The organism is Rhodoblastus sphagnicola (assembly GCF_002937075.1).
GTDB lineage: Bacteria > Pseudomonadota > Alphaproteobacteria > Rhizobiales > Beijerinckiaceae > Rhodoblastus > Rhodoblastus sphagnicola.
Genome location: NZ_NHSJ01000069.1, coordinates 1 through 56,237 on the forward strand (window position 1 = coordinate 1; position 56,237 = coordinate 56,237).

53 protein-coding genes, 2 tRNA genes and 1 pseudogene are annotated in these 56,237 nt (G+C 62.9%); 21 read left to right on the forward strand and 35 right to left on the reverse strand.

Annotated features, from left to right (window positions below):
• Positions 1–185, forward strand: a 185-nt coding sequence (locus CCR94_RS10675; RefSeq protein ID WP_146089956.1) for an aminotransferase class V-fold PLP-dependent enzyme, incomplete at its 5' end; no start/stop codon positions are given.
• A 312-nt stretch (positions 186–497) separates the two neighbouring features.
• On the opposite strand, the gene CCR94_RS10680 is transcribed toward CCR94_RS10675, so the two are convergent.
• Positions 498–980 carry an Lrp/AsnC family transcriptional regulator gene (locus CCR94_RS10680; protein WP_206605819.1) on the reverse strand — a complete coding sequence of 161 codons (483 nt, stop codon included), beginning with the start codon at positions 978–980 and terminating at the stop codon, positions 498–500.
• 148 nt (positions 981–1,128) lie between these two features.
• On the opposite strand from CCR94_RS10680, the gene CCR94_RS10685 reads away from it, so the two are divergent.
• Positions 1,129–2,499, forward strand: coding sequence for a pyridoxal-phosphate dependent enzyme (locus tag CCR94_RS10685; protein WP_104507884.1), 1,371 nt, complete (start codon positions 1,129–1,131; stop codon positions 2,497–2,499).
• A gap of 2 nt (positions 2,500–2,501) precedes the next feature.
• Entirely contained in the window at positions 2,502–3,680 is a 1,179-nt protein-coding gene (locus CCR94_RS10690; RefSeq protein ID WP_104507837.1) for a cystathionine gamma-synthase, read from the forward strand.
• A 94-nt stretch (positions 3,681–3,774) separates the two neighbouring features.
• Here the strand turns inward: CCR94_RS10690 and CCR94_RS10695 are convergent, their stop codons facing one another.
• Positions 3,775–5,109, reverse strand: a complete 1,335-nt coding sequence (locus CCR94_RS10695; protein ID WP_104507838.1) for an OmpP1/FadL family transporter — start codon at positions 5,107–5,109, stop codon at positions 3,775–3,777.
• Positions 5,110–5,357: 248 nt separating this feature from the next.
• Here CCR94_RS10695 and CCR94_RS10700 point away from each other — a divergent pair, with 248 nt between their 5' ends.
• Positions 5,358–5,789, forward strand: coding sequence for a hypothetical protein (locus CCR94_RS10700; protein WP_104507839.1), 432 nt, complete (start codon positions 5,358–5,360; stop codon positions 5,787–5,789).
• Positions 5,790–6,151: 362 nt separating this feature from the next.
• Positions 6,152–7,459 carry an O-acetylhomoserine aminocarboxypropyltransferase/cysteine synthase family protein gene (locus tag CCR94_RS10705; protein WP_104507885.1) on the forward strand — a complete coding sequence of 436 codons (1,308 nt, stop codon included), beginning with the start codon at positions 6,152–6,154 and terminating at the stop codon, positions 7,457–7,459.
• A 166-nt stretch (positions 7,460–7,625) separates the two neighbouring features.
• Here CCR94_RS10705 and CCR94_RS10710 read toward each other — a convergent pair whose 3' ends face one another.
• Together CCR94_RS10710 and msrA are read right to left on the reverse strand one after the other, a co-directional pair.
• Positions 7,626–8,180 (reverse strand): TIGR00645 family protein, encoded by a 555-nt coding sequence (locus CCR94_RS10710; RefSeq protein ID WP_104507840.1) that lies wholly within the window; start codon positions 8,178–8,180, stop codon positions 7,626–7,628.
• Positions 8,181–8,269: 89 nt separating this feature from the next.
• A complete protein-coding gene (gene msrA, locus CCR94_RS10715; protein WP_104507841.1) occupies positions 8,270–8,917 on the reverse strand; it encodes a peptide-methionine (S)-S-oxide reductase MsrA in 648 nt (215 codons plus the stop codon).
• 66 nt (positions 8,918–8,983) lie between these two features.
• Between msrA and CCR94_RS10720 the strand changes: the two genes are divergently transcribed.
• The 3 genes from CCR94_RS10720 (at position 8,984) to CCR94_RS10730 (ending at position 10,800) form a co-directional block, all read left to right on the forward strand.
• Positions 8,984–9,898 (forward strand): LysR family transcriptional regulator, encoded by a 915-nt coding sequence (locus CCR94_RS10720; protein ID WP_244594029.1) that lies wholly within the window; start codon positions 8,984–8,986, stop codon positions 9,896–9,898.
• Positions 9,899–9,901: 3 nt separating this feature from the next.
• Positions 9,902–10,528 (forward strand): Crp/Fnr family transcriptional regulator, encoded by a 627-nt coding sequence (locus tag CCR94_RS10725; RefSeq protein ID WP_104507843.1) that lies wholly within the window; start codon positions 9,902–9,904, stop codon positions 10,526–10,528.
• 83 nt (positions 10,529–10,611) lie between these two features.
• Positions 10,612–10,800 carry a YgaP family membrane protein gene (locus CCR94_RS10730; protein ID WP_104507844.1) on the forward strand — a complete coding sequence of 63 codons (189 nt, stop codon included), beginning with the start codon at positions 10,612–10,614 and terminating at the stop codon, positions 10,798–10,800.
• A 20-nt stretch (positions 10,801–10,820) separates the two neighbouring features.
• On the opposite strand, the gene CCR94_RS10735 is transcribed toward CCR94_RS10730, so the two are convergent.
• The 8 genes from CCR94_RS10735 to rplU form a co-directional block, all read right to left on the reverse strand.
• Positions 10,821–11,432, reverse strand: coding sequence for a nicotinate-nucleotide adenylyltransferase (locus tag CCR94_RS10735; RefSeq protein WP_104507845.1), 612 nt, complete (start codon positions 11,430–11,432; stop codon positions 10,821–10,823).
• Positions 11,433–12,725, reverse strand: a complete 1,293-nt coding sequence (locus CCR94_RS10740) for a glutamate-5-semialdehyde dehydrogenase (protein ID WP_104507846.1) — start codon at positions 12,723–12,725, stop codon at positions 11,433–11,435.
• Between the two features lie 69 nt (positions 12,726–12,794).
• Complete coding sequence (locus tag CCR94_RS10745; RefSeq protein ID WP_104507847.1) at positions 12,795–14,237, reverse strand: TadE/TadG family type IV pilus assembly protein; 1,443 nt, start codon at positions 14,235–14,237, stop codon at positions 12,795–12,797.
• Between the two features lie 286 nt (positions 14,238–14,523).
• The gene (proB, locus tag CCR94_RS10750; RefSeq protein WP_104507848.1) at positions 14,524–15,669 is read right to left on the reverse strand and encodes a glutamate 5-kinase; all 1,146 of its coding nucleotides are present in this window, start codon (positions 15,667–15,669) and stop codon (positions 14,524–14,526) included.
• 93 nt (positions 15,670–15,762) lie between these two features.
• Positions 15,763–16,833 carry a GTPase ObgE gene (gene obgE, locus CCR94_RS10755; protein ID WP_104507849.1) on the reverse strand — a complete coding sequence of 357 codons (1,071 nt, stop codon included), beginning with the start codon at positions 16,831–16,833 and terminating at the stop codon, positions 15,763–15,765.
• 168 nt (positions 16,834–17,001) lie between these two features.
• Positions 17,002–17,559 carry a GNAT family N-acetyltransferase gene (locus CCR94_RS10760; protein WP_158254710.1) on the reverse strand — a complete coding sequence of 186 codons (558 nt, stop codon included), beginning with the start codon at positions 17,557–17,559 and terminating at the stop codon, positions 17,002–17,004.
• A 161-nt stretch (positions 17,560–17,720) separates the two neighbouring features.
• Positions 17,721–18,002 carry a 50S ribosomal protein L27 gene (gene rpmA / locus CCR94_RS10765; protein ID WP_104507851.1) on the reverse strand — a complete coding sequence of 94 codons (282 nt, stop codon included), beginning with the start codon at positions 18,000–18,002 and terminating at the stop codon, positions 17,721–17,723.
• 68 nt (positions 18,003–18,070) lie between these two features.
• Complete coding sequence (gene rplU / locus CCR94_RS10770; RefSeq protein ID WP_104507852.1) at positions 18,071–18,385, reverse strand: 50S ribosomal protein L21; 315 nt, start codon at positions 18,383–18,385, stop codon at positions 18,071–18,073.
• Positions 18,386–18,962: 577 nt separating this feature from the next.
• Between rplU and CCR94_RS10775 the strand changes: the two genes are divergently transcribed.
• Together CCR94_RS10775 and CCR94_RS10780 are read left to right on the forward strand one after the other, a co-directional pair.
• Positions 18,963–19,052: transfer RNA gene (locus CCR94_RS10775), tRNA-Ser, on the forward strand.
• Between the two features lie 263 nt (positions 19,053–19,315).
• Positions 19,316–21,025, forward strand: coding sequence for a site-specific integrase (locus CCR94_RS10780; RefSeq protein WP_104507853.1), 1,710 nt, complete (start codon positions 19,316–19,318; stop codon positions 21,023–21,025).
• 77 nt (positions 21,026–21,102) lie between these two features.
• Here the strand turns inward: CCR94_RS10780 and CCR94_RS24550 are convergent, their stop codons facing one another.
• The 5 genes from CCR94_RS24550 to CCR94_RS10795 all read right to left on the reverse strand — a co-directional run bounded on the left by CCR94_RS24550 (position 21,103) and on the right by CCR94_RS10795 (position 24,783).
• Positions 21,103–21,723, reverse strand: coding sequence for a hypothetical protein (locus CCR94_RS24550; RefSeq protein WP_146089957.1), 621 nt, complete (start codon positions 21,721–21,723; stop codon positions 21,103–21,105).
• Positions 21,716–21,928, reverse strand: a complete 213-nt coding sequence (locus CCR94_RS24555) for a hypothetical protein (RefSeq protein WP_146089958.1) — start codon at positions 21,926–21,928, stop codon at positions 21,716–21,718. Before CCR94_RS24555 ends, CCR94_RS24550 begins: the two co-directional genes overlap by 8 nt.
• Positions 21,915–22,673, reverse strand: a complete 759-nt coding sequence (locus tag CCR94_RS10785) for a TIGR04255 family protein (RefSeq protein WP_104507854.1) — start codon at positions 22,671–22,673, stop codon at positions 21,915–21,917. Before CCR94_RS10785 ends, CCR94_RS24555 begins: the two co-directional genes overlap by 14 nt.
• A 200-nt stretch (positions 22,674–22,873) precedes the next feature.
• Positions 22,874–23,494, reverse strand: a complete 621-nt coding sequence (locus CCR94_RS10790) for a recombinase family protein (RefSeq protein WP_338052983.1) — start codon at positions 23,492–23,494, stop codon at positions 22,874–22,876.
• A 416-nt stretch (positions 23,495–23,910) separates the two neighbouring features.
• Positions 23,911–24,783, reverse strand: a complete 873-nt coding sequence (locus tag CCR94_RS10795) for an ArdC family protein (RefSeq protein WP_104507856.1) — start codon at positions 24,781–24,783, stop codon at positions 23,911–23,913.
• A gap of 350 nt (positions 24,784–25,133) precedes the next feature.
• Here CCR94_RS10795 and hsdR point away from each other — a divergent pair, with 350 nt between their 5' ends.
• Genes hsdR through CCR94_RS10830 form a run of 6 tightly spaced genes read left to right on the forward strand, consistent with a single transcriptional unit; the run spans position 25,134 to position 33,529 of the window.
• Positions 25,134–28,547: a type I restriction-modification system endonuclease gene (hsdR, locus tag CCR94_RS10805; protein WP_104507858.1), complete on the forward strand. Its 3,414-nt coding sequence runs from the start codon at positions 25,134–25,136 to the stop codon at positions 28,545–28,547.
• A gap of 22 nt (positions 28,548–28,569) precedes the next feature.
• Entirely contained in the window at positions 28,570–30,015 is a 1,446-nt protein-coding gene (locus CCR94_RS10810; protein ID WP_104507859.1) for a class I SAM-dependent DNA methyltransferase, read from the forward strand.
• Positions 30,012–30,581 carry an ATPase gene (locus CCR94_RS10815; protein ID WP_104507860.1) on the forward strand — a complete coding sequence of 190 codons (570 nt, stop codon included), beginning with the start codon at positions 30,012–30,014 and terminating at the stop codon, positions 30,579–30,581. Before CCR94_RS10810 ends, CCR94_RS10815 begins: the two co-directional genes overlap by 4 nt.
• Positions 30,578–30,772, forward strand: coding sequence for a hypothetical protein (locus CCR94_RS10820; protein WP_104507861.1), 195 nt, complete (start codon positions 30,578–30,580; stop codon positions 30,770–30,772). The genes CCR94_RS10815 and CCR94_RS10820 overlap by 4 nt, the downstream gene beginning before the upstream one ends.
• A 42-nt stretch (positions 30,773–30,814) precedes the next feature.
• On the forward strand, positions 30,815–32,122 hold the full coding sequence (locus tag CCR94_RS10825) for a restriction endonuclease subunit S (protein ID WP_104507862.1): 1,308 nt from the start codon (positions 30,815–30,817) through the stop codon (positions 32,120–32,122).
• Positions 32,123–32,134: 12 nt separating this feature from the next.
• Positions 32,135–33,529, forward strand: a complete 1,395-nt coding sequence (locus tag CCR94_RS10830; RefSeq protein ID WP_104507863.1) for a DUF6880 family protein — start codon at positions 32,135–32,137, stop codon at positions 33,527–33,529.
• Between the two features lie 58 nt (positions 33,530–33,587).
• Here the strand turns inward: CCR94_RS10830 and CCR94_RS10835 are convergent, their stop codons facing one another.
• The 4 genes and pseudogenes from CCR94_RS10835 to CCR94_RS26645 all read right to left on the reverse strand — a co-directional run bounded on the left by CCR94_RS10835 (position 33,588) and on the right by CCR94_RS26645 (position 36,235).
• A complete protein-coding gene (locus CCR94_RS10835) occupies positions 33,588–34,598 on the reverse strand; it encodes an LPD7 domain-containing protein (protein ID WP_104507864.1) in 1,011 nt (336 codons plus the stop codon).
• An 11-nt stretch (positions 34,599–34,609) separates the two neighbouring features.
• Complete coding sequence (locus CCR94_RS10840; protein WP_104507865.1) at positions 34,610–34,837, reverse strand: hypothetical protein; 228 nt, start codon at positions 34,835–34,837, stop codon at positions 34,610–34,612.
• A 430-nt stretch (positions 34,838–35,267) separates the two neighbouring features.
• Positions 35,268–35,705 (reverse strand): annotated as a pseudogene (locus CCR94_RS26640) (relaxase/mobilization nuclease domain-containing protein); the annotation flags it as partial.
• A complete protein-coding gene (locus CCR94_RS26645; RefSeq protein WP_104507866.1) occupies positions 35,702–36,235 on the reverse strand; it encodes a plasmid mobilization protein in 534 nt (177 codons plus the stop codon). The pseudogene CCR94_RS26640 and the gene CCR94_RS26645, both read right to left, overlap by 4 nt.
• A gap of 167 nt (positions 36,236–36,402) precedes the next feature.
• Between CCR94_RS26645 and CCR94_RS10850 the strand changes: the two genes are divergently transcribed.
• Positions 36,403–36,717: a hypothetical protein gene (locus CCR94_RS10850; protein ID WP_146089960.1), complete on the forward strand. Its 315-nt coding sequence runs from the start codon at positions 36,403–36,405 to the stop codon at positions 36,715–36,717.
• Positions 36,718–36,938: 221 nt separating this feature from the next.
• Here CCR94_RS10850 and CCR94_RS24565 read toward each other — a convergent pair whose 3' ends face one another.
• The 4 genes from CCR94_RS24565 to CCR94_RS10870 form a co-directional block, all read right to left on the reverse strand.
• Positions 36,939–37,580, reverse strand: a complete 642-nt coding sequence (locus CCR94_RS24565) for a YlcI/YnfO family protein (protein ID WP_146089961.1) — start codon at positions 37,578–37,580, stop codon at positions 36,939–36,941.
• Positions 37,581–37,639: 59 nt separating this feature from the next.
• On the reverse strand, positions 37,640–39,079 hold the full coding sequence (locus tag CCR94_RS10860; RefSeq protein ID WP_104507869.1) for a hypothetical protein: 1,440 nt from the start codon (positions 39,077–39,079) through the stop codon (positions 37,640–37,642).
• Positions 39,080–39,828: 749 nt separating this feature from the next.
• On the reverse strand, positions 39,829–40,218 hold the full coding sequence (locus CCR94_RS10865; RefSeq protein WP_104507870.1) for a PIN domain-containing protein: 390 nt from the start codon (positions 40,216–40,218) through the stop codon (positions 39,829–39,831).
• 155 nt (positions 40,219–40,373) lie between these two features.
• The gene (locus CCR94_RS10870) at positions 40,374–40,820 is read right to left on the reverse strand and encodes a hypothetical protein (protein WP_104507871.1); all 447 of its coding nucleotides are present in this window, start codon (positions 40,818–40,820) and stop codon (positions 40,374–40,376) included.
• Positions 40,821–41,100: 280 nt separating this feature from the next.
• Between CCR94_RS10870 and CCR94_RS10875 the strand changes: the two genes are divergently transcribed.
• A complete protein-coding gene (locus tag CCR94_RS10875) occupies positions 41,101–43,029 on the forward strand; it encodes an alpha amylase C-terminal domain-containing protein (RefSeq protein ID WP_244594030.1) in 1,929 nt (642 codons plus the stop codon).
• Between the two features lie 127 nt (positions 43,030–43,156).
• On the opposite strand, the gene CCR94_RS10880 is transcribed toward CCR94_RS10875, so the two are convergent.
• The 8 genes from CCR94_RS10880 to CCR94_RS10915 form a co-directional block, all read right to left on the reverse strand.
• A complete protein-coding gene (locus tag CCR94_RS10880) occupies positions 43,157–44,701 on the reverse strand; it encodes an ammonium transporter (RefSeq protein WP_104507873.1) in 1,545 nt (514 codons plus the stop codon).
• A 68-nt stretch (positions 44,702–44,769) separates the two neighbouring features.
• Positions 44,770–45,108: a P-II family nitrogen regulator gene (locus tag CCR94_RS10885; protein ID WP_104507874.1), complete on the reverse strand. Its 339-nt coding sequence runs from the start codon at positions 45,106–45,108 to the stop codon at positions 44,770–44,772.
• Between the two features lie 236 nt (positions 45,109–45,344).
• Complete coding sequence (gene tesB, locus CCR94_RS10890) at positions 45,345–46,232, reverse strand: acyl-CoA thioesterase II (RefSeq protein WP_104507886.1); 888 nt, start codon at positions 46,230–46,232, stop codon at positions 45,345–45,347.
• 78 nt (positions 46,233–46,310) lie between these two features.
• On the reverse strand, positions 46,311–47,621 hold the full coding sequence (locus tag CCR94_RS10895; protein WP_104507875.1) for an ammonium transporter: 1,311 nt from the start codon (positions 47,619–47,621) through the stop codon (positions 46,311–46,313).
• Between the two features lie 20 nt (positions 47,622–47,641).
• Positions 47,642–47,980 (reverse strand): P-II family nitrogen regulator, encoded by a 339-nt coding sequence (locus tag CCR94_RS10900; protein WP_104507876.1) that lies wholly within the window; start codon positions 47,978–47,980, stop codon positions 47,642–47,644.
• A gap of 141 nt (positions 47,981–48,121) precedes the next feature.
• Entirely contained in the window at positions 48,122–48,355 is a 234-nt protein-coding gene (locus tag CCR94_RS10905; RefSeq protein WP_104507877.1) for a Trm112 family protein, read from the reverse strand.
• Between the two features lie 9 nt (positions 48,356–48,364).
• Positions 48,365–49,036 carry an LON peptidase substrate-binding domain-containing protein gene (locus CCR94_RS10910; RefSeq protein ID WP_104507878.1) on the reverse strand — a complete coding sequence of 224 codons (672 nt, stop codon included), beginning with the start codon at positions 49,034–49,036 and terminating at the stop codon, positions 48,365–48,367.
• A gap of 10 nt (positions 49,037–49,046) precedes the next feature.
• Positions 49,047–49,952 carry a thioredoxin family protein gene (locus CCR94_RS10915; protein WP_104507879.1) on the reverse strand — a complete coding sequence of 302 codons (906 nt, stop codon included), beginning with the start codon at positions 49,950–49,952 and terminating at the stop codon, positions 49,047–49,049.
• Between the two features lie 213 nt (positions 49,953–50,165).
• On the opposite strand from CCR94_RS10915, the gene CCR94_RS10920 reads away from it, so the two are divergent.
• A tRNA-Gly gene (locus CCR94_RS10920) sits at positions 50,166–50,240 on the forward strand.
• 187 nt (positions 50,241–50,427) lie between these two features.
• Here CCR94_RS10920 and cysQ read toward each other — a convergent pair.
• Complete coding sequence (gene cysQ / locus CCR94_RS10925) at positions 50,428–51,240, reverse strand: 3'(2'),5'-bisphosphate nucleotidase CysQ (RefSeq protein WP_104507880.1); 813 nt, start codon at positions 51,238–51,240, stop codon at positions 50,428–50,430.
• Positions 51,241–51,433: 193 nt separating this feature from the next.
• Between cysQ and cysD the strand changes: the two genes are divergently transcribed.
• Both cysD and cysN read left to right on the forward strand, forming a co-directional pair.
• Positions 51,434–52,336: a sulfate adenylyltransferase subunit CysD gene (cysD, locus tag CCR94_RS10930; RefSeq protein WP_104507887.1), complete on the forward strand. Its 903-nt coding sequence runs from the start codon at positions 51,434–51,436 to the stop codon at positions 52,334–52,336.
• Positions 52,336–54,186, forward strand: a complete 1,851-nt coding sequence (cysN, locus tag CCR94_RS10935) for a sulfate adenylyltransferase subunit CysN (RefSeq protein ID WP_104507881.1) — start codon at positions 52,336–52,338, stop codon at positions 54,184–54,186. The genes cysD and cysN overlap by 1 nt, the downstream gene beginning before the upstream one ends.
• A 9-nt stretch (positions 54,187–54,195) precedes the next feature.
• Here cysN and lepA read toward each other — a convergent pair whose 3' ends face one another.
• A complete protein-coding gene (lepA, locus tag CCR94_RS10940) occupies positions 54,196–55,998 on the reverse strand; it encodes a translation elongation factor 4 (protein WP_104507882.1) in 1,803 nt (600 codons plus the stop codon).
• Positions 55,999–56,237 lie beyond the last annotated feature (239 nt).

The window sequence follows — 56,237 nt, forward strand, 5'->3', positions numbered from 1 at the left end:
CGGTGGAAGTCGGCAAGGCGCTCGACGCCGAGGGGATCGCGGTGCGCTCGGGCCACCATTGCGCCCAGCCCATCCTGCGCCGCTTCGGCCTGGAGGCCACAGTGCGGCCCTCGCTCGCCTTCTACAACACCTGCGAGGATGTCGATCTGATGGTCGATGTGCTGCACGGGTTGCGGCGGAAATAAGACAAAGGCCGTTTGTTTCCGATTGATCGGAAGCAAACGGTCTTTCCTGTGAGCAAGGGCCGACTATGCGGCCTGTCGCAAGGCGACGGACCCGGTGGCTCGCCGGCTGAATGCTTCGGAGGCCGTGGCGGAAACAGAGAAAACCCTGAACAAGATCGCCGCCGCAATTGCCGGCAGTCCGAGCAGGTCAAATCGTCGATCCTGGTCACCGTGCGTTCGTGTCTATTATGATGGTAATTTGACCCACCAAATAGGCTTAAATCACCATTGGTGAGTTGCGCCTCGATCGTTCGCCTGCGTCGCCGCGCGCCTTCACGTGGTCAAATGGTCGAGCGTCAGCGGCGACGAATGTTTGACCGCGCGGAGAACGAAGCTGCTGCGCACATCCTTGATTTCGTCGAACTTCAGAAGTTTGCCAACCAGGAAGCGCTCGTAGGCCTGCAAATCCTCCACCACCACCTCCAGCAGATAATCGGTCTCGCCGGAGACGAGACAGCAGGAGACGACCTCCGGCAAAGCCTTGAATGCCTGCTGAATCGCCGTGGTCTGCTCCTCGCGATGCACCGCGATGGAGACGCCGACCATGACCTTGAGACCCAGCCCGATCTTCATCGGATCCAGATCGGCGCGATAGCCGCGGATCACGCCCTGCTTTTCCAACGCCTTCACCCGTCGCAGACAGGGCGTTGGCGACAACCCGATGCGGTCGGCGAGTTCGGCGTTGGTGAGACGGCCGTCGCCTTGCAGTTCGGCGAGGATGTGGCGGTCGAATTCGTCCAATCGGATTTTTGGCACGATATGCTCGAATGTGTTTGTCTATAGGGTTTATCTACTAATACCATGGCTCAAGCGCGCCCAATTCGCAAGGACATGCTGCGCCGGATCGTGCCAAATTCCGCGCGTAACGGGCGCGACGCCGCTCGTCCTCTGAGTAGGAATGATCATGAGCAACACTTCCCGTCCGGCCGTGCTTGGGCTGATCGGCAACACGCCGCTGATTGAAGCCACCCGCCTCGATACAGGGCCGTGCCAACTCTTCCTGAAACTCGAATCTCAAAATCCCGCCGGCTCGATCAAGGATCGCGTCGGATTGTGGATGATCGAGGCGGCCGAGCGCGACGGTCGGTTGACGCCGGGCGCGACCATCGTGGAGGCGACGGCGGGCAATACCGGACTGGGCCTCGCCCTGATCGCGCGCGCCAAGGGCTATCGCATCATCCTGGTCGTCCCCGACAAGATGGCGGCCGAAAAAGTCCTGCAACTGAAGGCGCTGGGCGCGGTCGTGCATGTCGTCCGCTCGGATGTCGGCAAGGGCCATCCCGACTATTACCAGGATTTCGCCGCGCGGATCGCCTCGGAAACCGGCGCCTATTTCGTCAACCAGTTCAACAATCCGGCCAATCCCGCCGCGCATGAGGAATCCACCGGCCCGGAGATCTGGGGCCAGATGAATCACGACGTGGACGCCATCGTGTGCGGCGTCGGCTCCGGCGGCACCCTGACCGGCCTGACCCGCTTCTTCCGCCGCGCCAGTCCGGCGACGCAATTCGTGCTGGCCGATCCCCAGGGCTCGATTCTCGCCGAATATGTCCGAACCGGCAAAATCGGAACCGCCGGCTCCTGGATGGTGGAGGGGATCGGCGAGGATTTCATTCCGCCCATCGCCGATCTCAGCGGCGTCACGACAGCCTATGAAATCCCCGACGCCGAAAGTTTCAACGCCGCGCGCGACCTGCTGCGCGTCGAGGGCGTCCACGGCGGCTCGTCCACCGGCACATTGCTCGCCGCCGCGCTGCGCTACTGCCGGGAGCAGACGACGCCGAAACGCGTGGTCACGCTCGTGTGCGACACCGGCACCCGTTATCTTTCAAAAGTCTATAACGACAACTGGATGGTCGACCAGGGGCTGTTGCCGCGCCACTTTTTCGGCGATCTGCGCGATCTGATCGCCCGGCGCTTCGACGAAGGCGGCATCATCAGCGTCGCGCCTTCCGATCCGCTGCAAACCGCCTTCGTGCGCATGCGCTACGCCGAAGTGTCGCAACTGCCGGTGATCGACGGCGGCCGCATCGTCGGCCTGCTCGACGAATCCGACATTTTGGCGCGGGTGCGCGCCAATCCTTCGAATTTTTCCACGCCGTCGTCCGACGCCATGTCGACGCATCTGGAAATCCTGTCGCCCCATGCCGATATCGGCGCCTTGCAGGACGTGCTCGACCGCGGCCTTGTCGCCATCATCGCCGAGGGCGATGCATTCTTCGGGCTGATTACACGCTTCGATCTGCTCAACCATCTGCGCAAGAAGGTCGCCTGATCATGAATATTTCTTCAAAGATCCAGCAGGGATTCGGCACGCGGGTCATTCACGCCGGCCAGGCGCCCGATCCCTCCACCGGCGCGATCATGCCGCCGATCTACGCCAATTCCACCTTTGCGCAGGAAAGCCCCGGCGTCCACAAGGGGCTGGATTACGGCCGGTCGCACAATCCAACCCGCTGGGCGCTGGAGCGCTGCCTCGCCGATCTGGAGGGCGCCTCCAAGGGGTTCGCCTTCGCCTCGGGACTGGCTGCGATCGCCGCCGTGCTCGAACTGTTGCAACCGGGCGATCATCTGATCGCCGGCGACGATCTCTACGGTGGGACCTATCGCCTGCTGGAGCGGGTGCGCGTCCGCAGCGCGGGCCTGAATGTCAGCTATGTCGATCTGACCTCGCCTGACGCCCTGCGCGCCGCCCTGCGCCCGAACACGCGCATGGTGATGGCGGAAACGCCGACCAATCCGCTGCTGCGGCTGGTCGATCTGGCGGCCGTGGCGCAGATTTGCGCTGACGCCGGCGTCATCGCCGTCGCCGACAATACGTTCGCCACGCCCTGGGCGCAGCGGCCGCTGGAGCTTGGCTTCGACATTGTCGTGCATTCCACCACCAAATATCTCAATGGCCATTCCGACGTCATCGGCGGCGCGGTCCTTGTCGGCGACCCCGAACTCGCGGAAAAGGTCGGGTTCCTGCAAAACGCTGTCGGCGCCATCGCCGGCCCGTTCGACGCCTTTCTCACCCTTCGCGGCGTGAAGACACTGGACGTGCGCATGCGCCGGCACTGCGACAATGCGCTCGCTCTGGCGTCCTGGCTGGAAACCCACCCAAAAGTCCGGCGCGTGATCTATCCGGGCCTGCCGTCGCATCCGCAGCATGAACTGGCCAAGCGGCAGATGCGGGCAGGCGGCGGCATGATTTCGGTCGATCTCGCCACCGATCTCGCCGGCGCCCGGCTCTTTCTCGAATCGTGCCGTATTTTCACTTTGGCCGAGAGCCTCGGCGGCGTCGAGAGCCTGATCGAGCATCCCGCGCTCATGACCCACGCCACCATCCCACCGGAGCGGCGCGCCGAGGCCGGAATCACCGACTCGTTGGTGCGGCTTTCGGTCGGCATTGAAGACCCGCAGGACTTGATCGCCGATCTCGCCGCCGCGCTCGCGCGGATCGATCAGGTCTGACGCGGGCGTTCGGTGCGGGCGTTGGTCGCGCGTCGATCGGGGAGGGGGCGCTGATCCGGCCGCCCCCGCCTTGCCGCTCCTTGAGACCGCCGCGTCAATATTTGGCGATGACCGTGGATTGCGTCGGCTCGAAGCGATAGGTGTAGCCGAGCGTCACCTGCAATTGCGACATGGAAATATTGACGTTCGAGGCGGGATTGTAGACCCCGCCGAATGGCGGCGGCAGGTATTCCTGGCCGCTGACGCCGGCGTGCGGCGCATAGACCAAAGCGAAATCGACCGAGGAGGCCGGCGTGACGCGGTAGCTGAAGCCGCCGGAGACATGATCGGTGATGACCGCGGGCGCGAGGATGTTGAACATCACATTGGCCGAGGTGATCGGCTGCGTGTTGTGCGCGTAGCCGGCGCGCAGGGTCAGCTTGTTGCTGGGGCGCCACTCCACGCCCAGAGCGACGACATCGATGTCGCGCCAGCCGAAACCGGAACCGCCGGAGGTTCCGAGCAAGCCGATCCCGATCGGCGCCATGGCGTTGCCGACAGAGTTCACCGAGGAATAGAAGATATGCTTGTAATCGACCAGCACGGCGAGGGTCGGTAGAATTTTATACGCGAGTCCGGCGCCGACCACGGCGGGAACGTCGAAATTGCCGCCATCGGCGAACAGGCCGGTGTAGCCGGACAAGGACGTGGTCCAGATCGGCGTGGCGCCGGTCACGGCGATGTTGAACTGTTCATTGACCTTGTAGAGCGCGCCGACGCGCAGGCCCGCGCCGACCGACCAGGACGGGCCGCGATCGGTCAGGGCCGCGCCATTGGACGAATAGGGCGTGAAAGCGGAAAGCCCATAGGCCGAGAACGCCTGCACGGCGACCACAGGCGCGACGCCCAGCGAGAGATTGCCGAAACGCTGGGCGTAGCCGAGCGAAATCAGGCCCTGGTTGAGATCGACGCCGGCGCGGCCGCCGCAGAACACGCCCTGGCGAGCGCTGCCGAGCAGCGCGCAGGCGGCATGGGCGATGTTGCCGGAATAACTGGTGTCCATGCCGCCATTGGCGACCACCGAAACGCCGATCGCCCGGTCGGCGTCGAGCGGACGCGAATAGCCGAAGGAGGGAATGGCGAAAATATCGCGCGAACTGCTGTAAGACCCCGGGGCGACCAGGACCGTCCCGCTGGCGTTGACCCGCCGGTTGGGATTGAACAGCGAGACGCCGCCGGTCAGCTGGTGGCCGACATCGACGAGGCCCGCCGGATTGTTGGCGTTGGTGAGCGCATCGTCCGGCAGGGCCGAGCCGGCGCCGCCGAGCGCCTGTTCGCGCGCCGACACGCCCTGGACGAAATAGCCCTCGGTCGCCCGCGCGTCTCCGACCGCCAACAGCGCGAAAATGGCGCTTCCCGCGAGAAGCGTCGAACGAAACTTGTACGTCATGCTGGCCCCCCGGCGACGAATTCGTGACGAATTCGCCATTGATAGGCTACTTATTATATAAACTAAATGAATTTTAGGCGCTCGCGCCGCCTTACGTTGCGACTGTGACGCATTTCCCACAGCGCGGCCGCCGCCGACCCTGAGCGCAATTCGGTTGAAAGGCGCGGTGGCGATCATGGCGCAATTCAACAGTTGATGTTATTCTTGTTGTTCGATAGATTATATATTCTATGTGGATGGAAACGACGATGCGTCTGAATTCCTTCATTAAAATGAGTTGTCTCGGCCCGGCCGTTCATGCGCTTCCCGTGGAGGCCGCTCCAAGCGTCTTCCCCGTCGGCTTGACCATTTCCGATCTCACCGAAGCGTCTAACGCCCCTATTGTCCTTGGCGCTTTCGATGGCGAAAGCCATCTGGCCGAGATCGGCGGTCGCGTCTTTTTGTTCACGTCCAAGGGCGAGATCGTCCGGGAATATCTAAACCCCTGTTTCGGCGACACGGAATTTCGCAATGGCAAGCGCGCCCGAGGCAATTGGGTTTCTCGCGCGCAGCCTGTTCCCGCCGACCGGCTGCCCGTGAGGGGGCCGCCGGCGCCAAAATCCGTCCCCGAGAAATCCGTACCCGAGAAATCCGTACCCAAGACCGATCTGAGCCAATTTCGTACGCCGGAGGCAAACTGATGAATGACGCAGGCAGGTTCTCGAGACCCGCTTCGACCACTGCATGGGCAAGGTTCTTGGCCCATCTCAAGGGTATTTTCGGGGCAGAGGAAACCCCGCCTGCGGTCGCGGAAGCGGTCCCGGTCCCGGCCAGCGCGGAGACGCCTCCGCGCGCGGCGGTCGCGGAAGCGGCCCCGCCTCTGGCCAGCGTGGAGACGCCTCCGCTCGCAGCGGTCGTGGAAGCGGCTCCGCCCCCGGCCAGCGCGAAGGCGCCCCACCTCGCGGCGGTCGCCGAAACGCCGCCGCCCACGCCGATCCTGCCCGAACGCGATCCAAATGATGAATCCGCGACCAATGACAATCACCAGGAAAAGGAAGACACTGTGGCCCTGAAACCCGAAACCCTCGCCCTGCACGCCGGCTGGCGCGCCGATCCCACCACCGGCTCGGTGGCGGTGCCGATCCATCAGACGACGTCCTACCAGTTCAACAATACCGAACACGCCGCCAATCTGTTCGCCCTGCGCGAACTCGGGAACATCTACACAAGGATCAACAATCCGACGAACGACGTGCTGGAGAAGCGCGTCGCGGCGCTCGAAGGCGGCGTGGCGGCGCTCGCCGTCGCCTCGGGACAGGCGGCTTCCGCCTATTCTCTCCAAAATCTCGCCCGCGCCGGCGACAATGTGGTGTCCTCCACCGATCTCTATGGCGGCACCTGGAACCTGTTCGCCAACACGCTGAAGGATCAGGGCATCGAGGTGCGCTTCGTCGATCCGTCCGACCCGGAAAATTTCCGCCGCGCCACCGATGACCGCACCCGCGCCTATTATGCCGAAACCCTGCCGAACCCGAAGCTGATCGCGTTTCCGATCGCCGAGGTCGCCGCGATCGGCCGCGAATTCGGCATACCGCTGATCATCGACAACACCGCCGCGCCGCTGCTGGCGCGCCCATTCGATCATGGCGCGGCCATCGTGGTCTATTCCGCCACCAAATATCTCGGGGGGCATGGCACCTCGATCGGCGGCCTGATCATCGACGGCGGCAATTTCGACTGGGAGAAACATGCGGCGCGCCAGCCGGCGCTGAACACGCCCGACCCGTCCTATCATGGCGCGGTCTGGACGCAGGCGGTCAAGCCGATCGGCCCGGTCGCCTATATCATCAAGGCGCGCACGACGCTGTTGCGCGATATTGGCGCGGCGCTGTCGCCGTTCAACGCCTTCCTGCTGATCCAGGGGCTGGAAACCCTTCCGCTGCGCATCGAGCGCCATGTGCGCAACGCGCAGGCCGTGGCCGATTATCTCGCCACGCGCAAGGAGGTGACGAAAGTCATCCATCCGTCGCAACAGAAGGGCGAGGCGCGGGCGCGAGCGGAAAAATACCTGACCGGCGGCTTTGGCGGCCTGGTCGGGTTCGAACTGGCTGGCGGCCACGACGCCGGACGGCGCTTCATCGACGGGCTGGAACTGCTCTATCACGTCGCCAATATCGGCGACGCCCGCAGCCTCGCCATCCATCCGGCCTCGACCACCCATTCGCAATTGTCGACGGAAGATCAGCTCGCGACGGGCGTGTCGGATGGCTATGTCCGGCTCTCGGTCGGGCTCGAACATATCGACGACATTCTCGAGGATCTCGACCGTGGTTTCGCCGCGGCGGCCCAACTTCGCGCCGCCGCCGAGTAACGCTTGCGGCTTCCTGCATCCGCGCGGAATTCCAAGGAATTCCGCGCGGGTTTCGCGCCTTGTGAAGGAGCTGTGCGCGACGGCACGACCGCGCCCGTTCTGTCCGAGGGCAAGACCGACACCGGGCGATGTTGGATCTCAAGCCTCCGGCTCTGTCGGGAGAGAGTTAATGCTTGTCTTCGTGGCTGGAAATCCGGTCCATCAGCGCCAGCAGAACCGCCGAGACCACGAAGGACAAATGGATGCCCACGTTCCAGGCGATTTCCTGATTGCTGCGATTCTGCATGTCGAGCATCACACGCAGGGTCTGGATCGCGGAAATGGCCACGATGGATGACATCAGCTTCAACTTGAGCCCGTTGAAATCGATGCTGCGCATCCATTCCGGCCAGGAGGCCTGGGCGGCGACGGCATGGGCGGCGGCTTCGTCCGATTCCCCGGCCCGGTCGATGCGCGAGACGAAATTCTCGTAGCCCGAGAAGATCACCAGCACCACCAGGGCGCCGCAGAAACTCAGGTCGATCAGGCTGAGCGAATCCAGCACGACCGAGGTTTCCGAGGCGACCAACACCGTCCCCATGAGATGGAGCACATGCTGGCACGCCTTGATCAGCAGCGCCACCAGACAAAGGATCAGCGCGAGAAAAAACGGCGCCAACAGCCAGCGGCTGGCGAACAACACGCCTTCCAGCGCGCCTTCGACCTTCTTGCCAAAACTCATGTCGCGGCTCCAGAAAATTCAAGAAAGATGCGTGGCGCCCACGCGCCGCGCGGAATTCGCGCGGCGGGCTGATTTGATCGGATTCGGACTCAGGTCTCAAGCCCAATCGGGCAGGAAACGCCGCTGCCGCCCAGTCCGCAATAGCCGCCGGGATTCTTGGCGAGATATTGCTGATGGTGGTTTTCGGCGAAATAGAACGGTCCCGCCAGGGCGATTTCGGTGGTGATCGGTCCATGGCCGTGGGCCGACAGCGCCGCCTGATAGGCGGTTTTCGAGGCCTCCGCCGCGCCGCGCCGCGCCGCGTTCATGGTGTAGATCGCCGAGCGATATTGCGTGCCGATGTCATTGCCTTGCCGCATGCCTTGGGTTGGATCGTGCGATTCCCAAAAAATCCGCAGCAGTTTTTCCAGCGAAACCCTGGCGGGATCGTAAACGACCAGGACAACCTCCGCATGGCCGGTCAGGCCGGAGCAGACTTCCTCATAGGTCGGATTGGCCGTGACGCCGCCGGCATAGCCGACCGCCGTAACGTAAACCCCGTCGGTCTGCCAGAATTTTCGCTCCGCACCCCAAAAACAGCCCATGCCGAACTGAATGGTCTCGAAACCATCGGGATAGGGCGGCGCCAGAGCGACGCCCGTGACGAAATGAACCTTGCCGGGGTCGATCTCATGGCGCCGTCCAGGCAAGGCCTCGGTGGGGCTCGGTAATCTCAGCTTTTTTCCAAAGCCAAACATGGACGCACTCCTCCTTCTAGCGTAAACGGGACTGCATGGAACGCATGACTCCCATGCCAATGATACATGGCGACGGATTCATGGCGGGACGAGGACCCGATGGACTGGGACAAGCTACGCATTTTTCACGCCGCAGCCTCGGCCGGTTCTTTCACCCACGCCGGCGAAGCGCTGCACCTGAGCCAGTCCGCCGTCAGTCGGCAGGTCAGCGCTCTCGAATACGAGCTCAGGACCACATTGTTTCACCGCCACGCGCGCGGGCTTCTGCTTACCGAGCAGGGCGAGTTGCTGTTTCGCACTGTACAGGAAGTGCTCGCCAAGCTGGAAGGCGTGCGCGTCAGACTTTCGGACGCGCGCGAAAAACCGCGCGGCGAATTGCGCGTCACCGCCAATACCGGTTTTGGCGCCTCCTGGCTGGCCCCGCGCCTCGCCGAATTCCGTGAGCTTTATCCCGACATCACCGTCACCGTGATTCTCACCGACGATGAACTCGATCTCACCATGCGCGAGGCCGATGTCGCCCTGCGCCTGCGCGAACCGACCCAGAGCGAGCTGATCCGCCGCAAACTTTTCTCGCTGACCTATTCGGCCTATGCGTCGCGGGCCTATATTCAACGCCATGGTCCGCCGCGCAGCGCGGCGGACCTCGACGCTCACCGCATTCTCGCCTTCGGCGTGTCCGGCGCGCCCTATCTCAACAATCTCAATCTGCTGCTTTATGCCGGACGCGACGCGAAAAATCCGCGCGAGCCGGCGATCTCCATCAACAACCTGTTCGCGGTGCGCCAGGCGGTGGAGCGCGGCGCGGGAATCGCCGTGTTGCCCGACTATGTCATCGATTCCACCTCCCCGCTGACCCGGCTCGACCTGCATCTGGACATGCCGGTGTTCGACTGCTGGCTGGCCTATCCCGCCGAAATGAAGAATGTCGCGCGCATCCAGGCGTTTCGCGATTTTCTCGTCGCCAACGCCGCCGTCTGAGCCATGGAAGGCCTGCTCGATCCCGTTGCGCGTGAAAATCTGTCACGCCTGCCCGAGCTGAAGATTCCCCGGGGCAAGACCCTGTTTTCGGCGGGATCGCCATGCCAGGGTTTTGTGCTGCTGCGCGAAGGGTCCGTTCGGGTGAGCGTGACCGGAGAGAACGGCCGGCGCCTCGTGCTCTACCGCGTCGCGCCCGGCGAGACCTGCGTTCAAACCACGCTGTGCCTGATGGGCGGCCTCGATTATTCCGCCGAGGGCGTCGCCGAAACCGACCTGCGACTGGTGATCGTTCCGCCGGCCCTGTTCAAGCGATTGCTCCGCGAATCCGGCGATTTCGCCCAATTCGTGTTCGAGCGTTTCGGCGCGCGGCTCGCGGAAATGACACGTCTGGTCGAGAGCATCGCCTTCTTGCGGGTGGATGCGCGACTGGCTTCGGCGGTGCTGGCGCGGGCGGGCGCGCTTTCCTGTTTCGAGGCGACCCACCAGGATCTCGCGGAGGACATCGGCGCCGTGCGCGAAGTGGTCAGCCGGCAACTGGCCCTGTTCCAGCGCGCCGGGTTGGTGCGGCTGGCGCGCGGCCATATCGAGATCGGCGACCGCGCCGGCCTGGAAGATTTGGCCAATGCGTGACTGAAGTCACCGACCCGCCGCCGCCAACGGGCTAATCCGACTCCTGGCCAACCGGACTGTTGGCCACAAACAGGAGACGCGCCATGACCAAGAATATCGGCGGCATCGACCGCATTTTGCGCATCGTCATCGGCCTCGCGCTGATTTCGCTGGTTTTCATCGGACCGCACACGGCCTGGGGCTGGGTCGGCCTCGCGCCGCTGCTGACCGGCCTGATCCGCTTGTGTCCGCTCTATACCCTGCTCGGCGTCAACACCTGCAAGAAGGCGTGAACGGACGCCCTTCGTTCCGATCAAGATGCGTGATCGGCAGAGCGATCCCGCCGCCGCAATTGCGTGGACGACAGCGGCGAGCGCGGTCCATGCAGCAGCACCAGGGCGGGCGGGCGGCGGTTGCACAGCGTCGCCGCGCGCGCCTCCGGCAGGCGCGCGCGAGAAAACCAGCCGGCCACGCCGCCAAACGCGGCGCCATGGGTCGAACCCGGCCGGTCCACCACCAGAATGGGCAGGGCCTTGGCGATATCGCGCCAGCGTCGCCAGCGGTGAAAGCCGGCGAGATTGTCGGCGCCCATCACCCACACGAATTTTACGCCGGGAGCGCGGCGCAGCAGAAATTCGACGGTCTGCCAGGAATAGCGGACGCGAAGAGGGGTCTCGAAATCGGTCACTCTTATGCGCGGGTGACGGAAGAACGTCTTCGCCCTGGCGAAACGCTCCGCAGAGGACGGCAATTGCGCCGGGTCTTTCAGCGGATTTCCCGGCGTCACCATCACCCACAGCGCATCCAGGCCGGCGCGGCGCAGCGCCGTCAGGGCGACGAGACGGTGGCCCTCGTGCGGCGGATTGAACGAGCCTCCGAACAGGCCGATCCTCATGCCCGGCGCGTACGGCGGCAGGCGGATCATCTAGGCTCTCGTCTGGCCGTCGCCATGCACGACATATTTGAACGAGGTGAGTTGCGCCACGCCCACCGGGCCGCGGGCGTGCATCCGGCCCGTCGCAATCCCGATCTCCGCGCCAAAGCCGAATTCGCCGCCATCGGCGAACTGGGTCGAGGCGTTGTGGATGACGATGGCCGAATCGACCTCGCGCTGGAATTTGTCGGCCGTGGCCTGGTTTTCGGTGACGATGCCATCGGTGTGGTGCGAACCGTAGGTCTCGACATGGTCGATGGCGCCCTCAACCCCGTCCACCAGTTTCACCGAAATGATGGCGTCGAGATATTCGGTGGACCAGTCCTGTTCGCTGGCCGGTTTTACGCGTTGGTCAACCGCCTGCGTCGCCGCGTCGCCGCGCACTTCGCAGCGGGCGTCGAGCAGGAGTTTGACCAGCGGCGCCAGAAATTTTTCCGCCCCGGCGCGGTCGACGAGCAGGGTTTCGGTGGCGCCGCAGACGCCGGTGCGGCGCAGTTTCGAGTTGAGCAGGATTTTCTCGGCCTTGGCGAGATCGGCCTCCGCATCGACATAGAGATGCACGATGCCTTCGAGATGCGCGAACACCGGCACGCGCGCTTCCGCTTGCACCCGCTCCACCAGGCTTTTGCCGCCGCGCGGCACGATCACGTCGATGGCGCCGCCAAGCCCTGTGAGCATGGCGCCCACCGCCGCGCGGTCGCGGGTGGGAATCAGCACGATGCAATCCTCCGGCAGGCCGGCGGCGCGCAAGCCCTCGACCAGACAGGCGTGGATCAATCGCGCGGAAAAAAAGCTTTCCGAACCCGCGCGCAAAATCGCGGCATTGCCGGCTTTCAGGCACAGAGCGCCGGCGTCGGCGGTGACATTGGGCCGGCTTTCGAAGATCACGCCGATCACGCCGAGCGGGGTGGAAACGCGCTCGATGCGCAGGCCGTTGGGGCGCCGAAACGTTTCCAGCACACGCCCAACGGGATCGGGCAAGGCGGCGATGTCCTCAAGGCTTTGCGCCATCGACGCGATGCGCTTGTCGTCGAGCAGCAGCCGGTCGAGCAACGCCGGCCCGAGAGCCTTCCCCCGCGCGGCGGCCATGTCCTGCGCATTGGCTTCGTGCAAATCGTTTTTCCGCGCGCGCAAAATTTTGGCGGCGGCGTTGAGCGCCCGGTTCTTCTGCTCCGGCGGCGCCAGCGCCAGCACACGCGACGCGCGACGCGCGCGGCGGCCGAGGTCGAGCAGTTGCTTTTCCAGTTCGGCGGAGTCGCCGTTAACGCCTTGCAGGCTTTCCATCGCCAGATTCCATTCGCGGTCGGGACGCCTGTTTAACAGACCTTCGCCCTGACCCGCAAACGCCGCGCCTCATTTCGTCAGGCGGACCCGCGCGGGCGCGATCGAGAGCGCGACGGAGGCGCTGGCGGTCAGAATGTCCGCCGTATAATTGCTCGCGTAGTAATCGGATGCCGCACTGGCGCAGGCGAGCATGGCGGTGTTGTTGTTGGCGCTCAGCGAATTGCTGATGTAGCTGAAGCGCTGCACGTCGCCTGAACTAAGATTAAGGCCGGAGATGGTCGACGAGGAGGGGATGAGATAATTCACCTGCCAGGAGATCATTCGATAGCCCTTGTTCTTGATCGGCGTGCAGGCGCTGTAATCGAACCCTTCCTCGATCGGGTTGCCTCCGAAATTGGTGAAGGTCTTGGAGGGCGAAAAGGAGATCCAGTTCGGATCCTGCTTCACGGTTGTGGCGGTGGCGGAGGAATTCGCAAAATATTCATAGGTCGAATCCTGCACCGCGTCGGTGGCCACGATCACCACGCCCTTGCGGTTCGACGCGCTGGCGCCCGTTCCCGCCGTCGCCAGCAGCGCGTTGAGTTGTCTCAGACTGTAGCTGACGTTCGTGCCGCCCTGGCCTGCGATCGCCGGCGAAGTCCAGCTCTTGCCGCCGACACTGGCGAGATGGACATTGGCCAGGTCGCTGATCGCGCCGGATATATTGGTGTCGAGCGCATGGATCGTGGTCAGGCTGTTGCTCATCGTATAGAGGGCGACGCGGTAAGTTGAGTTGGCGTTGCCGATCTTGATCTGGTTGAGAATGTTGCTCACCGCCTGAATCACCGAATCGATGCGCAAGGTGGCGTGGGCGGCGTGGGCGGTGGCGACATTGTCCACGTCGCCATAGATGTCGGTGTAGTGGCAGGCCACGACGCAACCGATCGTGTTCTGCATCAATTGCTGGTCGGCGATGGTCGCGCCAATGCCCATCGAGGTGGAATTGTCGATGACGATGTGGACGTCGGTATAGCCCGCGCCGCTGGCGTTCGAATCGCCCAGGGCGAAGGTGGCGGCCACCGAACCCGACAACGGGATGGAGCTAACGCTCTTGAGCAGACCGAACGGCGCGGACATCAGGGAGGTCCGGTAAGAGCCGGTGAAAGACACAGTCGCGGTATAGCCGCTGGCGTTCTGCGCTATCGACACGGTCGGCGTCGCGGAGACGCTGGAATCGCCGCTGGAGATCGCCCTGAAAGCGTTGGACCCGGCCGTGACGGCGTCGCTCTTCCAACTGGCCTTGCTGGCCGCCAACTCCTGCTGCGCCACCGCGGCCGCCGTCAGCGCCGCGGAATCGGCCGCAACGCGCATCGCGGAATTTGCGCTCAACGCCCGGCTGTAGTCCACCGTCAGGGCGACCATGGCCATCAATGGAATGAGGCTCAGCGCGAAAAACAGCCCGACGTTTCCGTCTATGTCCTTACGCAAATCCCGGAACCGCCGCGCGGCCGCAGGCAAGTTCGCTTCAGGCATTTTGCTCGTCTCCTCAGCCGGCTATCCCACTACAGCCCGTCGTTGCGCGTCGCGCCAAGGATAAACGACTTTGAGGAAGCAGATATAAAAACGGCTCTGTAAGTTATGTTTAATATATTTAACCTTAGCGCGCCGCACTCAGCGGGCAATGGCCAATGTAGCATTCAATAAATCAAGAAACGATGAAGAATACCGTTGCGTTATTTCTGTTGGTTATCGAGGTCTTTCCGAAATCAGCGAGATCATACCAAATCCGCATGATCCAATTTTGATTCCGTAGTCCGTGTCAGTGTTCGGACACGAGCGACAAGTCGCCCGCCAGCACGAGGTCGTCGCGGTGGATCATTTCAGTGCGGCCCTCGACGCCCAAAACCTCGGCGATGTGGCGGGAATTGCGGCCGATCACTTTTCGCGCCATGCCGACATCGTAGCCGACCAGCCCGCGCCCGATCTCGCCGCCATGCAGGTCGCGCACGATGACGCTGTCGCCCCGACAAAAATCGCCCTCGACCGCCGTCACCCCCGCCGGCAGCAGGCTCGCGCCCGAAGCCAGCGCCCGGGCGGCGCCGTCGTCGATCGTGACCACGCCCTGCGGCGCCAGCGAGCCGGCGATCCATTTTTTCCGCGCGGTGACCGGAGTCGAGGGGGTGAGGAACCAGGTGCAGGGATCGCCTTGCAGGATCCGGCCCACCGGATTGGACGGACGGCCATCGGCGATCACCATATGGGCGCCGCCGGATGTGGCGATTTTCGCCGCTTCGATCTTGGTCCGCATGCCGCCCCGCGACAGTTCGGAGGCCGCGCCGCCCGCCATGGCCTCGATCTCCGCCGAGATGCGCGGCACGACCGGGATGAGTTGCGCATCGGGGTTGTTGGCCGGCGGGGCGTCATAAAGCCCGGTAATGTCCGACAACAGGATCAGCAGATCGGCGGAGGCCATGGTCGCCACCCGCGCCGCGAGGCGATCGTTGTCGCCATAGCGGATTTCGCCGGTCGCCACCGTGTCGTTCTCGTTGATAACGGGCGCCGCGCGTAAAACCAGCAGGCGCGACAGGGTTTCGCGGGCGTTGAGATAGCGCCGGCGCTCCTCGGTGTCCTGCCATGTCACCAGAATCTGGCCGGCGACAATGCCGCGCTCGGCGAAGGCCTCGGCCCAGATGCGCGACAAGGCGATCTGCCCGACCGAGGCCGCCGCCTGGCTGTCCTCCAGTCTCAGCGCGCCGTGCGGCAGTCCCAGCACGGAACGGCCGAGCGCAATGGCGCCGGAGGACACCACGAGAATGTCGGTTCCGCCTCGATGCAGGCCCGCGAGATCGTCCGCCAGTCCGTGCAGCCAGTCGCGCCGCGCCGCGCCGCGCTTGCTGTCCACCAGCAGCGACGAGCCGACCTTTACGACAATGCGTTTGAAATCGTGGAGACTGGGCAGGAACATTGTTCTTCTCGAGATCGCGCTCGATGCTTGTCGCCGACGCCCGAGCCTTGCTACCGCTTTAGACTTTGTCGCCCGTCACGGCAATCATTCGCGTCACGGCCGCCAGTCCGGCGCGGGCGCAGCCTCCGCCTCTTCGCGGCGCTTCTCATCGACAAACGCCAGCACCGCGCGCAAAACCTCGGCGACGCCTTCGCCGGCCACCGCCGAAATTTTCAGCGGCGCGCGCGGCTTTTCGCCCTCGGCCAGTTCCGGTCCGGCGCTCTTGATGGCGCGCTTCAGCCGCTCAATTTGTGTCTTCAGCGTTTCCGCATCGAGCGCGTCGATCTTGGTCAGCGCCACCACTTCCGGCTTGTCGGCGAGGCCATTGCCATAGGCTTCCAACTCGCCGCGCACGGTTTTATACGCCTTGCCGGCGTGTTCGCCGGCGCCGTCCACCAGATGCAGCAGCACGCCGGTGCGCTCGATATGACCGAGAAAACGGTCGCCGAGGCCCAACCCCTCATGCGCGCCCTCGATCAGGCCGGGAATATCGGCCATCACGAATTCGCGTTCGTCGCAATTGACCACGCCGAGATTGGGGTGGAGCGTGGTGAAGGGATAATCCGCGATTTTTGGCCGCGCCGCCGAGACCGCGGCCAGGAACGTGCTCTTGCCGGCGTTGGGCAGGCCGACCAGGCCTGCATCGGCGATCAGCTTCAGCCGCAAAATGATCGTGAGTTCCTGGCCGTCCTGGCCGGGATTGGCGCGACGCGGGGCGCGATTGATCGAACTGGTGAAATGCAGATTGCCAAAACCGCCATTGCCGCCCTTGCAGATCACCACGCGCTGGCCGACCTCGGTGAGATCGGCGATCAGGGTCTCGCCGTCCTCCTCAAAGATCTGGGTGCCTTCCGGCACTTTCAGCACCGCGTCGGCGCCGCGCCCGCCGGCGCGGTTCTTGCCCATGCCGTGCATGCCGGTCTTGGCCTTGAAGTGCTGCTGGAAGCGGTAGTCGATCAGCGTGTTGAGGCCGGCGACGCATTCGGCCACGACATCGCCGCCGCGTCCGCCGTCACCACCGTCGGGACCGCCGAATTCGATGAATTTCTCGCGCCGGAACGAGACGCAGCCCGCCCCGCCATCGCCGGAGCGAACATAGATTTTGGCCTGGTCAAGAAATTTCATTGTTATTGGTCCTGGTCAGGCTCTTTTTTTCTGTTTTTACGCGTTTTCTTAACGCGATCCGGCCGGCGTCGCGTGAAGACGCTCTAGGGTATTGTTTTAACGCATTTTCTTAACGCGAACCGGTGTCCACTTCGCTTGGAAATGCTTTAGCCCAAGGCGCGCCCCGCCTCAAGCGGCGCGCGCCCAGCTTTCACGGTCGAGCGCGAACAACAGCGCCTTTCCGCCGTGGTGGCGGCCCGGCGCCGGCGCTTCGCCGGCCGGCCTGAAGCCGATGCGGCGCAACACCGCCTGCGACGCGGCGTTTTCCGGCATGGCGGCGGCGGTGAGCGCGGGCGCCTTGGTGACGAGGAAGAAGGCGTCGATCATGGCGCCTACGGCCTCGCCGGCGAGGCCCTGCCGCCAATATGGCTTTCCCAGCCAATAGCCGAGATTAGACCCATCGTCGGTTTGCACCCCGATCATGCCGATGGCGGAGCGGTCGCCGCTCTTCAACGTCATGACGAGGCGCAAATGCCGGCCGAGACTGTTGCCGATCCGGCTGTCGCGGATGAAACGCTCCGCGTCCTCCAGCGTGTAGGGGTGCGGGATGTGGGCGGTGAAGCGCGCCACCTCCCAGTCGCCGGCCAACGCGGCCAGATTCCGCGCGTCGGAGGCTTGCGGCCAGCGCAGCCAGAGCCGGCGCGTTTCGAGGCGGAAGACGTCGTCGCGGGCGAGGTCGGGAAACATGTCTGGCGCTCTCCAGTCAAAGCAAAGGGGGACGCGTCCCCCTGAAAGCTTGGCGCTGGATGTTTCCTGACAGAAGATTTTGTCGGTCTTCGTTCGGAAACTTGGCCTTTGGAAGGCCTCCCGGGGACTTAGCGCCTCGGGAGACCAATCCATCTCCCGAATTATTCGGCCGCTTCGGCGGCTACCTGGGCCGGGGCGGCGGTTACGGTAATGACCGAACGGGCCCCTTGGGTTTTAAACAGGACCTTGCCGTTTACGAGAGCAAACAGGGTATGGTCCTTGCCCATGCCGACATTGGAGCCGGGGTGCCATTTGGTGCCGCGTTGACGCACGATAATGTTGCCAGCCACGACCGCTTCGCCGCCGAACTTTTTCACGCCGAGGCGCCGACCGTCCGAGTCGCGCCCGTTGCGGGATGAACCGCCTGCCTTTTTGTGAGCCATTGTCCTGCTCCGAGATCCTTAACGCCGCACGCGCGGCCGAGTTCCAGTTTGGTGAAGTTTTCGCGCGATCAGGCGGCGATGACTTCGAGAATGCGCACGAGCGTCAGATCCTGACGGTGACCGCGCTTGCGCTTGGAATTCTTGCGGCGACGCTTCTTGAAGGAAATGACCTTCGGGCCGCGGGCCTGTTCGACGATCTCGGCGGTGACGGAGGCGCCGGCGACGAAGGGCGCGCCGATGGTGGCGGCGCCGTCGTTGTCGACGAGCAGGACGTCTGAGAAAGTGACCTTGTCGCCGGCATTGCCTTCGAGCGACATGACGGTGATCTGTTCATCGGCGGCGACGCGATACTGCTTGCCGCCGGTTTTAATGACTGCGAACATCGTTTTTCCTCGTGTTCATATCCGGCTCTGCGCTTTTTTGACGCGCGGCCGGCTTCTTTGCAGCCGAACCAGCAGGGGTGAGTTTTGGGCTGGCGCCCGAAAACCCGGATGAACGGCTGTTCCGGCGGAGCCAAAACAAAAAGTCGCGGCGCAAGCCACGACAGACCGTTTAGCTTGATATCCGCAACGCGCGCCTGAAGTCAAGGGTCGTCTCCATCGACGCCAACGCCGAGATCGCGCAGGCGATCAATCTGGCCATGTCATGCCGCGTATGCGCGCCCCGACCTCATCCGGGCGAGCGAAGGCTCCGCCTCCGTTCCTTCGGCCCGTCATCTGCGCCTTGAAACGCACATGCGCTTTCTCGCAACGCTGGTGGATATCGGACCGAACTGACCAGTCGTTCGTCCCCGGCTTATTTCGGAGATAGTCGGTCTTCCCGCTTGCCACGCCAACGGCTCCTGTGTAGAAGGCTCCTCGCCCTGAGAGGTATAGCCGTGAGCGGCAATCGATCAGGGATAGCGTCAGGGATCGCCAACCACACGCCTGAATCGCTTTAAAAACAACAAGAGACCTCTGCGGAGAGGTGGCTGAGTGGTTGAAAGCACCGCACTCGAAATGCGGCATACGGGCAACCGTATCGGGGGTTCGAATCCCTCCCTCTCCGCCAGTTTCTAATCCCCTATCCGCCAGTTTCCGCAAAAGCGGAAACGCCTGAAAATCAAGGGTTCGGCCAACACCGGTCGAGCCATGGCGAACGATGTATCCCGACTTGTATCCCAAAATGTAGTCCGCTCCGGGCGCCGCCGCAGGGCCCGCCCCTCCTACCTCGTGCACAGGGGCGACGTCTTCTTCTTCCAGATTCGCCCACGCTTGCCCAAGGGGCTTGCCGCTTTCAAAAAGCCGGCGCCTCATAGGCTGCGGCTGGGAGCTGTGTCGACGCGAACCGCCCAAGCATGGGCGCTGCATCTTGCCGACCTCGCCGAGGCGCTTTTCGCCCGGTGGCGACGGCAGATGGAGGAGAAGGTGCGGCAAGGCGAGTTCGATTTCGGCGACGCGGGACGCCGAGACAAGGTTCCTCCCGAACCGACGGCTTTCCTAAAGGAAATGGCGCAGCTCTTCGCCAAGGCGCTGGAGACCTTGAAGCGGGAGGCGCCGCCCTTCCCCGAATTGTCTCCACGCGCGATGCAGAGCTTCGCCCTGTTTCAGGAGGGCGGCGCCCTTGAACGGGAGATCCGGCTGGGTGCAGGAACCGATTCTCCTGTCGCCGCCAACGCCGACCTCCTCCGCGCGGACCTGAAATATCGCATGCAGGCGTTCGCGGATGCCGCCAAGGCCGGCCCTGCGGTCTTCGGGGACATGGCGCAGATCCGCGCGCGCGGCGTCAACGACACGGGGGCGTCCGCCCCGGTCGTCGCCGGCGCCGTGGAGCAAAAACCTGTAGTCGTCTCGCCCGTGGCCGCTGTCGCGAAAGCCGCGCCGGCCAAAACGCCGCAACCGCAATCCGACGCGCCCTTGTTCAGCGCCGCCCTGGCGGATTATCTCGACCTGCGCGAAGGCGCCGGCGAGGAGAAGGGCACGATCTCGACGGCGCGGATGCGCGCCGAAGTCTTCGTCGCGGTCATGGGCGACAGGCCGATTGACCAGTACCTGCCTTTCGATCTGCAAAAATTCATCAACGAGGCGCAGCACCTTCCCCTCGCCTACGGCAAGGAAATGCCGGAATCCTCAACGGTCCGGGCGATCGGGCCGAAGGCGGCCATCGGGATCAACAAGAAGGACAATTGCTGGGAGCGGCTGACGCGCAAGACCATGGAGGACGGATACCTGCCCGCCATCAAGGCCGTGATCAACTACGCCGTTCGTCTGCACCCGATGCGCCATCCGTTTGGGAACATGCGGCTGATCTGGCCCAAACAGTTGAGACCCTCGGCCACGCGAGAGGGGCTCGATGCTGAACGGCTCAACGAGGTGTTCCGCATCGGCATCGCTTCGGGCTTCAGCGACGACGCCCTGCTCCCAGCGCTGGCCCAGACCTCGTCGCGGCGACTTGGCCTGCTCGCCTATCTGCGCGGCAGCGATTTCCAGACAAAGCATGGCGTCACCATCGTCCGCATCGACGGGGTGGCCTTCGACTCGCAGAAGGGGAGATGGTACCGCGCGCCATACAAGACGACGGACAGCCTGAATTTCTTTGTTCTCCATAAGATGTGGGACGAATGCGGCTTCACCGACTGGGCCAAAGAGCAGGGGGACGCGTTCATCTTCCGCCAGTTGCATGCCTGCGCGGACCCTGCCGACGCGGCGTCAAAGCGGTGCGGTCGCCTGCTGAAAAAGGCCGGCGCCATCGGCTGCAACATCGAAGTCCCCCACGCCTTGCGCCACGGCGCCAAGGACGCGATGGTCGACGCCGCGATCGACGGCGAGACGCGGCGCAAGCAGATGGGGCAGAGCACGCGCATGGACGTGCACGACGACTATGGCTCGAATCGCTCCCTTACGCGAGCCGAATGCCAGAGGCTGGCTCAGTTGCCGCTTATGGAGGCCGTGGACTGGTCCGTGTTCAAGGGACTGGATTTCGAGGCCATGGCGTCAAAAGTACGGAAGGGCGGGAGACCGAAGAAGGTCTCGACGGCGTCGTGAAATCGACCCACAGCAATCCAAACTGGCGAGGTGTTGACCGCCACGCTGCGTGATCACTTTCCTGCAAGCGTATTATCTCACAAAATAACGCCGCCAGATGGTTGAGGCGGCTGCGAAGGAGGTGCCTTCTTCAGTTCGGGAAGACCGATGCGAGCCAAATAAGCTGCGAAACGCTGGGACAGGTCTTCTCTAAAAAGGTCCGTTATTCGGCAAACGAAATGTTTCGCGCGCAACGCTTCCACATAGTTGATATGAGAAGAAAAGTAATGTTTGAAATCAGCAATTTGCGGGACTATAGGAACATCATGTGGAAATTCGAGGTAATGGTACCGTGGACGCTCATTTTGCATGAGTGATGTTCCTGGAGTTTTTTTCTTGTTGATTGGGGCCATATTCATACTTAGGGCGGATAAATGAGCCCCTTGAAAAACATGCTCGGCATTATAAAGTGGAACGAATAGCACTGAAAAAAGACGCTTATCATCATCTATAGGCGGCTTATGATTTTTGGGTTTGTATTTCGCATTTTGCTCAAGATCGCAATCTTGCGTCATGAGCACAGCCAAGGGAAACACGACCTTCGAAACTTCAATTATGCCGCGATCCTCTAAAACGCGCTCAATACATTCTACATCACGGAATATATCTCCTTGCGCTATGCGAGGCAGCTTCCTGCGCTTCACCTGAATATTAGTCACTTGAAATCTTTCCCCTGATAATGATGCGCCGGGGCTTTCCCGAACCGTAGCGGCCTTCGTCGATATTGAAGCTCTTGCTTGATATTTCAACTAACTTTGGCTGCGCGATAACAGGCGGATTCTCGCGGACAACGGGAGATGAAGCCGAAGTAGCAGAGACACCAGAAACATAAGAGTTGCCTAAAAGAGGGTTATTTTCGACCATTCATCTTACTCCGAAGCGATTCTGTAATGCTTTTCTCAAAAAGTTCCTGAATTCGTTCATGTGCAGATTCAATATATTGAATAGACTCACTAATAGGATGTATAATTTGTGCATACGCATCAATATCTATGACAAACATAGGTCGCCTCATGATTGCCGGATAATCAGAATTTGGAAATCCAAACTGGAAACGCACGTCGATGTCGTCAAATTTCAATTCCACAACGTGAAAATTTCTTGTAATATTGGCAGCATATAAATTGAATGGTAAGCTACCTATAATAGATTCGTCAAAATATTTACCAATGCTTGAAATGGTTAAATCGTCAAACTCAAATTGATTAACGTACCTGAGTCCAAACCGTTGAGCTATAATTCCGGGTTCTGCCTGATCTATTGTCCCAATAGATTCTTGAAATTCCGCTTTGAGATCCTCGAATCGCCGATATTTCGTATATCGCACAAATATTGCGCTCGACTCGATGGTAAGTTGTTTTTCGCGCTGCTTTCCAAAAAAATTCCATTGCTTTCCGCGAACTTCTTTTTGCTTTACCCCTCCGTCTACGCCCAACTCAATATGCTGTGAAATAGATTCAATTGGCTCTGCGATTGGAAAATAGAGCCCGATTTTTTTAATCGCCTTTGCAGGAATATTCTTTTCCAAGGCTGCGACGGGAGAAACGAAATCGATTCTGGCGACGACCTCGGTAAGAAAAGATTTTTTGTAACAAACATCCTCAAACATTGTTTCCCCGTTGCTTTATTGTTGATAGTCAGCATCATTGCCAAGCTGATATGTGTGGATCGTTTGGCTTGGCTACGCCCTGTGACCGAATGAAGATTTTCGTGTCTTATTGGTCAGTGCCGCGCATATAAAACCCGAGGCAACGTCGCATTCAAACAGATTCGAATTGCACGCAGACATGCGTCCGAACTCCGGTCTTGTCATGAGCGAAGCCTCGAAACTGTGCTTCGATCGACGTTGAATCGCCGTGCGAGATCTGCCTGCGTGGCCGTGCCTTCGGCCAGTGCCGCCAGCGCTTCCGCGCGTTGATGGCGGGTGAGCTTGCGAGGGCGGCCCATATGAACGCCGCGTGCTTGGGCGCGTTCGCGCCCCTCGCCGGTCCGAGCGCGAATCAACTCGCGCTCGAATTCGGCAAGGCCACCTAAAACTGTCAACATCAAGCGGCCATGTGGGGTCGTCGTGTCGGCCCATGTGTCACTTAACGATCGAAATCCCGCGCCAACGTTCCCTATGGCATCAAGGATGTTCAACAAATCCCGGGTCGAGCGCGCGAGCCGGTCGAGCCGAGTAACGAGCAAAGTATCGCCTTTGGCTAAGGACTTTACCGCCCTGGCCAACTGGCGACGATCAGTCTCTTTGCCGCTGGCTGTTTCCCGAAACACCTTCTCAGCGCCGGCCGCGCACAATGATTCCACCTGAGCTTCCAAGCTCTGGCCGTCCGTCGAAACTCTCGCATAACCGAAAATTGCCATGAGAAGACGATAGCGAAGCGTAAGACTTTCGCAACAAACTTTTGCACATCCGAAACGCTTGCGAAACATGGAATGGGGATTTGTTGCAAAAGTCTTGATTTTTGCACATGCTGGGGCGATCGGCTGAGGCTGTTGCAAAGTTCGGAATAACGCATCATCCTGCTCGCAAGGACAGCTCGGGAAAAAAGCTAAAGGGAAGCATAATTGCCGCTGTTATAGCGTGGGCGGCGCACCACGGGGGGCTCACATTCGTAAGAATGGAGGCTCACATGGAAGCAAGCATCACGTTCAATGTGCAAGGTGAAGCGCACGGTGTTGTGGGCCCTGTCGGGGTGCGTCGATCCACGCAAATAACAGAGCTTTGGCTGCTTGCCTCATTAGCTTCCGAGAGCACCGTAGGAGGGGTTCGATTCCCCTCTCCCACACCAGCGTCCACCGCGCTGTCGTACCTCAAGGAGTGAGCCGTTGCGGTGGGGTGATGAAACTCACCCTCCTTGCAAGGCCGTCATATAGGCAACCGCCTCGTTCGCCTTTGCGGCGGCGGTGAAGATGGCGCGTTTGTCGCCCTTCATAAGCCGCAGCCAATGTTCGAGATATTGCGCGTGATCGACACGGGGCTCAGCGCTGACGCCCGCGTCGGCACACAAGAATGCGGCGCCGAGTTCAGCGATCAACTCTTCCGCCGCATAGGCTGCGTCGCCGAAGCGCCGGCCAAGCAGGCGGTTGCAACGGCTTTCATGGCTTGTCCAATGGGTCAGTTCATGAAAAGCCGTCGCGTAATAGGCTTCCGCCGGGGAGATCGTCGGCGTTCCGACGAAGACTTCGCGGGCCGGCAGGACAATCTGGTCGGTTGCCGGGCGGTAGAAAGCTCGGTCGCCGCCATGCTCGATCACCGCGCCTGTGCGGGAGACAAAGGCTTCGGCTTGCTCGATCGGCGACATGGGAGGCGTCGGCGCGTCTGAATTGGATGCGTAGCCGTCCACCTGTTCTGCCGCAAAGACCGGGCTCGCGCGAGCGATGAGGCGCGTCTCGCGCCGGTCTTCCTCGTCGGTGACCACGACTTCCTTGTAGAACGCCACATACGCCGCCTTTTCGCCTTTGCGGACTTGGGCTCCGGCCTCCGCCCATTGGCGATAAGTGCCCCAGCAGCCCGAGGAATAGCCATGCTGGTCGGAGATCGCCCAGAGAGTGACGACGTTCACGCCCCTGTACCGCTTTTTCGAGCCGATATTGGTTGGGCGCATGGCGTTCCCTGCCGACCGATGCCATGGCAGCCGGAACTCGCCGGCGCCGCGCTCGATCGCGGCGATGATCGTGTCCGTGATGCTTTGATGGACGTCGAAATGCTGGGCTTTCATCGTGGTCCCCTTGCGTGCGGGCCGCGTGTGCGGCCTGATGGGGACATGCGGACCGGACCAAGTGGCCGGGCGATCAAACCCCGCGCTTTCGGCGCGCCGCGTGCGGGGCGGAGCTGCACGACCGGCGGAACGACGGGAGGAAGCGAGCCGGGTTGATCCGCGCGGCTGGGGCGGTCAATTTCCCCATATCAGGCCATACGCGTTCGCTGCCGGCGGAAACCATGACGCCGCCCTGCATTCCGCTGGCTCATGAAGTCCTCGCGATGACATATTCGCCGCGCCCGGCGCCGTGGCCCCCGTCCGACCGCACGAAATGGCAGACGTTGCCGAACGCCTGAGCTTGAGCCAATATGCGCGCGTTCGAAATCAACCAGGCGGCCATTGTGGGCCCGAATTCTCGCAACTTCGATTTCCTGACGTCATTTGACGCGGACCTCGCCCGTCTGGGCGCCCTCGCCGAGTGGGCCTTCCATGAGGACGCGCCCACCGCGTTGGGAAAACTGCGGCAATTCGCCGAGCACATGGCGAAATCGCTCGCCGCCCGAAACGGCCTCGCCCTCGACGCTCGCGCCAATTTCGACGAGACCCTTCGCAGCCTGCAACAGGCAGGCAAGCTTCCGAAGCAGGCGGCAGACGTCTTCCATTTCCTTCGCCGATACGGCAACGCCGCCGTCCACGAAAACCTCGGCACACCGCAGCAGGCCTTGACCGGGCTGAAGGTCGCGCGCCAACTTGGCGTGTGGTTCCTGCGCGCTTATGGGCCGAACCGGGACTTCGAGGCCGACGCCTTTCGCCCGCCTGAACCGCCGAAAGACTCGAAAGCAGAACTGGCCGACGAAATCACCCGGCTGCGCGACCAACTCGCCGCGACCGAAAACGCGGCGGAAAAGGCGCGGCGGGTAGCCGAGGAATCCGCGCGCGGTCGCCTTGACGCCGAGGCCTTGGCCCAGCGCGAGGCCGAAGAGCGCTTCCAATGGGAGCAACTGGCCGCTGAAGAGGCCGCAGCCCGCGACCAAGTTCAGCGCTCACTGGACCGCCTGAGGGCCGAGGCGCAAAGCCAGACGCCCGCCGACTTGGCGCAGCAGGCGCAGCAGGCCGAGACCGCCGACGCGAAAATCGAACTCGATGAGGCCGACACCCGCGTCCTCATCGACGCCAAGCTGTCCGCAGCCGGCTGGACTGTGGATTCGGCGCGCCTACGCCATGGCGCAGGAATCCGTCCGGATTCAGCGCCTGCCTTAGCCATCGCCGAATGGCCGACGGCCACCGGCCCTGTCGATTACGCCCTCTTTCTCGATGGTCATTGCGTCGGCCTGATCGAAGCCAAGCGCGGCAAGACCGATGTTCCCGGCGTCCTGATCCAGACTGAACGTTATGCCAAGAGCGTCAAGCTGGCTGACGAACATCGCCTGCCCTTGGCGCTGTCGGGGGACGCGCCCGGCGGCGTTCCTTTTGTCTTCGCCACCAACGGTCGCCCCTATGTGAAGCAGATGCTGACGAAATCCGGTGTCTGGTTCCGCGACGCCCGCCGCGCCGCCAATCTGCCCTTGGCCCTGAGCGACTGGTTCACGCCGCAAGATCTCAGGGAAAAAATGGCGCAGTCGGTCGACGGCTCCGGCCTCGCCGCCGAATCCTTCGATTATGCCGGCATTCGTCCCTATCAGCAGGAGGCGATCAAGGCGATCGAGGGGGCGCTCGGGCGCGGCCAGCGCGAAATTCTCGTCGCCATGGCCACGGGGACGGGCAAAACGCGCACCTGCATCGCCCTGATGTATCGCGTGCTCAAGCACAAGCGGTTCCGCCGCATCCTGTTTCTGGTCGATCGAAACGAACTCGGCAAACAAACCCTGCGCGCCCTCGCCAACACCGAACTTGAGGGTCTGCTCAAATTCGATGAGAGCTACACTGTCGCCGGCCTCGACACCAAGCTGCCGGCCAAGGAAACCCGCGTCCACGTCGCCACGGTGCAGGCTATGGTCAAGCGGGTCATCTCAGCCGAAGGAATCGAAGAGCGGCCCTCGCCGGGAACCTATGACTGCATCGTCGTGGATGAAGCGCATCGTGGCTATACGCTCGACGCCGAGCTGCGCGAGGAAGACCTCGAATTCCGCTCGCTTGAGGACTACCTCTCAAAATACCGCCGCGTCCTCGACTATTTCGACGCGATCAAGATCGCGCTGACCGCGACGCCGGCCCTGCACACCGCCGAAATCTTTGGCGCCCCCGTCTATCGCTACAGTTACCGGCAGGCCGTGGTCGATGGCTTTCTCATCGACCATGCCCCGCCGCGTCGCATCAAGACCGCCCTGGCTGTCGCCGGCATCACCTTTTCGGAGGGCGACGAAGTCGAAATCATCGATCCCCGCAACGGCCAGATCGACCTTTTCCAAATGCCGGATCAGGTCGATTTTGAGATCCAGGAATTCAACAAAAGGGTCTATTCGACCGAGTTCAACCGCGTCGTCGCTGAGGCCGTCGCCTTGGAAATTCCGCCCTCGGCCCCCGGCAAAACACTCCTTTTTGCCGCCCGCGATGACCACGCCGACACGCTTGTCGATCAGCTTCGCAAGGCGCTGGAGACCGAATACGGCCCGCAGCCGCACGACCTCGTCCAAAAAATCACCGGCAAGGTCGACAGGCCCGGCGACCTCATCCTCGCCTACCGCAACGACCCTCGGCCAAAATATGTCGTCACCGTCGATCTGCTCACCACAGGCGTCGATGTCCCCGTCGTCTGCAATCTGGTCTTCGTCCGTCGGGTCAACAGCCGCATCCTCTACGACCAGATGATCGGACGGGCGACGCGGAAATGCGACGAGATCGGCAAGGAGGTTTTTCGTATTTTCGACGCCGTCGACATCTACGCCAATTTGCAGGCCGTCACCGACATGAGGCCGGTCGTCGTCGACGCCAATGTGTCGCTGGAAACCCTCGTCTCGGATTTCTTGCGGGCGCCCACCGACGAGGACCGCGTTTTCGTGCGCGATCAGATCGTCGTGCGCCTGCGCCGCGCCATGCGCCATTTCACCGAGCCGCAGCGCGAGGCCTTTTCCCGCGCTGCCGGCGCAACGCCCGAAGAGTTTCTCACCCGCTTGCGTGCGGCGGCGCCTCATGAGGCTGCGGCCCTGCTGCAAAGCCAGTCGTCAGCTCTCGCCATCGCCTCGGGCGCCCGGCGGGCCGGCGCCGACGGGGGGATTTACATCTCCACCCATGCCGACGAACTGGTGTCCGTGGAGGATGTGTTCGAGGGCGCCGCCAGCCCGGAAGACTATATCTCCGCCTTCGAGCGGTTCGTGCGCGAGAACATGAACATGTCGGCTGCGATGATCGCGGCCACGCAAAAGCCCCGCGAACTCACGCGAATGGAGCTGAAGGCGCTGGCCGCCGAACTTGACGACCACGGCTTTTCCGAAGCCAAGCTGCGCCGCGCCTATGGCCGCGCCCGCAACGCCGACATCGCCGCCCACATCATCGGCTTTGTCCGACAGGCGGCGATCGGCGACCCGCTCGTTCCCTATGCCGCCCGTGTCGATTCGGCGCTCGCCCGGATCGAGGCCTCAAAGCCATGGACCCAGAAACAGAAGCAATGGTTGCGGCGCATCGGGCGCGTGCTGAAAGAACAACCCGTCGGCGACCGCGCCATCCTCGCCGAGCCGGCCTTCGCGGCGCAGGGCGGCTTTGAAACCGTCGATGCCGAATTCGGCCACGGCTTGCAGGATGTGCTGGCGGACCTTAACGAAGCGATCTGGGGCCGCGCCAGCTAGGCGGCCGATTCGGGAAGCGTCCATGAACCCCTCTGCCGATCTCGTCCAAAAACTCTGGCGGCTCTGCGCGGTTCTCCGCAAGGACGGCATCACCTACCAGCAATATGTCACAGAGCTGACCTATCTGCTGTTTCTCAAGATGATGGCGGAGCAAAAGCGCGAGGACGGCAAGATTCCTGCTGGCGCCCGCTGGGGCGACCTTGTCGCCGAGGAGGGCATCAAACGGCTGGCGCTCTATCGCCGCATCCTCGCCGATCTCGGCGATCCGGAAAAACGCCTCGACCGCACGGTGCAGGCGGTTTTCGCCAATGCCGCCACCTTCATCCGCGAGCCGGTCAATCTCGACAAGCTGGTCGCCGCCATCGACGACCTGCGCTGGTTCAGCGAGGCGCGCGACTCCTTCGGCGACCTCTACGAAGGCCTGTTGCAGAAAAACGCCGAGGAAACCAAGCGCGGCGCCGGCCAGTATTTTACGCCCCGCGTGCTGATCGACCTTCTGGTGCGGCTGATGCAGCCCAAGGCGGGCGAGACGATTCAAGACCCGGCCACGGGCACCGGCGGCTTTTTGATCGCCGCTGACCAATTCATGAAGGCGTCCACCGACGGCTACTTCGACCTCCCATCCGCGCAACAGAAATTCCAGATCCACCACGCCCTGCATGGAATGGAGAACGTGGAGGGCGTCTATCGCCTGCTGCTGATGAACCTGTTCCTGCACGGGATCGACTCTTGGCACATCCGCCTCGGCGACACCCTTTCGCCCGACGGCGCCGAACTGCAAAAGGCCGATCTCATCCTCACCAATCCGCCGTTCGGCCCGGCTGGCGGGCGGCCTTCCCGCGACGACCTCACAGTGACCGCCGCCGTTTCCTCCTATCAGCTTCCCTTCGTCGAACATTGCCTCCGCTGCCTGAAACCCGGCGGACGCGCCGCCATTGTCGTGCCCGACAATGTGCTGTTTGAAGACGGGCGCGGGCGCGATCTGCGGCGCATGTTGATGGACCGCTGCGACCTGCACACGATCCTGCGCCTGCCCACCGGCATTTTCTATGCTCAGGGCGTGAAGACCAATGTCATCTTCTTCACCAAGGGGATTGGCGACAGCGGCGAGACCCAAAACGTCTGGATTTACGACCTGCGCGCCAACATGCCGGCCTTCGGCAAGACCAGTCCGCTGACGCTTGAAACCTTTGCCGATTTCGAAAAAGCCTTCGGCGCCGATCCGCTGGGCCGCGCGCCCCGCGTCGATCAGGGCGAGGAAGGCCGTTTCCGCTGTTTTACACGGGAATTCATCGCCGCCCGTGGCGACAATCTCGACGTCACCTGGCTGCGCGACACCTCCAATGACGCCGAAGATACGCTGACCGAGCCGGAGGAACTGATTGACGCGCTGATGGGGCATCTGAAAAGCGCGCTGCTGGAAATCGAGGCGCTGGGCGAGGAACTGGCCAGCGATCCCGTCGCATGAGGGAGCTGCTTGTCATCGGCGGCCCCAATGGCGCCGGCAAGACCACCGCCGCCAAGGTTTTGTTGCCGCGCTTCACCGGTATCGTCGAATTCGTCAACGCCGACGAGATCGCCAAGGGGCTGTCCCCGTTCAATCCGGACGGCGCGGCGCTGGTGGCGGGACGCGTCATGCTGGAGCGGATGGAACATCTGATCGGCGCCGGCGCCTCCTTCGCCTTCGAAACCACCTGCGCGGGGCGCGGCCACGCCGCCCTGATCCGCCGATGCCAAAGCCTCGGCTATCGCTTCACCTTGCTGTTCTTGTGGCTGCGTTCGCCCGAACTGGCCATGGCCCGCGTCGCCCAGCGGGTCGGCGAGGGCGGCCATGACATCCCGCCCGACGTCATACGCCGCCGCCATGGCGCCGGATGGCGCAATCTGCTGGACCTCTATTGGCCGATGGCCGAAGACGGCGCTATTCTCGACGCGGAAGTTTCGCCCGCGCGGTTCATCATCGAAAAGCGCGCCGGCGCCGTCACCCTTCACGATTCCGAGCTTTGGCGTCGGGTTCAGGAGCAAACACCATGACGCAGCGCACGCCGCCCTCGCTGATGGAGGGCATCAAGCAAGGCATCGAAGCCGCCGGCCAAGCCCTGCTGGAGGACTCGCGTCGCACTGGCCGACCTCTTGCTACTCTTCGGGAAGGAAAAGTCGTGCTTGTTGATGCCGATGGCCGGATTATGTCAGAACCGCCGAAAACGACAAACGCGGCGCATTGATCAGCGAAGCTAGAACTGGAACGCGACCGAAATGAATGAGAAATGAGCGGGCTGCCGGCGGGGTGGAAGGAAATATCCCTCGATTTAATCGGTCAGCTGCACTGTGGTCAGTCCCCGGCCTCGGCGACTGTAAACTTGACCGGTCAGGGCACGCTGTATGTCACTGGTCCCGAACAATGGGACGGAACCCGTCTGCATCAAGGCAAATGGACAACATCACCACAAAAGGTGGTGCCAGATGGCTGCATTTTCATAACTGTTAAGGGTGCCGGTGTCGGAAAGCTCTTTCCCGGCATCGCCTGCGCCATAGGGCGCGACGTGTATGCGTTTGAGTCCGCAAAGGGCGTCGATCGTGACTTCGTCCGCCTCGCACTCAAACACAACATTCAAGAAATTGTTCGGTCGGCGCGCGGCGATATTCCGGGCCTATCGCGGAACGATATTCTTGGTCATGAGGTAAGGCTCCCCCCACTTGCCGAACAACGCCGGATCGTCGCCAAACTGGATGCGCTGGACGCAAGGGCGAAACGCGCCCGCGCCGATCTCGACCGCATCCCCGCCCTCGTCGCCCGCGCCAAACAGGCGATCTTGGAAAAGGCGTTTGATGGTGAGTTGCTGCTGTCAACGATAGAGCTGCGACGCCCTCTGGAACTGATTGAAGTTAGCCAGATTGCAGATGTTGTGACGGGAACGACGCCGCCAACAGCCGAGCGTGAACTGTTCTTTGGCGGCAATATCCCGTTTTTCAAGCCGACGGACCTTGATGTAGGGTATCAAGTTCGTGAATGTCGAGAAACACTGACCGACGAGGGCGCTCGACGTGGGCGGTGTGTTCCAGCAGGATCGACTTTGTTGACCTGCATCGGCGCAACCATCGGAAAGGCTGGCTTAGCCCGCGTCGCGTGTTGCACCAATCAGCAGATCAATGCGCTCGTTCCGAGCGAGGCCGTCATCGCTGAATGGCTCTTCTGGATTGTCAATGCGCCTCAATTCAAGAGCCAAGTGCTCACGAATGCGTCGGCGACGACATTGCCAATTTTGAACAAGGGACGGCTCCTGCGCCTTCAAGTTCCGGTGGTGGACAAAGGGGAACAAGCCGAAATCGTCCGCCGCATCGAATCCGCGTTTCAAAAAATAGACCGGATCGCCGCCGACGCCGCCTCCGCGTCAAGACTTCTGACGCGGCTGGATCAGGCCATCCTGACCAAAGCATTTCGCGGCGAACTCGTCCCCCAAAACCGCGAGGACGAACCTGCGGAAAAACTGCTGGCGCGGATCAAGACCGCATCCGCCGCGCACGGCAACGCGCGCGGGCGAAAAAGAAAACCCAAAACCGGCATGACGGCGTAGGGCGGGCCGCGCATGGCGAAAACCTCCCTCACTCTGGAAAACCTCGTCGCGCTCGGCGCCGAAAAACTGGCGCAACTCATCCTTGATGAGGCGCGGACCAACGCCCCTTTCCGAAAAAAGGCCAATGCTGCTCTGGCGGGCGCGAAAGGCCCTGAGGCGGTGGCCGCCCTGATCGACCGCCGCCTTTCCGCGCTGGAAAAGGGGCGGGCCATGGTGGCGTGGGAGAAGGAAAAGGACTTTGCCGCCGACCTCGCCGCCACGGTGGAAACCATCGTCAAGGAACTGGCGCAGGCCGACGCGGCGCTGGCGTTGGAGCGCCTGCTGCGCTTCATCGACAGCCACGCCAAGGTTTTTGAGCGCATCGACGATTCCAGCGGGCGAATTCAGGACGTCTATTGGCGCGCGGCCAAGGCGGCGCCGGAACTGGCGCAAAAGCTCACCGAGAACGAACGCGCCGGCCTCGCCAAGCGGCTGACCAAAAGCCTAGACCTCGACACCCATGGTCTCGGCGCCGAAATCGCCATCGCCATCGCCCCGCTGCTGCCGGCGCCGGCGCTCGCGGCATGGGACAGAGAACTGGCGAAGGCGGGCGCCGAGGATCGCTTCGTCAGGGTGCGGCAGGCCGTCGCCGAGGCGCGCGGCGATCTCGACGCCTTTCTCATTCTGGAGGCGCAGCGGCCCGCATGGAGCCAGAACCCGCTTCGCGCGGCGGAAAAGCTCTTGGCGGCGGGACGGCTGGACGAGGCGCTGGACTGGGCGCGCCGCGAACACAGGGGCGGCGTCGCCTATGCCGCGACCGCCGACATCGCCGAGGGCCGGATCAGGCGGCTCCATGACGTCGAGCGGGTCGCCCTGGAGGCGCGAATTCTGGAAGCCCGGGGCGACAAAACATCGGCGCAGGCGCTGCGCTGGCAGGCGTTCGAGGCGACGCTCGATCCGGCGCCGCTGCGCGACTACCTGCAAAAACTCGGCGATTTCGAGGAGGATGACGAACTCGCCCGCGCCTTCGCCCATGTGGAGGATAGCCGCCAGCTTTACTCGGCGCTTTCCTTCTTCATCGCATGGCCGCAGCTCGACCGCGCGGCCCGGCTGGTGGAGGCTAGGGACGGTCAATGGGACGGCCAGCACTATGGCGCCTTGGGCTGTTCGGCCTCCGCGCTGGAAGAGAAATTTCCGCTGGCGGCAAGCGTTCTGTATCGCGCTTTGCTCGACGCCATCCTCAAGCGGGGCAAGTCGCAAGCCTATGGCCACGGCGCGCGCTATCTGGCGCAACTGGAAACGCTCGCCGCTGAAATCGTGCACTGGGGCGAGATCGCGGACCACGCCGCCTATGTGGTCGACCTGCGAAAAAACCATGGCCGGAAATCCGGCTTCTGGAGCCTGACGGAAGCCAAGCCGAAGCGGTGATGATCCGCCCGGCGCCGAATGTCCCCGAACATAATGGCCGGCGCCGCCAAATGCGCGTTTACAGCTTCATCGTTGAGAGGCTGGCGTCATCCTCAGGGGCGGCGCCCAAGTCAGGCTGCGTCTGATCACCGCCGCGCGCCGCAAGCCGCGCCCGCGCGGCGGCCTCGACAGCTTCCCGGCCTTTGGCGGCGATTTCTGTCGATTCGGATGCGACCCCTTCGCATTCTAGCGCGAAGACGGCTTCCGCCTGCGCTTTGTTTTCGTCGATTGCGCGGTCGACCCGGCGCCGTCGTTCGGCCCTGTCAAAGTCTTTTTGAAGTTGATCGACTGTCGCCTTGGTCTCAGCATGACGATTGAAGGCGTCCCGAAAAGCGTCGTGTGCGGCTTCGAATTCACCTTGCGCCACGTTCAGCCGACGCCGAGCGGCGCCACGGCTAAAAATTCCGGCCGATTCCAGCGCCGCTTCAGCGGCGTCGCGTTCGTGCCTGCGGGCGTTTCGCTCGCGCCTGAGATCGCTGCACGCCTGATTGGTTAATTGTTCTGCTTCACGGGCTGCAACAAGGGAAGGTGGCGGCGCCATCGGCGACCGGATCTCCGCAAGGCGGGCTTCGGCGGACGCGCGGCGGCGCTGGAATTCCGCGACAATCTCGGCGGGGGCGCGTGCAGGCGGCGGTTCGGTCGGCTCGACCTTGCAATCGGGCGGCGGATCGATCACCGTGACGGGAATTCCCGCCGCTTCAAACTGGCGCCGCGCCTCGCGCACGAAATCCTCGTCGCCCCAGATTTTAACTGCGCTCCAGCCCTTCGCTTGCGCCGCCGCGACGAGCATCGCGACGACTTGCTGATCGGCGCCCGACGCAAGAATTCGGTCGCCCTCATCGCGAACCCATCCTCCATTCGTCAGTTTGATCAGCCGCTCTTGCACGTCGATATAGCAAAGCGCGGAGATGAGGGCCGGCGACAGGTCGGCGCCGAAAAGCCGCCGCCACAACGCTGCTTTCGCTTGCTCGACGTCGATGGCTATCGTGCGCCCATTCCGGGCGCGGCGCCGCGCCACCGCATCGGCCAACTGTAGCTCGATTAACGCTCGCTGGTTCCGGCGGTGGGCGGCAGCAGGATCAACAACAGCGTGTCGAGTTTGGCGTCGATCCGGACCAGCAAATCGAGGACAGGCGATTCTTCCGCCGGCGCCATCAGACCCAGTATCGTCTCCGCCGTCGCTTTCGTCTCGACCACGTCGCGCCAAATCTTCTTTCCGTGCCGGACGAGCAGCGGGGCTTCGTCTGCGGGACTCATTTTTTCGCTCATTCGTGTCTTCCTTCCTATTCTTTGGCCGCGCCATCTCAGCCTCCAGCCTTGAAATGGCGGCCTGTCGTGTGACGCCGGCCAACCTGTCCAGCGCGCCGATGGCGGCCCCATCTGCCGTCCTTACGATCGGGATCGGTCGACGATCGCCCCAGCCCAAACGCAAGCCTTCCGCCGCTAGCGCACTGACGAGATTCGTCGATCCCCATGCGGCGCGAACTGCGGCCCGCGCCGCCGGCAGATCGAGCCCCTCCCGGGCCGCACGCTGACGACTTGCCGACGACATCGCGCTGCGGGGCAAGATTGAAGCCGGTCCAGCCGCATCCAGCGCGATCGCAACATCTTGTCGCCCCATGCGCGTCAAATGCCGCGTGACAGCATCGGTGCGGCGCGAACGGGTCAAAGGTTCGCCGAAGTCGAACTCGCATGTGCGGGCGACCGCTTCCAATCTTGCGAACGAGCCACGCGCATCGATCGCCCTGCCGTCGGCGCCGACATGCGCGATAACAAGATGCCAATGCGTCGCCGCCCCGCCCTGCATCGCTCTTGGCTTGTCGGTGTGTTCCACCGCGACCCATGCATGATCGTCCGCCCCCAGTTCTGCGAGAACTCGCCGAAACGCCTCGTCTCGCTGACTCGGGGGCCATGGGCAGGAAGGATTCAACGTCAAATGATGGAAGCCTATGGTGGCTTTCCGCGATAGAACCAGCGAGGATCGCAAGTCGCCTAGAATTTCCGTCAGCGGCAGAATCGGAGACGCTCCCGACGACGCGGCTATGCGAACGGTCTGGCCGGAGGATTTCAACAGATGGGCGGCGAGGCGACGAGCATCTCCCCCCGTTCGTCCATGGGGCGTGCACGTAATGATCACTCACGACCGCGTCCGTCTTGTTCGAGCAGCACCTGTCGGATCGCCGCCAGTTCTCTTGCGACGCGTTCGTAAGCGTAGGTTGCATCCGCCGAGGCGAGACGCCCAGTCGCATTTGCGACCCGGGCGACCTGGTTGAGCAAATTGCCGATCTGACCGAGTTTCCCGACCGCTCGCGCTGTCTCCTGAGCCAAGGCGTCTCGTCGCATGACTGCGGGCGGCAGGGGACGCCCTGCCGCCGACAACGCCGCGTTCCGGACGAAAACGCTCGGAGCCCGGCCACATGCCTTCGCTGCGGCAATGACCGACAGGAACTCCCTTTCGGAAAGGCGAACTGACATTGGCTGGCGTGCGAGCGACTCCCGCGATGGCGGGGCGCGGGAGCAAGTCGCGTCGCCGGCGCTATCTGCTTTGCCGCCGGCGCACAAAGCGTCAGGAGTGTATTGGTGGTCCACGGAGGCTTCCTTCTGGCCGGCCTGGATGTGTAATACATCCCATTGCTGGCTTTCTTCGCTTCCGTAAATCTGAATCATAGCTCAGAATTGATCAATGTCGCCGTAATACGGAAAGAGAAAAAACAATTTCGAAATTCAAAATATAGACAAATGTATAAAATAATCAGAAATTGATTTTGCGTCGCCGATTCGTTCTTGAGATTGAAGCGATCGCAATTAAGATGTCAAAATGAAGGAGGTATTCAGTGACCGATTGGGACTCGCTTGCAGGCGCGGCTGGACTTAAAGAGCCGCGGATACGCCCAATATTCAACCGCTCTGGAACGTTGATGGCGTGGGAACTCGGGCCAATCCGAGTTTATTTCGGCGAGCAAGGCGAACACTGGGCGAACATTTGGGCGAAAAACATTTTTGCGACGATCGACCGAATCCCTGTCGCCGACAGCCGGGGCCGCCGTCGGCTTTTCGCATCGCCCAATCCCGCCCTGAAAGCCGCGCTGATCGAGCTGGCGCGTCGTCGCCGTCACGGAGATGAAGAGCGCCATGCTCAAAATTGTTGACCTGGCACTACGGGATATTTTTTGGCGAAATCTCCGCGGACTGACCCGAACTGCCAAGAGGCATGAATAAGGCGCGGAGTTCTCGATGTCTGCGCCTTCTTGTTTTGGCTGGTCTCTTCTCCGGGCAAAGCCTCGGGCCGAGGAAGTATCTGGCGTGTTGTCTTCAGCCTCGTCGCCTTTTGATGTGGCGGCACAATGCCGAGGCTCGCGCTGCATTTGCCTCACTTGGACTTGCGGGTTTTGCGCGTATTGGGCTTGGGATCGAACAAGTCTCCTTGCGATGCGCCCGCCACGTAGGCCCTGAGCGCCCGCCTCACGACCTGACTGATCGTCTCGTCCTCACGATGAACTTTCAGCCGAACCGCCGCGAGCAGGTCGCAGGGTATGCGGATCGGAGGCAAGGTGGTTGAACGTTCCTTTTCATCTGGGTTGAGCATGTGACTGACCTTCATATGTTTTGTCGATGATTTCATAGGCGTTGTATATACAGAAGTTTGCTCGGGTTTTGGCGGCCCCGGGCCTCCCTGACGAGACAGTTCGGACCTGCTCTTCCTCGGGCCGGCCAACTTCCGCTTTGAGAATGTCGCGGCGCGCGCCATCCTGAACCGCCATATGCGACGCACCTCCCGCGAACCGTGGACTTGCCTCATTACGATCCAACGTTTTTGACAGCGGGACGGCGCGTGACCGATCGCCGTGCTGGAGTCGTGGGTTGCTAATGCGACAGCAAAGCCGATCCGCCCAGCGGGGCCGAACATCGGCAGCAACCTTGTCTCGTCCTCGCCGACAACGGCGCCCTCGGCGCGCGCGGCGCAATACGTTGATAGAAGCTCTGCTTTTCCGCTGTCGAGATGGACCTTCACGTCTTCCTGCTCCTGATTTTCTCCCGGCGCCAAAAATTCGGATGCCGGGGATCTAACACCTAATGTCCGGACGCGATGTCGCCGATGGCGGCGAGCCATTGACGGCGAACGGTTTTTTCGCTGAGAGGCCGATCCGTCAGCTTGAGGAAGCCCGCGACGCAGGCCGGAGTGGGCGTGCCGGCGCCGATGTTCGCAAGTCCCTGATAGGCATCGCGAATCCGGCGCCTGGTCGTTTCCGACTTCACGGCTGCGGCGTAGAGCGCGCCGACTCGTTGGCGAGCATGCTTGGGCAGGCCCTCGACATCGGCGGCGCAGGCGCCGCGATCAACGGCGCGGCAATTCGGCTTTGGATTCCACGCCTCGGCTGCGTAGCGCGCAACGTGGATGAAAATCGCGAAGGCGCGTTTTCTGTCCTCCCGCGTCGCCGCTGTCGCGGCGACATCGTGGCGACTGCGGTTTATCAGCAGGCGGCTCAAGGCGGGGCGGTCGTCGAGAGCTGCAAGGTAATCCGGATCGCCGACCTCGGCCATGGCGCGCAGGGCGTCGAAAGCAAGGCGCTGGAGAGCCAGGAACGTCCCATTCGAACCCGCCCCCGACAGGCCCGAGTCGCGCTGCGCGGCGGCGCGCGACAGGGTGGAAAGCTTCGCGCGTGTGTCGACGTGGCGGGCCCAATCCGCCAGCGTGGGGAAGTCGGTTTGATTCCAGATGACGCTGTCCCACACAGGCGACAGCGGCGACTTCCCTTTGAGCGGGAGCAGGCATGCCGTCGGATCGGCGCCAAGCTCAAGAAGAACAGCCGTGCAGCCGCCGACGACGCCCTTGAAGAAAGCGATCTGCTTCGGGTTGCAGCGTGGATCGGCCTCGTCGAACCAGACGGCGGCGCCGTAAGGCAGCAGCCACCACAGATGGGGGTGCGTGATCTTGCCTGTCGTTGGGCAAGAGCGTCCGACTGCGGCGTGGGGAAGGCACGGCAGACGACGTTGAGCGACGAGAGATTCAAGCCCCGTTCGCAATGCGTCCCATGACGCAAAATCGGCGTCCAGGTCGATTCTCCAGCCAATCCGCATTGTTCGATTCAATTCGAAATAGGCTTCGTCGAGACCGAGGATTTTGGCATCCGCAGACAGGAGCTGGCCCTTGGTCGGGCCGCACATCAGCCCCCCGTCGCCACGACGCGGCTTGGGCGTCGCGGCGACGAAACGCCGGAGCACGTGCGCGTCCTCGTCATTGGAGCGCAGGCCCGCCTCGACGAACGGATGAACGAAGTGGTCTCCGACGAAGCCGCCGCGCCACTCGAAGCCGATCGCGAGGCGCCGGGCGATGATGTCGCGGCGAACGATCGCGACTTCAACGAGCCTCTCGATGCCGTCGCAGGCCTCGAAATCACAGCCGTCGCGCTCGCGACGCCGCGCCTTCGCTTTGGCGCGCGCCTGCGAACGTTTGGCGAAATCCTCTTCGAAACGCGCGATCGACTCTGCTGATTTGAAACTGTCTTCCATGCCGAGTTCTTGATGTAATCCGTATTACGAACATCAAGTGTCAGCGTGAAAAAAGCATTTTGCAACATTTTTTAATTTACGTTGCTGGCAACGCTTGCACTGACGGCCATCACAAAGCGATTGTATTCTCAATTATATTACTCATCCTATCCGAACGTTTCCAACAAACTTACAATGTGCGTTACTGGCTACGAAGTTGTCCGATGAAAGCATGCGCTCCGCATCCGGCGCATTCGATTCCGGCGGGGCTTGTCGTCCCGACTTCAAGAGGTTCCGCCAACAATTCAAGACGCCATTCAAGCCTTGAATGGCGTCTTGAAAGCTAGCGCCCGGTGATCCATTCGCCGACAGGAAGAGCGCCAGAGGTCATGGATGGCGACATGCCTGATTTCATTGGCCCTGTCGCGTCGGCGGCGACGGCGTTCATGGAAGGATTCAAGCCTTGAAGTCGACCTTGCCGGCATGGGCGGCGACCGATCGAAAGTCGACCTTGCCGGCCCGCCCGCGCTGCGGCAGAACACGCATGTAGTCCGGTTTGTATCCCGGTCTGTAGTCCGCAACCCCATGCCGCGCCCGCGATCTTCAGGCAAACCGGGGGTGGCGGAGAGGTCTTCGGGGAGTCCCTCCCTCTCCGCCACTTATTTTGCCAATCACTTGAAATGTAAGGTATTTCGGCCCGACCTTCGGCGTGAGCTTAGGTGCGAGAGCTTGAACAAGCATGTGACAATTCGCACCCCCCATGCTCGCAATTACGCCTCACCGCCGTCAGCGTCGGCTGAAGCTGGATCGGCGTCCTCAGCCTTGAACGAATCCATCTGTGCGTCGGCCGGCGGAAGCGGAAGGTCGGCCGCGCCGATCACGTTGAACCGCCCCTTGGCCAGCGACTTGATGTGAGGATCGTCAGAGTAAATGATCGTCGCGCTCTCGACGGCGGCAATCGCGACGATCTGATCATCAAACTTGGCCTTCGCTCTCGGAACTTCGTTCTTTTTCCCGGACCCCGCTCGCGCCGCTTGGGTTGCTGCGAACTCGATCGCCGCCCGCTCGTCGAAGCCAGCGATCCGGAAATGCCGGGACTTATGAAATATGGCGAGCCAGTCTGGAGCCGCCTGTTGCGCCTTGACGAGCCGTTCCCCCATCGTCGGCGTCGGAACGATGATCTTCGCCTTGTTCCGCTGCAGTGTCGAACTCAGATAATCGAGTCGCGCCTTGCACTCCGTGACCGGCGCTCCAGTCGCCCTGTCTTCCGGAGCGTTCGCGTCGAGGAAATAGACATGGACGCTCGTATCAAAGGCTACGATAAATTGGCGTCCTCATTCCCATAACGATCTTCGAGGAGCGAGCGGACCGGATCGGGGACTTCGGGCCATGCGCTACCTTTGACCTTGCGCGGACTGGCCACGACCTGCGACAGCGGACGGTCCTCAAGTTCTTCAAAATTTTTGATCTTGAAATGTCTCAATTCCCAGGCGCCATCGCCGTGGCGGACCCACGTCCCTTCGTCGTGAAAGCGAAGCGCCGGCCCGAAGATCCTGCGGATGCGGTCCCGAACCTTCAATCTGGCTGGCGGATCCACATGCGCCTTTAGCCTGACCGAACCAGCTTCAATCGCGGTGAAATGGACCTGCTCGGCTTCGCCGAGCAGATCGGCAAGCGCAGCCATGGAGTCCGCGAGACGCCCCATCGGAATCGTCGCGGGCGTAAAGTTGTCTGCGATTCTGAACTGATAGTCGCCGTCCATCTTCAGCCTCCATCACGAAAGCCAACCATAGGGAATCAGGCCTCAGCCGAAATTGGAATCACTTTCGTGAACGCCGCAGCCCGCAAGGGGCGAAGGGGTTCCCGGCCTGACTGCGACATACTCGTTCACCCGATTGCCCTTGCGGCGGCTCCTGTCATTGACGGCGGACCGATCTCCATGGCCAACTGTAGCCTCGGCGCCGACGCCTGCCCGTTGACGCCGACGATCGCAGGAGATCAGGCCGATGCTGGATCAACGCGCAATTTGTTCCGATACGCCCATGGGCGCAACTGTCGTTCAAGGCGGCGCCACCTTTCGCGTTTGGGCGCCCCTCGCCAAAGCGGTTTATCTCAACGGCGTTTTCGCCGGAGCGGCATTCGACCAACAGACCGACGACCGCCTGCTCAGCAAGGATCCGTCGGGCTATTGGAGCGGATTTCAGGTCGGCGCGCGAGAGGGTGATCGATACCGGTTCTGGGTCGATGGCCTCGGCTCAAGCGGCTACAAGCGCGATCCCTACGCCAAGGAGCTTGATCCCGTCGGGTTTCCCAACGCGTTCAGCGTGATCCGCGACGACGGGTCCTATCCCTGGCATGACGCCGGATTTCGCACGCCCGATTTTGCCGACATGATCATTTATCAGGCGCATGTGGGGACATTCGCGGTCAAGAAACCGGGCGTGGCCTCCAATCTTCTCGATGTCGCCTGTAAAGTCCCTTATCTGGCGGCGCTTGGCGTCAATGTGCTGCAACCGCTCCCGATCGACGAGCAGGAAAACCATCCATCGATGGGATATGGCGGGGTCGATCTGTTCTCGCCGGATTTTCCCTATGTGGCCGGCGCTGAAGACCTGCAAGCCTATTGGCAGGCGATCAACGCCATGCTGGTGGCGAAGGGCTTCGCGCCTCTGCCGATCGAGAGCCTGACGCCGGCCCCGAACCAGGTCAAGGTTCTGGTTGACCTCTGCCACATTCACGGCATCGCCGTCGCCTTCGACGTGGTCTATAATCATGCCGGAGGTTTCGATTTCCAGGGCGCGCTTGACGACAATTGCCTCTACTATTTCGACCGGGCCAAAAATTCAGGGAACAACAACGACAGCCTGTATTTCACCGACAAGGACCGCGGTACCGGCGGCCTCGCCTTTGCGCTGTGGAAACGCGATGTCGTGGGGTATCTGTTGGACAACGCGCGTTATTACGTCGACAATTTTCATGCGGACGGTTTTCGCTACGACGAGATCAGCACGCTCCTGTCCACCAACCAGGGCGGGGGCTGGGCGTTTTGCCGTTCGCTGACCTCCGGCCTCAGGCAGCGCCAGCCCCGCCTGCTGCAAAACGCCGAATTCTGGCCCGGAGAGTTTCCCGACATCCCCGGATCGGCCCTCCCCATCATCGAGCCGGCTTCTTCCGGCGGCGCGGGGTTTGATGTCGTTCAGCACGATGATCTGAGGAACGAAATTCGCGGCGCGGTGCAGGCCGCCGCGACCGGTTGGCCGAACACGGTTCCGATGGGCGCCATTGCGGCGGCGCTCTATCCTCCCGGATTCGACCATGCGTGGCGCGCCGTCACCTGCATCGAGAACCACGATCTGGTGATGGCCGGACGCCAACAGCGCATCGCGGCCCTGGCCGACCCGTCCGACCATCGTTCATGGTATGCGCGCAGCCGAAGCCGCGTCGCCAACGGCCTGCTGCTGACGGCGCCCGGCATTCCCCAGATTTTCATGGGGCAGGAGTGCCTGGAGGACAAGCAATGGGACACGGCGCCGCTCGGTCCCAATCTGGTGTGGTGGCAAGGGCTGGAAGGCGCCGACCGCGCGATGGCCGACCATCTGCGGTTCATGACCGACCTGATCGCGCTGCGTCGCACCTATCCGGCGCTGAGAGGAGACCGGGTCAATCCCTTCCATGGCTCTGACGCCGACCGCATCCTCGCGGCGCATCGCTGGCTGGAGGGGAGCGGTCAGGATGTCGTTGTCGTCGCGTCGATGTCGAACTGGACCTGGTATAATTATGAACTCGGCTTTCCGATCCAGGGCGCCTGGCGCGAAGCGTTCAACAGCGACGTTTACGACCACTGGCCGAATCCCCAGGTGGCGGGAAACGGCGGGTGGGTCCATGCCTCGGGACCGCCAAGGCACGGGTTCACGGCCTCGGCGCAAATCACCATTCCGGCCAACAGCGTCCTGGTCTTCGTGAGAGGGTGACGCCAAGTCCGAACGGTCCATTTCCGTATAGATAGTTTCTCGATGTCTTGGCGCGTCCGTCCGCGTCCTCGACGAAAAAAGCGGCGGGTTTCCCCGCCGCTTCGCTGACCGGTGTTGAAGCCGGGTCTTAGTAGTTGTAGGCGCGTTCGCCGTGATCGGTGACGTCGAGGCCTTCGCGTTCCTGGTCCGTGGTCGGACGCAAGCCCACGATGAGATCGACGATCTTGTAAATGATCAGCGAGCCGAGACCCGACCACACCAGCGTGGCGCCGACGGCCGTGCCCTGCGCGATCATCTGCTGCACCATGTCATACGTGCCCGCATTGTTGCCGGTGATGTTGGTGTAGTCGGTGGTGCCGACGCCGCCGAGGGCGGGGTTCACCAGGATGCCGGTGGCCAGCGCGCCGATGATGCCGCCGATGCCGTGGACGCCGAACACGTCGAGCGCGTCGTCATAGCCGAGCGCGTTCTTCACGGTGGAGACGAAGAACAAGCAGGCCGGGGACACGACGAGGCCGAGCACCAGCGCGCCGATCGGGCCGGCGAAGCCGGAGGCCGGGGTGACGGCGACGAGGCCGGCCACGGCGCCCGAGATCAGGCCGAGCAGCGAGGGCTTGCCCTTGACCGCCCATTCCACCAGCAGCCACGACAAGGCGGCGGCGGAGGTGGCGACCATGGTGTTGACGAAGGCGAGCGAAGCCGTGCCGGAGGCTTCCAGAGCCGAACCGGCGTTGAAGCCGAACCAGCCCACCCACAGCAGCGAGGCGCCGATCATGCTCATGGTGAGCGAGTGCGGCGGCAACGCTTCCTTGCCATAACCGATGCGCTTGCCGATCACGATGGCGCCGACCAGGCCGGCGATACCCGCGTTGATATGCACCACGGTGCCGCCCGCGAAGTCGAGGGCGCCGACGCCCTTCATCCACGGAGCCAGACCGCCGGCGACCCAACCCACGCCCTGCGTGATGGCGTCGAGCTTGGCTTGCGCGGCGGCCTTGCCGGCTTCGTCGGTGGCGGCGGCCAGCGCCTTGGCGGCGGCGGCGACGTCATCGGGAGCGGCGACATACCAGACCCAGTGCGCGATCGGGAAATAGATGAAGGTCGCCCACAGCAGGATGAACAGGATGCACGCCGAGAACTTTATGCGCTCGGCGAAGGCGCCTACGATCAGCGCTGGGGTGATCATGGCGAAGGTCATCTGGAACACGAAATAGGTGAGTTCCGGAATCACCACGCCATTGGAGAAGGTCGCGACCGTCGCATCGGCGACGCCCTTGCCTTCCGGCGCGATCTTCAGGAAGGCCTTGGCGAAGCCGCCGATGAACGGGGTCAGCGCGCCGCCGTCGCCGAAGGCGAGGGAATAGCCGTACAGGGTCCAGATCACGCCGATTAGAGCGACGATGGTGAAGACCTGGGTCAGCACCGACAGCATGTTCTTGGTGCGGACGAGGCCGCCGTAGAACAGCGCCAGGCCGGGAATGGACATCAACAGAACCAGCACGCTGGAGGTGAGCATCCAGGCGTTGTCGCCCTTGTTGATCACCGGCGCGGCGGCCGCGGCGGCGGCCGGGGCGGCGTCCTCGGCATAGGCTGACACCGCGCAGAGCGCGACGCCGGCCAGCGCGAGGCCGAGCGCTTTCAGCCCGGTCTGGCGTGAGGGAAGGAATTGCATCATGGGACTCCTAGAACACTTGGGGAAAGCGCGGGCGCGTCGGCCGCGGGCCGGGCCCGTGGGAGGGATCAGAGCGCGTCGGAATCGCGCTCGCCGGTGCGGATGCGGATCGCCTGCTCCAGCGGGCTGACGAAGATCTTGCCGTCGCCGATCTGGCCGGTGCGGGCGGCGCTGGAGATGCTGTCGATCGCCTTGGCGACGAGGTCGGCGGGCACCGCCACTTCGATTTTCAGCTTGGGCAGGAAGCTCACGGCATATTCGGCGCCGCGATAGATTTCGGTATGGCCCTTCTGGCGGCCGTAGCCCTTCACTTCCGTCACCGTGAGGCCGTGCACGCCGACGGCGGTCAGCGCGTCGCGGACCTCGTCCAGTTTGAACGGTTTGATGATCGCCGTTACGATTTTCATCTGCTGATCCCTGTTTTTTGGCGAAATGTACCACTTCGCTTCTTGGGCGGGCCGGCCGGGCGCAGCCGGCGGCCTGCTCAGCCTTAACAAGGACCGTGCCAAAGCCGTGGGCGCCCTGAGTCCTTGGGGAATCCTTGCAAATTTGTCAGGATGCGCGGGCAATCCGCCTGCCGCGCAGGCACATGATTAAATTTTAGGCTAAGCTGACCGGTTCGCGCGCGGCGCTGCCTTTTTCGTCACCATTGCTCCAGCCCGGTCGCCGGTTCGCGTCGCAGGCGGATGAGTCCCTCCTGGGCGACCGAGGCGATCAGCGCGCCGTCGCGGCTATAGAGCGCGCCCCGGCTGAAGCCGAGGCCGCCGCGCGCGTTGGGGCTGTCCTGCACATAAAGCATCCATTCGTCGGCGCGGAAGGGGCGGTGCAGCCACAGCGCATGATCGAGGCTCGCCGCCTGGATGTCCGGGTGGAACACCGAGCGGCCGTGCGCGATCAGCGAGGTGTCGAGCAGGGTCATGTCGGAGAAATAGGCCAGCGTGGCGCGATGAACGGCGGGATCGTCGGGCAGGCGGCCGGTGGCGCGCACCCACACCTTTTGCACGGGATCGTCCTGCTGTCCCCGCGCGATGAAACGGCCGGGATCGACCGGGCGCATTTCGATGGGACGCTCGCGCTGGAAATAGCGGCGCACGGGTTCGGGCATTTGCGCGCCATAGCGCGCGATGAACACGCTTTCGTCGGGCAGGTCCTCGGGCGCGGCGACCTCCGGCGGCGCGAAGGCGTGTTCAAGGCCTTGTTCCGGGTTGAAGAAGGAGGCGGCCAAAGTGAAGATGACGCGGCCATGCTGGATGGCCTGACAGCGCCGGGTCGCAAAGCTGCGGCCGTCGCGAAGCCTCTCGACCTGATAGACGATGGGGGTGGTGGGATCGCCGCCGAGCAGGAAATAGGCGTGGAGGGAATGGGCCGCCGCATTGTGGACGGTGCGCTGCGCGGCGACGAGGGCCTGGGCGATGACCAGCCCGCCGAACACGCGCTGCCAGCCGACCTGAGGGCTGCGGCCCCGGAACAGATCCTCCTCGATCTTTTCGAGATCGAGAATCTCCAGCAATTCCTCGACCGCCTGCGTCATGGCCCACCCCTCATGAAAAACGCCGCGGCTGGGCCGCGGCGCCATTGGTTCACAGTTGAACGCTTGAGACGGCTCGGGTCAAGCGTGCAGCGTCTCGCCGTGCAGGGCGAGATCGAGACCCTCGCGCTCCTGGTCCGTGTTGGCGCGCAGGCCGATGAGGACATCGACGAGTTTCAGGACCAGCGCCGTGCCGACAGCGCACCACACGCCGACGACGACCACGCCGATTCCCTGGACGAGCAGTTGATGGGCGTTGCCCTCGAGCAGGCCGGATATGCCCGGCTGCCCGTCGGCGGCGCTCACGGAGGCCGTGGCGAACACGCCCGCCAGCAGCGTGCCGAGGACGCCGCCGACGCCGTGGACGCCGAACACGTCGAGCGAATCGTCGTAACGCAGCTTCATTTTCAAGACGGTCGAGGCCCAGAAGCAGATGACGCCTGCGGCGACGCCGATGACCGCGCCATGCCAGGGCAGCACGAAGCCCGAGGCCGGCGTGATCGTGCCGAGGCCCGCGACGGCGCCGGAGATCAGACCGAGCACGGAGGGTTTGCCGCGCTGCGCCCATTCGAGGCCGCTCCAGACCAGCGCGCCGGCGCAGGCCGAAAGATGCGTGGCCGTGATCGCATAAACCGCGCGCGGACCCACCGCCAGCGCCGAGCCGCCGTTGAAGCCGAACCAGCCCACCCAGAGCAGGCCGAGTCCGACCACGGCCATCGACAGGTCATAGGGCGACAGGTTTTCCTTGCCATAGCCCATGCGCTTGCCGACCATCAGCGCGGCGACGAGGCCCGCGACGCCCGCGTTGATATGCACCACCGTGCCGCCGGCGAAATCGATCACGCCCAGCGCGCCGAGGAAACCGCCGCCCCAGACCCAATGGGCCGTGGGGATATAGACCACGAACAGCCAAAGAATCGCGAACAGCGTGAAGGCGGAAAACTTCAGGCGGTCCGCCGTGGCGCCGCCGACCAGCGCCACCGTGATGACGGCGAAGGTCATCTGGTAGACGCAGAACAACAGTTCGGGAATGGTCTTGGCCAGCGGGCTGATCGAATTGAGGCCGATGTCGCGCAGGAACAGGGCGGAGACATCGCCGATCCCGGCGCCGTCGCCGCGAAAAGTCAGGCTGTAGCCGATGCCGAACCACAGCAGCGAAACCAGCGCCGTCGCCATCAGGCTCTGCGCCATGGTCGCCAGCACGTTCTTCTTGCGCACCATGCCGGCGTAGAACAGGGCGAGGCCGGGCAGGGTCATCATCAGGACCAGCGCGGTCGAAAGGATCATGAAGCCGGTGTCGGCGGCGTCGATTTTCGCCTCGGCCGCCAGAGCCGGGCTCGCGCATAGAAGCAGCGCCCCGGCGAAGCCGAGGCGGGAAGGGAGCAGTCTCATGGGAACCTCGCTGGGCGGCGTCAGACGGCGTCGTTGTCGATTTCGCCGGTGCGAATGCGCACTGCGCGTTCGATCGGGCTGACGAAAATCTTGCCGTCGCCGATCTGGCCGGTGCGCGACGCCAGTTGGATGGCGTCGAGCGCGGCCGTCACCTGTTCGTCGCGCACGACGATCTCGACGCGCAGTTTGGGCAGGAAGCTCACCATATATTCGGCGCCGCGATAGATCTCGGTGTGGCCCTTCTGGCGGCCATAGCCCTTGGCCTCGCTGACGGTCATGCCTTCGACCTTGATCTCCAGCAGGCGTTCGCGGACTTCATCGAGTTTGTAGGGTTTGATGATGGCGGTGATCAGTTTCATGACGGGAACCGGACGACAGACGTTGCATTGGGGGACGTCCGGAAGCTCTGCCATATTTTAGGCAGGTCGCACAAGACGAAGTCAGACAATCAAGGCAAACTTTGGGTCAAGCGACCAAATGCCGCACAAACAGCCTAATTATCAGGCAAAGTCATCTTCCAGGCGCCGCGCTTCCTCCGGCAACATGATCGGAATGCCGTCACGGATCGGATAGGCGAGGCGCGCCGCCAGCGACACCAGTTCGTTGTGCTCGGAATCGAAGCGCAGCACGGTCTTGGTGAGCGGGCAGACCAGGATTTCCAGCAGGCGGGGGTCGAGTCCGGCGGCGGCGGCGACGGATTTCCGCGTGGTGTCGTGTTCGGCTTCTTGGGTCATGGAACGGTCCTATTGCAGGGGGCGGTCGGAATGGGTGGCGCGCGCCAGGGCGATTTCCGCGAGCGCGAGCAGCAGGTCGGCGCGGCCGGTCAGACCCGACGCCTCCAGCAGCGCCTGTTTCTCCGATGGACCGAACGGCCCGATCATGGAGAAGATCGAGATCATGTCGAAGTCCGGCATGGCCTCGATGTCCTTGCGGGCGATCTCCAGTTTCATCGCCTTGGAGAGTTCGAAGGCGATGATGTTGAGCGCGTCGCGCCGCTGCGGCGAGATCGTCTCCTCGGGCGCGAAATCCTCGGCGAAGGGGGAGAAATCCACCCGCGCCTGGCGATAGGGCGTCACCGCCGCCAGTTCCTCCACCAGGCGGAAGCGCGCGATGCCGCTGAGCACCACGAAATAGCGGCCGTCGCCGGTCTCGGACATTTGCGTCACGCGGCCGGCGGCGCCGATGGGCCGCAGCGCCGGACGTTCGCCCGGCGCGCCGTCGCGGTCGTCGCGCGGTTGGATCATGCCGATGATTCGCTCCGACCGCATGGCGTCGTCGAACATGGCGAGATAGCGCGGCTCGAAAATGTTGAGCGGCAATTGCCCGCCGGGCAGGAGAATGGCGCCCGAGAGGGGAAAAAGCGGCAGCGCGGCGGGGAGGTCCGCGGGCGCGCGATAGGGTTTGTTCATCGCCATGGGGAATCCGTCAGGAGAACAACAGCGACGACAATTGCCGGCGCGCGGCCCGGGTCGCCGGATCGGTCGGCCCCCAGCTCTCGAAAAACTCCACCAACAGTTTTCGCGCCGCCTCGTCGTTCCACTTGCGGTCGTGCTTGACGATCACCAGCAGCTCCTGAGCCGCCGCCTCGCGTTTGCCCGCCGCGTTCAAGGCCACGGCCAGATCGTAACGGGCCTGGTGGTCGTGCGGCGCGCTTTCCACACGCGCCAGCAGCAGCGCCATGTCGCCGACCGAACTGGCCTTTTCCTCCAGCGCCAAGGCGGCGCGGGCGGCGGCGACGGCGGGATTGCCGGCGTGCTTGTCCGGGATATCGGCGAGAATCGCCCTGGCCTGTTCGGACTCGCCCTGCGCCAGGGCGCAACGGGCGAGGCCGGCGCGCGCCGCCGGATGGTCCGGATCGGTCTGGAGGATTTGCGCGAATCCGGCTTGCGCCACCGCAATCTGTCCCGCCTCGAGCAGGGCTTGCGATTCGGCGAGCAGCGCCTCGATATCGACCCCCTCGGGCCCGAGCAGGCTCTGAATAAAAGCCTTGATCTCGCCCTCCGGCAGGACTTCGGCGAAACCTTCGGCCATCTGGCCCTGGACGCAGGCGACCACGGTGGGGACGGACTGAATGCCCAGTTTCTGCGCGATCTGCGGGTATTCATCGACGTTCATTTTCGCCAGACGGACCTTGCCGGCGAACTGGCGCACGAGTTTTTCCAGCCGCGGCGTCAATTGCTTGCAGGGCCCGGAGCGCGGCGACCAGAAATCGACCAGCACCGGCCTGTTGAGGGAGTCCTGCATGACGTCGTCGCGGAAACTTTGCAGCGTGACATCGACGATATCGGAGCCGGAAGTCGCCGGGGTCGAAGGGGAGATTTGTCCGAGCATGACGCATCCAGGTTGCGGGCGAGACGGAATTTAACAGCTAAAATGGCGGTCGCGCCGCGCTTTCGCAAGCTTTTCGCGGCGCCCGGCTTCCGAATTTATCGCTCAGGCCGAGCCAATGACATTTTCACGAAAAAGACGGTTTGGCCCTGTTGCAATGTCGAGAGGTTTGCGGCATATAGCCCTCACGACGCGGCCAGCGTCGGCTTGACGGATGCGGGTGTAGCTCAGGGGTAGAGCACAACCTTGCCAAGGTTGGGGTCGAGGGTTCGAATCCCTTCGCCCGCTCCAGTCCAGCACAGAATGGTTTTGCGACGACCCGGCTGCTCCCCCAGCCGGGTCGTTGCTTTTTGCGCGCCCCGCGAGACATCAATTTGTCGAGCTACAGCCGTGCGCGGAAAAATTTATCCGACAGGGCCGCGCTTGCAGGACAGGCCGACGGATCGCGTCCGGCTGCTTCCGTGAGTCGGCGCGGCGATCAGCCGCCGCGCGCGCCCTTGGCCACAAAACCGGGGTTGGCGTAGCCGTCCTCGCCTTTGCCATAGATGAAGGCCGCGCCCTCAATGGTTTCGGTCCGCCCCCCGGCTGCGCGTAAAACCGCGTCGCCGGCGGCCGTATCCCATTCCATGGTGCGCCCGAAGCGCGGATAGACATCGGCGGCGCCTTCGGCGACCAGGCAGAATTTGATCGAGGAGCCGGAGGGCGCGGCGCCGCCGCATTTGTTGCGGGCGAGCCAGTCCTTGGTCTCCTGGTCGAGATGCGAGCGGCTCACCACCGCGACCGGCTTCTCCGGCGCGGCGCGGCAGCCGATTTCGCTCCAGGCGATGGTCGCGGGGTCGGTCGCGCCAATGGCGAGCGCGCCGGAGCGGGCGCGCGTCGCGCAACCGGTCCAGATGCGGCCCATCGCCGGCGCGAAAACAACCCCGCAGATCGGTTTGCCCAGGTGGATCAGCGCGATATTGACCGTGAACTCCTCCGTGCCGTGGATGAATTCCTTGGTGCCGTCGAGCGGATCGACCAGAATGAAGGCGTCGGCCCCGCGCGCGGCGGCCGGTTGCTCGGCTTCCTCGGAGACGACGGGAATCGCGGGCAGGGCGCGCGACAGCCGCTCAAGAATGACGCTGTTGGCGGCGAGATCGGCCTGCGTCACCGGACTGCCGTCCGCTTTCGACCGCACGGGCGCGCCCTTGCGCCAAAACTGCAGAATAGCGGCGCCCGCCGCCAACGCGGCCTCGACGAAGACATCGACGACGCCGGACAAATCCGGGAGGGGGGTCTGCTTTTCGGTCATGCGCGTTCCCTCCGTTTGTCGTGGTCGAGGTTCTAGCGTGACCAAAGCGGCGCGGCTCCCGCGCGTCAAGAGGAGACTCGCGCTTGACGACGGCATAACGGATATTCCGCCGACGATGGCGCCCGCAACCCCTTATTATCTAGACACCTTGCACGAAATATCCCAAGGCTTCGCCGGACATCAGGACATTTCCATGGCCCTTTCCGAACAGCTGCGCCGTCTGGAAGCCGAATCCATTTTCATCCTTCGCGAAACCGTCGCGGAGTTCCACAATCCGGTCATGCTTTATTCGATCGGCAAGGATTCCAGCGTCATGCTGCATCTGGCCCTGAAAGCCTTTTATCCGGCCAAGCCGCCCTTTCCCCTGCTGCACATCGACACCACCTGGAAATTCCGGGAAATGATCGCGTTTCGCGACCAGACCGCCGCGCGGGTGGGCATGGATCTTCTGATCCACGTCAACGGGCAGGGGATCGCGCGGGGCGTTTCCCCGGTCGCTTCGGGTTCGTCGGTTCATACCCAGGTGATGAAGACTGAGGGGCTGCGGCAGGCGCTCGACCAGGGAAAGTTCGACGCGGCCTTCGGCGGCGCCCGCCGCGACGAGGAGAAAAGCCGCGCCAAGGAGCGCATCTTTTCGCATCGCAACGCCGCCCATGGCTGGGACCCGAAAAACCAGCGTCCGGAATTGTGGCGCGTGTTCGACACCCGCATTCAGCCGGGCGAGTCGATGCGCGTGTTCCCACTGTCCGACTGGACCGAAATGGACGTCTGGGATTATATCGCGGCGGAAAAAATCCCGGTCGTCCCGCTCTATTTCGCTAAATCCCGACCGGTGGTGCGCCGCGACGGCGCGCTGATCATGGTGGATGACGACAGGCTGCCGCTGCAACCCGGCGAGACGCCGGAACAGCGCAAGGTGCGTTTCCGCACGCTCGGCTGCTATCCGCTCACCGGCGCCATCGAATCGGACGCCGCGACGCTCGAAGACATCATCGTGGAAATGCGGGCGTCGAAAAACTCGGAACGCCAGGGACGGCTGATCGATTTCGACGAATCCGGCTCGATGGAAAAGAAGAAGCGCGAGGGCTATTTCTGATGCGTCTCCCGACCCTGCGTTTTCTCACCTGCGGTTCGGTTGACGACGGCAAGTCCACGCTGATCGGGCGGCTGCTTTGCGAGAGCAGCTTGATCCTCGACGACCAGCTCGCCAGCCTCGAACGCGATTCGAGAAAATTCGGCACGACCGGGGCGGACATCGACTTCGCGCTGCTGGTTGACGGTCTGGAGGCCGAGCGCGAACAGGGCATCACCATCGATGTCGCCTATCGCTATTTCTCGACGCCGAACCGCGCCTTCATTGTCGCCGACTGTCCCGGCCACGAGCAATATACCCGCAATATGGCGACCGGCGCCTCCAATTGCGACCTCGCCATCCTGCTGGTGGACGCGCGCAAAGGCCTGTTGGTCCAGACCCATCGCCACGCCAATATCGTGTCGCTGCTCGGCGTCCGCCACGTGGTGCTGGCGGTCAACAAGATGGATCTGGTCGATTACGACCAGCGCGTGTTCGCGCGCATCGTCGCGGAGTTCCAGGCCGCAAGCGCGACGCTCAAGTTCAAAACGGTCACGCCGATTCCGCTTTCGGCCCGGCGCGGCGACAACGTGTCCAGCCCATCGGCGAACATGGCTTGGCACAAGGGCGCGGACCTGCTGAGCTTCCTCGAAACCGCCGATGTCGAGGATGCCAAGGCCGAGCGTGCTTTCCGCTTCCCGGTGCAGTGGGTCAACCGCCCCGACCTCGATTTTCGCGGCATGGCGGGCACGCTGGCGTCGGGACGCATCGCCAGGGGCGACGAAATCGTCGTCGCCGCCTCGGGCAAGAAAACCAGGGTCGCGCGCATTGTCACCATGGACGGCGATCTCGATCATGCGGAGGCGCCGGAGTCCGTCACTTTGGTGTTTGCCGACGAGATCGACGCCTCGCGCGGCGACCTGCTGTGCGACCCGCTCAACCGGCCAGAGGTCGCCGACCAGTTTGCCGCCCATCTGATCTGGATGAGCGAGGAGCAGCTCTATCCCGGCCGCTCCTACCTGCTCAAATGCGGCGGCAATGTCGCGCCCGCCAGCGTCACCGAGATCAAGCACCGGCTGGATGTCGAGACGCAGGCGCACAATGACGCCAAGACGCTGCATCTGAACGAAATCGGCCTGTGCAATCTGGCCCTGTCCAGGCCGATCGCCTTCGACGCCTATGCCGACAACCGCGTCACCGGCGCCTTCATCCTGATCGACCGCGCCACCAATGGCGTGGCCGCGGCCGGCGTCATCGATTTCGCCCTGCGCCGCGCCAGCAATGTGCATCGCCAGCCCCTGACGCTCGACAAGGCCAAGCGCTCCATCCTGAAGCATCAGAAGCCGGTCATCTTGTGGTTCACCGGCCTGTCGGGCGCGGGCAAATCGACCATCGCCAATGTGGTCGAGGCCAGGCTGCTGCAACGGCGCGCCCACACCATCCTGCTCGACGGCGACAATGTCCGCCAAGGCCTGAACAAGGATCTGGGTTTTACCGAAGTCGATCGCGTCGAAAACATTCGCCGCATCGGCGAAGTCGCAAAACTGATGCTGGAAGCCGGGCTGGTGGCGCTGTGCCCGTTAATCTCGCCGTTTGCCGCTGAACGCCGGATGGTGCGCGGCCTCGTCGAGAGCGGCGAATTCATCGAAATCTTCGTCGATACGCCGCTCGAAATCTGCATCGCGCGCGACCCCAAGGGTCTCTACAAGAAAGCGCTGGCCGGGCAGATCAAGAATTTCACCGGCGTCGATAAGGCCTATGAGCGCCCGGAAGCGCCGGACATCACCATAGGCGCGGATTGCCCCGACCCGGAGCGGGCCGCGGACAGGATCATCGCCTATCTGGACGCGCGCGGGTATTTCGCCGTGGACTGACGCGGGCGCTCAGCTATCCATCTTCAAGGCCGCGATAAACGCTTCCTGCGGAATGTCCACCTTGCCGAACTGGCGCATCCGCTTCTTGCCTTCCTTCTGCTTGTCCAGCAGTTTCCGCTTGCGCGACACGTCGCCGCCGTAGCACTTCGCGGTCACGTCCTTGCGCAAGGCGCGGATGGTCTCGCGGGCGATGATTTTCGCGCCGATGGCGGCCTGGATCGGAATCTGGAACATGTGCTGCGGGATCAGTTCACGCAGCTTCTCGCACATGGCGCGTCCCCGCGACTCGGCCCGCGTCCGATGCACCAGCATGGACAAAGCGTCCACCGGTTCGGCGTTGACCAGCAGCGACATCTTGACCAGATCGCCTTCGCGATAATCGATGATGGCATAGTCGAACGAGGCATAGCCCTTGGAAATCGACTTCAGGCGATCGTAGAAATCGAACACCACTTCGTTGAGTGGCAGTTCATAGATCACCATGGCGCGCTTGCCGACATAGTTGAGGTCGATCTGCACGCCGCGCCGGTCCTGGCACAGCTTTAACACCGCGCCGAGGTAATCGTCGGGGGTCAGGATCGTCGCCTTGATCCAGGGCTCGTTGATCGCGGCGATTTTTACGGGATCGGGCATGTCGGCGGGATTGTGCAACTCGATCACGTCGCCATTGTTCATGGCGATCTTGTAGATCACCGAGGGCGCGGTGGCGATCAGGTCGAGATTGAATTCGCGCTCCAGCCGCTCCTGAATGATTTCGAGGTGCAGCAGGCCGAGGAAGCCGCAGCGGAAGCCAAAGCCGAGCGCGGCCGAGGATTCCATCTCGTAGGAGAAGCTGGCGTCGTTGAGCCTCAACTTCCCCATCGCTGCGCGCAAATCCTCGAAATCGGCGGCGTCCACCGGGAACAGGCCGCAGAACACCACGGGCTGCGCCGGCTTGAAGCCGGGCATGGCCGCGCAGGGCTTGCGTTCGTCGGTGATGGTGTCGCCGACGCGGGTGTCGGCCACCTGCTTGATCTGGGCGGTGATAAAGCCGACCTCGCCGGGGCCGAGTCGTTCGACGTCCTGCATTTTCGGGCGGAACACGCCGATGCGGTCCACCTCGTAATGGGCGCCGGCCGCGAGCATCTGGATTTTCTGGCCCTTTTTCAAAGAGCCGTCGAAAATGCGCACCAGTACGACCACGCCGAGATAAGCGTCGTACCAGGAGTCCACCAGCAGCGCCTTCAGCGGCGCGGTCTCGTCGCCCTTGGGGGCGGGAAGTTTGTTGACGATGGCTTCGAGCACGAGATCGATGCCAATGCCGGTTTTGGCCGAAATCGGCACGGCTTCGGAGGCGTCGAGGCCGATCACCTCCTCGATCTGCGCCTTGATGCGGTCGGGTTCGGCGGCGGGCAGGTCGATCTTGTTGAGCACCGGCACGATTTCGTGGCCGGCGTCGAGCGCGTGATAGACATTGGCCAGCGTCTGCGCCTCGACGCCCTGGCTGGCGTCCACCACCAGCAGCGAGCCCTCGCACGCCGCCAGCGAGCGCGAGACCTCATAGGCGAAGTCCACATGCCCTGGCGTGTCCATCAGGTTGAGAATGTAGGTCTTGCCGTCCAGCGCCTTGTATTCCAGGCGCACGGTCTGGGCCTTGATGGTGATGCCGCGCTCGCGCTCGATATCCATGGAATCGAGCATTTGCTCGCTCATGTCGCGCGCCGCCACTGTGCCGGTCTGCTGGATCAGCCGGTCGGCGAGCGTGGATTTGCCATGGTCGATATGGGCGACGATGGAGAAGTTGCGGACATTGTCAATTGGTTTGGCGCTCATTGGCCGCAGATAGCAGGCGGATCAAGCGAAAGAAAGGGCGAAGCGAAAAAATTCGCGCCGCCCCGATCTGCGGGCGTTACGCGGGCGAGGTCAGTCGCACCAGGCGCGGCGATAGCCGACCACATTGCCCCAATCGTCATAGACCGGACGGCGGCAACGCCGCTGCTCGGCCGCGCCGGCGGCGATGGCCCCGCCAAGCATCAAGGCGCCTATGCCAAGTCCGACGGCGGCGCCTCCGC

What these genes read in the sequence shown, in the direction of transcription:
- rpmA (WP_104507851.1), bottom strand. Translation starts at nt 18,002, where the DNA reads ATGGCTCACAAAAAGGCAGGCGGTTCATCCCGCAACGGGCGCGACTCG.
- CCR94_RS10915 (WP_104507879.1), bottom strand. Translation starts at nt 49,952, where the DNA reads ATGCTCGGACAAATCTCCCCTTCGACCCCGGCGACTTCCGGCTCCGAT.
- CCR94_RS10905 (WP_104507877.1), bottom strand. Translation starts at nt 48,355, where the DNA reads ATGACCCAAGAAGCCGAACACGACACCACGCGGAAATCCGTCGCCGCC.
- cysQ (WP_104507880.1), bottom strand. Translation starts at nt 51,240, where the DNA reads ATGACCGAAAAGCAGACCCCCCTCCCGGATTTGTCCGGCGTCGTCGAT.
- hsdR (WP_104507858.1), top strand. Translation starts at nt 25,134, where the DNA reads ATGCGCGCGTTCGAAATCAACCAGGCGGCCATTGTGGGCCCGAATTCT.
- CCR94_RS10880 (WP_104507873.1), bottom strand. Translation starts at nt 44,701, where the DNA reads ATGCAATTCCTTCCCTCACGCCAGACCGGGCTGAAAGCGCTCGGCCTC.
- CCR94_RS24555 (WP_146089958.1), bottom strand. Translation starts at nt 21,928, where the DNA reads ATGGTCGAAAATAACCCTCTTTTAGGCAACTCTTATGTTTCTGGTGTC.
- CCR94_RS10725 (WP_104507843.1), top strand. Translation starts at nt 9,902, where the DNA reads ATGGAAGGCCTGCTCGATCCCGTTGCGCGTGAAAATCTGTCACGCCTG.
- CCR94_RS10730 (WP_104507844.1), top strand. Translation starts at nt 10,612, where the DNA reads ATGACCAAGAATATCGGCGGCATCGACCGCATTTTGCGCATCGTCATC.
- CCR94_RS10695 (WP_104507838.1), bottom strand. Translation starts at nt 5,109, where the DNA reads ATGACGTACAAGTTTCGTTCGACGCTTCTCGCGGGAAGCGCCATTTTC.
- lepA (WP_104507882.1), bottom strand. Translation starts at nt 55,998, where the DNA reads ATGAGCGCCAAACCAATTGACAATGTCCGCAACTTCTCCATCGTCGCC.
- CCR94_RS10690 (WP_104507837.1), top strand. Translation starts at nt 2,502, where the DNA reads ATGAATATTTCTTCAAAGATCCAGCAGGGATTCGGCACGCGGGTCATT.
- CCR94_RS10795 (WP_104507856.1), bottom strand. Translation starts at nt 24,783, where the DNA reads ATGAAAGCCCAGCATTTCGACGTCCATCAAAGCATCACGGACACGATC.
- CCR94_RS10885 (WP_104507874.1), bottom strand. Translation starts at nt 45,108, where the DNA reads ATGAAAATCGTAACGGCGATCATCAAACCGTTCAAACTGGACGAGGTC.
- CCR94_RS10825 (WP_104507862.1), top strand. Translation starts at nt 30,815, where the DNA reads ATGAGCGGGCTGCCGGCGGGGTGGAAGGAAATATCCCTCGATTTAATC.
- CCR94_RS10685 (WP_104507884.1), top strand. Translation starts at nt 1,129, where the DNA reads ATGAGCAACACTTCCCGTCCGGCCGTGCTTGGGCTGATCGGCAACACG.
- cysN (WP_104507881.1), top strand. Translation starts at nt 52,336, where the DNA reads ATGCGTCTCCCGACCCTGCGTTTTCTCACCTGCGGTTCGGTTGACGAC.
- rplU (WP_104507852.1), bottom strand. Translation starts at nt 18,385, where the DNA reads ATGTTCGCAGTCATTAAAACCGGCGGCAAGCAGTATCGCGTCGCCGCC.
- CCR94_RS10860 (WP_104507869.1), bottom strand. Translation starts at nt 39,079, where the DNA reads ATGGAAGACAGTTTCAAATCAGCAGAGTCGATCGCGCGTTTCGAAGAG.
- CCR94_RS10740 (WP_104507846.1), bottom strand. Translation starts at nt 12,725, where the DNA reads ATGGAAAGCCTGCAAGGCGTTAACGGCGACTCCGCCGAACTGGAAAAG.
- CCR94_RS10910 (WP_104507878.1), bottom strand. Translation starts at nt 49,036, where the DNA reads ATGGCGATGAACAAACCCTATCGCGCGCCCGCGGACCTCCCCGCCGCG.
- proB (WP_104507848.1), bottom strand. Translation starts at nt 15,669, where the DNA reads ATGTTCCTGCCCAGTCTCCACGATTTCAAACGCATTGTCGTAAAGGTC.
- CCR94_RS10760 (WP_158254710.1), bottom strand. Translation starts at nt 17,559, where the DNA reads ATGTTTCCCGACCTCGCCCGCGACGACGTCTTCCGCCTCGAAACGCGC.
- CCR94_RS10700 (WP_104507839.1), top strand. Translation starts at nt 5,358, where the DNA reads ATGCGTCTGAATTCCTTCATTAAAATGAGTTGTCTCGGCCCGGCCGTT.
- tesB (WP_104507886.1), bottom strand. Translation starts at nt 46,232, where the DNA reads ATGACGCAGGCGGTCGAGGAATTGCTGGAGATTCTCGATCTCGAAAAG.
- CCR94_RS10820 (WP_104507861.1), top strand. Translation starts at nt 30,578, where the DNA reads ATGACGCAGCGCACGCCGCCCTCGCTGATGGAGGGCATCAAGCAAGGC.
- CCR94_RS10875 (WP_244594030.1), top strand. Translation starts at nt 41,101, where the DNA reads ATGGGCGCAACTGTCGTTCAAGGCGGCGCCACCTTTCGCGTTTGGGCG.
- CCR94_RS10895 (WP_104507875.1), bottom strand. Translation starts at nt 47,621, where the DNA reads ATGAGACTGCTCCCTTCCCGCCTCGGCTTCGCCGGGGCGCTGCTTCTA.
- CCR94_RS10810 (WP_104507859.1), top strand. Translation starts at nt 28,570, where the DNA reads ATGAACCCCTCTGCCGATCTCGTCCAAAAACTCTGGCGGCTCTGCGCG.
- CCR94_RS10735 (WP_104507845.1), bottom strand. Translation starts at nt 11,432, where the DNA reads ATGATCCGCCTGCCGCCGTACGCGCCGGGCATGAGGATCGGCCTGTTC.
- CCR94_RS10840 (WP_104507865.1), bottom strand. Translation starts at nt 34,837, where the DNA reads ATGAGCGAAAAAATGAGTCCCGCAGACGAAGCCCCGCTGCTCGTCCGG.
- msrA (WP_104507841.1), bottom strand. Translation starts at nt 8,917, where the DNA reads ATGTTTGGCTTTGGAAAAAAGCTGAGATTACCGAGCCCCACCGAGGCC.
- CCR94_RS10745 (WP_104507847.1), bottom strand. Translation starts at nt 14,237, where the DNA reads ATGCCTGAAGCGAACTTGCCTGCGGCCGCGCGGCGGTTCCGGGATTTG.
- CCR94_RS10870 (WP_104507871.1), bottom strand. Translation starts at nt 40,820, where the DNA reads ATGGACGGCGACTATCAGTTCAGAATCGCAGACAACTTTACGCCCGCG.
- obgE (WP_104507849.1), bottom strand. Translation starts at nt 16,833, where the DNA reads ATGAAATTTCTTGACCAGGCCAAAATCTATGTTCGCTCCGGCGATGGC.
- CCR94_RS26645 (WP_104507866.1), bottom strand. Translation starts at nt 36,235, where the DNA reads ATGATTCAGATTTACGGAAGCGAAGAAAGCCAGCAATGGGATGTATTA.
- cysD (WP_104507887.1), top strand. Translation starts at nt 51,434, where the DNA reads ATGGCCCTTTCCGAACAGCTGCGCCGTCTGGAAGCCGAATCCATTTTC.
- CCR94_RS10790 (WP_338052983.1), bottom strand. Translation starts at nt 23,494, where the DNA reads ATGTTTCGCAAGCGTTTCGGATGTGCAAAAGTTTGTTGCGAAAGTCTT.
- CCR94_RS10720 (WP_244594029.1), top strand. Translation starts at nt 8,984, where the DNA reads ATGGCGACGGATTCATGGCGGGACGAGGACCCGATGGACTGGGACAAG.
- CCR94_RS10865 (WP_104507870.1), bottom strand. Translation starts at nt 40,218, where the DNA reads ATGGGGGAACGGCTCGTCAAGGCGCAACAGGCGGCTCCAGACTGGCTC.
- CCR94_RS10900 (WP_104507876.1), bottom strand. Translation starts at nt 47,980, where the DNA reads ATGAAACTGATCACCGCCATCATCAAACCCTACAAACTCGATGAAGTC.
- CCR94_RS10830 (WP_104507863.1), top strand. Translation starts at nt 32,135, where the DNA reads ATGGCGAAAACCTCCCTCACTCTGGAAAACCTCGTCGCGCTCGGCGCC.
- CCR94_RS10785 (WP_104507854.1), bottom strand. Translation starts at nt 22,673, where the DNA reads ATGTTTGAGGATGTTTGTTACAAAAAATCTTTTCTTACCGAGGTCGTC.
- CCR94_RS10815 (WP_104507860.1), top strand. Translation starts at nt 30,012, where the DNA reads ATGAGGGAGCTGCTTGTCATCGGCGGCCCCAATGGCGCCGGCAAGACC.
- CCR94_RS10710 (WP_104507840.1), bottom strand. Translation starts at nt 8,180, where the DNA reads ATGAGTTTTGGCAAGAAGGTCGAAGGCGCGCTGGAAGGCGTGTTGTTC.